At 54.9% G+C, this 57671-nt stretch carries 54 protein-coding genes (1 of these 54 running past the window's edge); 23 read left to right on the top strand and 31 right to left on the bottom strand.

The genetic code is table 11. The features are described 5' to 3' along the window. Both B9Y55_RS07330 and B9Y55_RS07325 read right to left on the bottom strand, forming a co-directional pair. Nucleotides 1-168: the 5' portion of a cold-shock protein gene (locus B9Y55_RS07330; protein ID WP_085544716.1), read on the bottom strand. The gene continues 33 nt to the left of window position 1, outside the view; 168 of the gene's 201 nt are visible here — the first part of the coding sequence; its start codon is at nucleotides 166-168; its stop codon lies beyond the left edge, outside the window. A gap of 116 nt (nucleotides 169-284) precedes the next feature. After that, a complete protein-coding gene (locus B9Y55_RS07325) occupies nucleotides 285-1697 on the bottom strand; it encodes a sensor histidine kinase (protein WP_159448275.1) in 1413 nt (470 codons plus the stop codon). 134 nt (nucleotides 1698-1831) lie between these two features. On the opposite strand from B9Y55_RS07325, the gene B9Y55_RS07320 reads away from it, so the two are divergent. The 7 genes from B9Y55_RS07320 (at nucleotide 1832) to B9Y55_RS07290 (ending at nucleotide 11539) form a co-directional block, all read left to right on the top strand. Further along, complete coding sequence (locus B9Y55_RS07320) at nucleotides 1832-2599, top strand: endonuclease/exonuclease/phosphatase family protein (RefSeq protein WP_085544714.1); 768 nt, start codon at nucleotides 1832-1834, stop codon at nucleotides 2597-2599. Then, nucleotides 2580-4037, top strand: coding sequence for a cardiolipin synthase (cls, locus tag B9Y55_RS07315; protein WP_085544713.1), 1458 nt, complete (start codon nucleotides 2580-2582; stop codon nucleotides 4035-4037). The genes B9Y55_RS07320 and cls overlap by 20 nt, the downstream gene beginning before the upstream one ends. Next, nucleotides 4034-7219 (top strand): ligand-binding sensor domain-containing protein, encoded by a 3186-nt coding sequence (locus B9Y55_RS07310; RefSeq protein ID WP_085544712.1) that lies wholly within the window; start codon nucleotides 4034-4036, stop codon nucleotides 7217-7219. The genes cls and B9Y55_RS07310 overlap by 4 nt, the downstream gene beginning before the upstream one ends. Beyond that, on the top strand, nucleotides 7219-7863 hold the full coding sequence (locus tag B9Y55_RS07305) for a response regulator transcription factor (RefSeq protein WP_085544711.1): 645 nt from the start codon (nucleotides 7219-7221) through the stop codon (nucleotides 7861-7863). The genes B9Y55_RS07310 and B9Y55_RS07305 overlap by 1 nt, the downstream gene beginning before the upstream one ends. A 138-nt stretch (nucleotides 7864-8001) precedes the next feature. Then, complete coding sequence (locus B9Y55_RS07300; RefSeq protein WP_085544710.1) at nucleotides 8002-9225, top strand: dicarboxylate/amino acid:cation symporter; 1224 nt, start codon at nucleotides 8002-8004, stop codon at nucleotides 9223-9225. 111 nt (nucleotides 9226-9336) lie between these two features. Continuing rightward, nucleotides 9337-10284, top strand: a complete 948-nt coding sequence (locus B9Y55_RS07295; protein WP_085544709.1) for an L-threonine 3-dehydrogenase — start codon at nucleotides 9337-9339, stop codon at nucleotides 10282-10284. Nucleotides 10285-10315: 31 nt separating this feature from the next. Continuing rightward, nucleotides 10316-11539, top strand: coding sequence for an aminotransferase class I/II-fold pyridoxal phosphate-dependent enzyme (locus B9Y55_RS07290; RefSeq protein WP_085544708.1), 1224 nt, complete (start codon nucleotides 10316-10318; stop codon nucleotides 11537-11539). Here B9Y55_RS07290 and B9Y55_RS07285 read toward each other — a convergent pair. Genes B9Y55_RS07285 through B9Y55_RS07270 form a run of 4 tightly spaced genes read right to left on the bottom strand, consistent with a single transcriptional unit; the run spans nucleotide 11521 to nucleotide 15563 of the window. Next, on the bottom strand, nucleotides 11521-12441 hold the full coding sequence (locus B9Y55_RS07285; RefSeq protein WP_143340860.1) for a triphosphoribosyl-dephospho-CoA synthase: 921 nt from the start codon (nucleotides 12439-12441) through the stop codon (nucleotides 11521-11523). The genes B9Y55_RS07290 and B9Y55_RS07285 overlap by 19 nt on opposite strands. Beyond that, nucleotides 12384-12650, bottom strand: coding sequence for a citrate lyase acyl carrier protein (gene citD / locus B9Y55_RS07280; RefSeq protein WP_085544706.1), 267 nt, complete (start codon nucleotides 12648-12650; stop codon nucleotides 12384-12386). Before citD ends, B9Y55_RS07285 begins: the two co-directional genes overlap by 58 nt. A 5-nt stretch (nucleotides 12651-12655) precedes the next feature. Next, nucleotides 12656-13645: a [citrate (pro-3S)-lyase] ligase gene (gene citC, locus B9Y55_RS07275; RefSeq protein ID WP_085544705.1), complete on the bottom strand. Its 990-nt coding sequence runs from the start codon at nucleotides 13643-13645 to the stop codon at nucleotides 12656-12658. After that, complete coding sequence (locus B9Y55_RS07270; RefSeq protein WP_085544704.1) at nucleotides 13638-15563, bottom strand: aconitate hydratase; 1926 nt, start codon at nucleotides 15561-15563, stop codon at nucleotides 13638-13640. The genes citC and B9Y55_RS07270 overlap by 8 nt, the downstream gene beginning before the upstream one ends. Nucleotides 15564-15726: 163 nt before the next feature. On the opposite strand from B9Y55_RS07270, the gene B9Y55_RS07265 reads away from it, so the two are divergent. The 6 genes from B9Y55_RS07265 (at nucleotide 15727) to citF (ending at nucleotide 22033) form a co-directional block, all read left to right on the top strand. Then, nucleotides 15727-16437: a GntR family transcriptional regulator gene (locus tag B9Y55_RS07265; RefSeq protein WP_159448274.1), complete on the top strand. Its 711-nt coding sequence runs from the start codon at nucleotides 15727-15729 to the stop codon at nucleotides 16435-16437. Between the two features lie 94 nt (nucleotides 16438-16531). Next, entirely contained in the window at nucleotides 16532-17509 is a 978-nt protein-coding gene (locus B9Y55_RS07260) for a tripartite tricarboxylate transporter substrate binding protein (protein ID WP_085544702.1), read from the top strand. A gap of 85 nt (nucleotides 17510-17594) precedes the next feature. Beyond that, nucleotides 17595-18065, top strand: coding sequence for a tripartite tricarboxylate transporter TctB family protein (locus B9Y55_RS07255; RefSeq protein WP_085544701.1), 471 nt, complete (start codon nucleotides 17595-17597; stop codon nucleotides 18063-18065). Nucleotides 18066-18084: 19 nt separating this feature from the next. Further along, a complete protein-coding gene (locus B9Y55_RS07250; protein ID WP_085544700.1) occupies nucleotides 18085-19572 on the top strand; it encodes a tripartite tricarboxylate transporter permease in 1488 nt (495 codons plus the stop codon). A gap of 2 nt (nucleotides 19573-19574) precedes the next feature. Next, nucleotides 19575-20471, top strand: a complete 897-nt coding sequence (locus B9Y55_RS07245; RefSeq protein WP_085544699.1) for an HpcH/HpaI aldolase/citrate lyase family protein — start codon at nucleotides 19575-19577, stop codon at nucleotides 20469-20471. Continuing rightward, entirely contained in the window at nucleotides 20468-22033 is a 1566-nt protein-coding gene (citF, locus tag B9Y55_RS07240; protein ID WP_085544698.1) for a citrate lyase subunit alpha, read from the top strand. Before B9Y55_RS07245 ends, citF begins: the two co-directional genes overlap by 4 nt. Before the next feature lie 42 nt (nucleotides 22034-22075). Here citF and B9Y55_RS07235 read toward each other — a convergent pair whose 3' ends face one another. Genes B9Y55_RS07235 through B9Y55_RS07225 form a run of 3 tightly spaced genes read right to left on the bottom strand, consistent with a single transcriptional unit; the run spans nucleotide 22076 to nucleotide 26204 of the window. Beyond that, nucleotides 22076-23272 (bottom strand): hypothetical protein, encoded by a 1197-nt coding sequence (locus tag B9Y55_RS07235; protein ID WP_085544697.1) that lies wholly within the window; start codon nucleotides 23270-23272, stop codon nucleotides 22076-22078. Nucleotides 23273-23274: 2 nt separating this feature from the next. Further along, nucleotides 23275-25230, bottom strand: a complete 1956-nt coding sequence (locus B9Y55_RS07230; protein ID WP_143340858.1) for a TcaA NTF2-like domain-containing protein — start codon at nucleotides 25228-25230, stop codon at nucleotides 23275-23277. Nucleotides 25231-25265: 35 nt separating this feature from the next. Then, nucleotides 25266-26204, bottom strand: coding sequence for a tRNA modification radical SAM protein MnmL/YtqA (locus B9Y55_RS07225; RefSeq protein WP_234986172.1), 939 nt, complete (start codon nucleotides 26202-26204; stop codon nucleotides 25266-25268). A 109-nt stretch (nucleotides 26205-26313) separates the two neighbouring features. Between B9Y55_RS07225 and B9Y55_RS07220 the strand changes: the two genes are divergently transcribed. From B9Y55_RS07220 to B9Y55_RS07205, 4 genes are all read left to right on the top strand, one after another. After that, the gene (locus B9Y55_RS07220) at nucleotides 26314-26847 is read left to right on the top strand and encodes a Fur family transcriptional regulator (protein ID WP_085544694.1); all 534 of its coding nucleotides are present in this window, start codon (nucleotides 26314-26316) and stop codon (nucleotides 26845-26847) included. A gap of 77 nt (nucleotides 26848-26924) precedes the next feature. Next, nucleotides 26925-27275: a NifB/NifX family molybdenum-iron cluster-binding protein gene (locus tag B9Y55_RS07215; RefSeq protein WP_085544693.1), complete on the top strand. Its 351-nt coding sequence runs from the start codon at nucleotides 26925-26927 to the stop codon at nucleotides 27273-27275. Between the two features lie 3 nt (nucleotides 27276-27278). Further along, nucleotides 27279-28121, top strand: a complete 843-nt coding sequence (locus B9Y55_RS07210; protein ID WP_085544692.1) for a nucleotide-binding protein — start codon at nucleotides 27279-27281, stop codon at nucleotides 28119-28121. Beyond that, a complete protein-coding gene (locus B9Y55_RS07205; protein WP_085544691.1) occupies nucleotides 28121-28978 on the top strand; it encodes an ATP-binding protein in 858 nt (285 codons plus the stop codon). Before B9Y55_RS07210 ends, B9Y55_RS07205 begins: the two co-directional genes overlap by 1 nt. A gap of 51 nt (nucleotides 28979-29029) precedes the next feature. On the opposite strand, the gene B9Y55_RS07200 is transcribed toward B9Y55_RS07205, so the two are convergent. From B9Y55_RS07200 to B9Y55_RS07150, 12 genes are all read right to left on the bottom strand, one after another. Continuing rightward, nucleotides 29030-29359, bottom strand: coding sequence for a NifB/NifX family molybdenum-iron cluster-binding protein (locus tag B9Y55_RS07200; RefSeq protein WP_085544690.1), 330 nt, complete (start codon nucleotides 29357-29359; stop codon nucleotides 29030-29032). 48 nt (nucleotides 29360-29407) lie between these two features. Next, nucleotides 29408-30364 (bottom strand): MBL fold metallo-hydrolase, encoded by a 957-nt coding sequence (locus tag B9Y55_RS07195; RefSeq protein ID WP_085544689.1) that lies wholly within the window; start codon nucleotides 30362-30364, stop codon nucleotides 29408-29410. After that, nucleotides 30348-30761: a cytidine deaminase gene (gene cdd, locus B9Y55_RS07190; RefSeq protein WP_085544688.1), complete on the bottom strand. Its 414-nt coding sequence runs from the start codon at nucleotides 30759-30761 to the stop codon at nucleotides 30348-30350. Before cdd ends, B9Y55_RS07195 begins: the two co-directional genes overlap by 17 nt. Beyond that, the gene (locus B9Y55_RS07185; protein ID WP_234986171.1) at nucleotides 30742-31065 is read right to left on the bottom strand and encodes a helix-turn-helix domain-containing protein; all 324 of its coding nucleotides are present in this window, start codon (nucleotides 31063-31065) and stop codon (nucleotides 30742-30744) included. Before B9Y55_RS07185 ends, cdd begins: the two co-directional genes overlap by 20 nt. Before the next feature lie 150 nt (nucleotides 31066-31215). Then, a complete protein-coding gene (locus B9Y55_RS07180) occupies nucleotides 31216-32379 on the bottom strand; it encodes a succinylglutamate desuccinylase/aspartoacylase family protein (protein ID WP_085544687.1) in 1164 nt (387 codons plus the stop codon). A 16-nt stretch (nucleotides 32380-32395) separates the two neighbouring features. Beyond that, the gene (locus tag B9Y55_RS13370) at nucleotides 32396-32566 is read right to left on the bottom strand and encodes a hypothetical protein (RefSeq protein ID WP_200806648.1); all 171 of its coding nucleotides are present in this window, start codon (nucleotides 32564-32566) and stop codon (nucleotides 32396-32398) included. 4 nt (nucleotides 32567-32570) lie between these two features. After that, nucleotides 32571-33902: a TRAP transporter large permease subunit gene (locus B9Y55_RS07175; RefSeq protein ID WP_200806647.1), complete on the bottom strand. Its 1332-nt coding sequence runs from the start codon at nucleotides 33900-33902 to the stop codon at nucleotides 32571-32573. A 77-nt stretch (nucleotides 33903-33979) separates the two neighbouring features. Then, nucleotides 33980-34534 (bottom strand): DUF6305 family protein, encoded by a 555-nt coding sequence (locus B9Y55_RS07170; protein ID WP_085544685.1) that lies wholly within the window; start codon nucleotides 34532-34534, stop codon nucleotides 33980-33982. 210 nt (nucleotides 34535-34744) lie between these two features. Further along, a complete protein-coding gene (locus tag B9Y55_RS07165; RefSeq protein WP_085544684.1) occupies nucleotides 34745-36379 on the bottom strand; it encodes a dipeptidase in 1635 nt (544 codons plus the stop codon). A 209-nt stretch (nucleotides 36380-36588) separates the two neighbouring features. Next, the gene (locus B9Y55_RS07160) at nucleotides 36589-37272 is read right to left on the bottom strand and encodes a response regulator (protein WP_085544683.1); all 684 of its coding nucleotides are present in this window, start codon (nucleotides 37270-37272) and stop codon (nucleotides 36589-36591) included. A gap of 2 nt (nucleotides 37273-37274) precedes the next feature. Further along, nucleotides 37275-39203 (bottom strand): transporter substrate-binding domain-containing protein, encoded by a 1929-nt coding sequence (locus tag B9Y55_RS07155; protein WP_143340857.1) that lies wholly within the window; start codon nucleotides 39201-39203, stop codon nucleotides 37275-37277. Beyond that, nucleotides 39203-40798: a dipeptidase gene (locus B9Y55_RS07150; RefSeq protein ID WP_200806646.1), complete on the bottom strand. Its 1596-nt coding sequence runs from the start codon at nucleotides 40796-40798 to the stop codon at nucleotides 39203-39205. The genes B9Y55_RS07155 and B9Y55_RS07150 overlap by 1 nt, the downstream gene beginning before the upstream one ends. Before the next feature lie 142 nt (nucleotides 40799-40940). Between B9Y55_RS07150 and B9Y55_RS07145 the strand changes: the two genes are divergently transcribed. Together B9Y55_RS07145 and B9Y55_RS07140 are read left to right on the top strand one after the other, a co-directional pair. Beyond that, nucleotides 40941-42008 (top strand): NAD(P)H-dependent flavin oxidoreductase, encoded by a 1068-nt coding sequence (locus B9Y55_RS07145; RefSeq protein WP_085544680.1) that lies wholly within the window; start codon nucleotides 40941-40943, stop codon nucleotides 42006-42008. Nucleotides 42009-42032: 24 nt separating this feature from the next. Beyond that, nucleotides 42033-44678 carry a hybrid sensor histidine kinase/response regulator gene (locus tag B9Y55_RS07140; protein WP_085544679.1) on the top strand — a complete coding sequence of 882 codons (2646 nt, stop codon included), beginning with the start codon at nucleotides 42033-42035 and terminating at the stop codon, nucleotides 44676-44678. A gap of 27 nt (nucleotides 44679-44705) precedes the next feature. Here B9Y55_RS07140 and ilvB read toward each other — a convergent pair whose 3' ends face one another. The 9 genes from ilvB to B9Y55_RS07095 form a co-directional block, all read right to left on the bottom strand. Beyond that, nucleotides 44706-46358 carry a biosynthetic-type acetolactate synthase large subunit gene (gene ilvB, locus B9Y55_RS07135; RefSeq protein WP_085544678.1) on the bottom strand — a complete coding sequence of 551 codons (1653 nt, stop codon included), beginning with the start codon at nucleotides 46356-46358 and terminating at the stop codon, nucleotides 44706-44708. 32 nt (nucleotides 46359-46390) lie between these two features. Beyond that, nucleotides 46391-47401, bottom strand: coding sequence for a ketol-acid reductoisomerase (gene ilvC / locus B9Y55_RS07130; protein WP_085544719.1), 1011 nt, complete (start codon nucleotides 47399-47401; stop codon nucleotides 46391-46393). 5 nt (nucleotides 47402-47406) lie between these two features. Further along, nucleotides 47407-47676, bottom strand: coding sequence for an ACT domain-containing protein (locus tag B9Y55_RS07125; protein ID WP_085544677.1), 270 nt, complete (start codon nucleotides 47674-47676; stop codon nucleotides 47407-47409). Nucleotides 47677-47966: 290 nt separating this feature from the next. Then, nucleotides 47967-48419, bottom strand: coding sequence for a hypothetical protein (locus tag B9Y55_RS07120; protein ID WP_085544676.1), 453 nt, complete (start codon nucleotides 48417-48419; stop codon nucleotides 47967-47969). Further along, a complete protein-coding gene (folD, locus tag B9Y55_RS07115) occupies nucleotides 48416-49270 on the bottom strand; it encodes a bifunctional methylenetetrahydrofolate dehydrogenase/methenyltetrahydrofolate cyclohydrolase FolD (RefSeq protein ID WP_143340856.1) in 855 nt (284 codons plus the stop codon). Before folD ends, B9Y55_RS07120 begins: the two co-directional genes overlap by 4 nt. Before the next feature lie 112 nt (nucleotides 49271-49382). Further along, the gene (locus tag B9Y55_RS07110) at nucleotides 49383-50279 is read right to left on the bottom strand and encodes an ABC transporter substrate-binding protein (RefSeq protein ID WP_085544674.1); all 897 of its coding nucleotides are present in this window, start codon (nucleotides 50277-50279) and stop codon (nucleotides 49383-49385) included. A gap of 18 nt (nucleotides 50280-50297) precedes the next feature. Next, nucleotides 50298-50939: an ABC transporter permease gene (locus tag B9Y55_RS07105; RefSeq protein ID WP_085544673.1), complete on the bottom strand. Its 642-nt coding sequence runs from the start codon at nucleotides 50937-50939 to the stop codon at nucleotides 50298-50300. Then, the gene (locus tag B9Y55_RS07100) at nucleotides 50936-52063 is read right to left on the bottom strand and encodes an ABC transporter ATP-binding protein (protein ID WP_085544672.1); all 1128 of its coding nucleotides are present in this window, start codon (nucleotides 52061-52063) and stop codon (nucleotides 50936-50938) included. The genes B9Y55_RS07105 and B9Y55_RS07100 overlap by 4 nt, the downstream gene beginning before the upstream one ends. A gap of 12 nt (nucleotides 52064-52075) precedes the next feature. Further along, nucleotides 52076-52726 (bottom strand): ABC transporter permease, encoded by a 651-nt coding sequence (locus tag B9Y55_RS07095; RefSeq protein ID WP_085544671.1) that lies wholly within the window; start codon nucleotides 52724-52726, stop codon nucleotides 52076-52078. 155 nt (nucleotides 52727-52881) lie between these two features. Between B9Y55_RS07095 and B9Y55_RS07090 the strand changes: the two genes are divergently transcribed. Continuing rightward, the gene (locus tag B9Y55_RS07090) at nucleotides 52882-53256 is read left to right on the top strand and encodes a helix-turn-helix domain-containing protein (protein ID WP_085544670.1); all 375 of its coding nucleotides are present in this window, start codon (nucleotides 52882-52884) and stop codon (nucleotides 53254-53256) included. 268 nt (nucleotides 53257-53524) lie between these two features. On the opposite strand, the gene B9Y55_RS07085 is transcribed toward B9Y55_RS07090, so the two are convergent. Beyond that, nucleotides 53525-55807 carry a mechanosensitive ion channel domain-containing protein gene (locus B9Y55_RS07085; protein ID WP_085544669.1) on the bottom strand — a complete coding sequence of 761 codons (2283 nt, stop codon included), beginning with the start codon at nucleotides 55805-55807 and terminating at the stop codon, nucleotides 53525-53527. Nucleotides 55808-55921: 114 nt separating this feature from the next. Here B9Y55_RS07085 and B9Y55_RS13475 point away from each other — a divergent pair, with 114 nt between their 5' ends. The 3 genes from B9Y55_RS13475 (at nucleotide 55922) to B9Y55_RS07075 (ending at nucleotide 57264) form a co-directional block, all read left to right on the top strand. Then, nucleotides 55922-56224, top strand: coding sequence for a M55 family metallopeptidase (locus B9Y55_RS13475; protein ID WP_234986170.1), 303 nt, complete (start codon nucleotides 55922-55924; stop codon nucleotides 56222-56224). Continuing rightward, complete coding sequence (locus B9Y55_RS13470) at nucleotides 56221-56442, top strand: hypothetical protein (RefSeq protein ID WP_234986169.1); 222 nt, start codon at nucleotides 56221-56223, stop codon at nucleotides 56440-56442. Before B9Y55_RS13475 ends, B9Y55_RS13470 begins: the two co-directional genes overlap by 4 nt. Nucleotides 56443-56571: 129 nt before the next feature. Continuing rightward, nucleotides 56572-57264, top strand: a complete 693-nt coding sequence (locus B9Y55_RS07075) for a GntR family transcriptional regulator (RefSeq protein WP_159448272.1) — start codon at nucleotides 56572-56574, stop codon at nucleotides 57262-57264. Nucleotides 57265-57671: the final 407 nt, after the last annotated feature.

Here is a 57671-nt window from a genome sequence, read left to right as displayed (position 1 = left end):
CTTCTGACCGTTCTCGATGGTGAAGGTCACGGCCTGACCCTCATCCAGGGTCTTGAAGCCGTCTACGTTGATGGCGCTGAAGTGAACGAAGTAATCCTTTCCGTCCTCACCAGTGATGAAACCATAGCCCTTAGTGCCGTTAAACCATTTCACAGTTCCTCGAGTCAAGGTGTTGCCTCCTAAAAATGTTTTTGCCGCTACCGTTTCCCTGCGACAAAAGCAGTTTACCCCGGATCTGGTTTCCTGTCAACAACCTTTATAAAATTCGACAAAAATATTTACATTTAATTTTTTTGAACGCCATCGAAAGAAAAAGGGATTTCAAGGATCGAGATGGCACCGGAGTCGTTTTTCATCGTGACGGAGCCTCTCAACTGGCGGACCAGCATGGAGATGAGTCTCATACCGAAGCCCGAGGAGTTCTCCAGGTCGTCGTAGCAGAAGTTATCCGGGAAGCCTGGACCATCGTCGGATACCTCCACACGAAGGGACTGGTCTCCTTTCCGAACGGATACCTTCAAAGAACCTTCGCCGGATACAAAGGCGTATTTCATCGAGTTGGTAACCAGCTCGTTGATCAGTATCCCCAAAGAGGACAGTAGCCCCGCAGGTAGGATTACGTCCTCCACCTCCAGCTGAGTCGATATACAGCTCCCCTGAGGGAAGGTATCGACTATATCCTCCACAAGGGGAGGCAGGTAGTCTTTGATCGACATAGACTCCACCGACCCCGATCTGTAGAGCCTATCGTAGAGCAGGGCCATGGCACTTAGCCGATTTCGGGCATCGTTCAAGGCTCCTACTGCGACCGGGTCCGTAAGACTCCAGGCGTGGAGGGATAGAATGCTCATGACGGTGTTCATGTTGTTTTTGATCCTGTGGTGCGACTCCCTCAGGATCAGCTCCTTTTCCTCCAGAAGGGCCTGAATCCTCCTGTCGCTCTCCTTTCTATCGGAGATATCCCTGGATATATTTCCCGTCCCTATTATCCGTCCATGTGGATCGTATATAGGATACTTTTTGGTCAGAAAGATGCGAGTCCTACCGTCAGGATAGACTATCGGCTCCTCTTTGAGGATATACTGGCCCTGGGGGAGGGTCTGAGCGTGCCTTTCGTCGGCCATATAGCTCCTCACCGGCTCTTCATCCTCGGAAATACCGAATATCTGATCGTCGGTCTTGCCCAGAAGATCGGAGACAGAGGTACACCCTGCGGCTTTCACCAGCGAATGATTCGTGGCGACGATTCTGAGATCGAGGTCTTTTACCACCACTATATCGTCGATCTGTTCCACCAGTGCCTCAAAAAGGCCCTTTTTATCGGAGGAGACTATTCCTGGCCGGTCGTCGGAGAGGTACTTCCCTATGGTTGAGCTAAAGACCGTCCGGTCCGATCCCTTTATCAGGTGTTCGTAGCCTTCAGAAAGGGATGATCCAGGTTCCGCCAAGAACACCACAGGAATCCCTCTTTCCATCCGAATTCTTTCGGCCAGCTTAAAGGGGTTCCCATCGGGGCCTAGGTCGAAAGCAAGCAGGACCAGATCGATTTCGATCTCCGCCTCCATAAGGGCCAGAGCTTTGTGGTCGTTTTCTACGGTTATCACGTCGTAGCCCATAGCCTCCAGGATGGTCCTTTCGTCCTCGACCGCCATCGCCCGACCTCCAACCAAGAGAATCGTCTTTTTTTTCTTGGACAACTCACCACCCCCTGTCGATAAAAGCGTTATCATATGATCCGTGATATAAGATGAGTATCGTTCCTAAATCATATCATAGAGAGAGCTAAAGCCCAAACGATAGCCATCCTTGCCTAGAGAGGACATGATAATCGGTGAGACTTGTTATATACAACGTGAGATACGGTACGGGAACGGGGCTATCCTACCACCTGCCCTTTCCTTTTTCCGGGAGCCTGAGACGGTCTTACAGGCGATTTGAGTCTATAAAATCCTTCCTACAGGGGCTATCGCCGGACCTTGTGGGACTGGTCGAGGCGGATAACGGATCCTATCGACAGGCTGGGATCTGCCAGGCCAAGGAGATAGCTAAGGCGGTAGGAGGAGAGAGTCACTTTGTCGTTAAGTACAGGGATAACCTCTCCCGACTGCCGGTACTCAAGAGCCAGGGAAACGCGGTTATATCCAGAGTTACGCCTCTAAAGGTGAACTGCCACGATCTAGGCAGAGGGATGAAGAGAAACGCCTTAGAGGTGGAGTTTAATGATTTCTCGATGGTCCTGGTCCACCTATCCCTAGGCAAAACCAGCCGAGAGCATCAGATAGGGGCCCTTAAGGAGATATGTACCTCCAGAAAAGGACCTCTGATACTAGCGGGGGATTACAACACCTTGAAAGGGTCGGATGAGCTCTCCCCTCTGATAGAGGCGGGAATGTCCACGGTGAATAAAAGCGGGATTCCCACCTTCCCGTGCAGAAGGCCCAGAAAAGAGCTGGATTTTATCCTGGTGTCCGAGGACATAGAACCGCAGGGCTTCTTCGTGCCGAACACCTATCTATCCGACCACCTACCTCTGGTATGTGACCTTAAGATACGGAAATCCGAAAGGAGAGACAGTAACTATGGGCTACTCTCTAGCTGACCACCAGTTCTGGCTGGTCCTACTGGCACTTCACAGCGTTTCCTCCTGGGTAATTCGGTTCGTCATGCTGGCGATTGTGCCTATGAGACACACCCCGACGGCGGCCATGGCCTGGCTTATGGTGATATTTTTCTGGCCCTGGCCCTGTACTCTGATATATTTGGCGGTAGGGTCGAACCTGCTTCCTCAAAAGAGGATGAAGAGACACGCTGAGCTTCTGAAACAGATGAAGGACCTCCGGTTGAAGTGCAAAAAGACCCTCTGCTACTCCCAGCCCGACCTCCCTCCGTCGCTACACCGCATTTCAGGTCTGGCGGAGACCTTAGGCCATATGTCTATAGTAGGAGGCAACGAAGGTACGCTCATATCCGAGGCAAAAGACCTTTCCGCCATGCTGGTCTCCGATATAGACAGAGCGAACAGACACGTCGATCTGCTCTATTACATCTTCGCCGACGATAACGTCGGTGGCCCTGTCTTAGAGGCGTTGGTGAGGGCTTCGGAGAGAGGGCTGGACTGCCGACTTATGGTGGACTCGGTGGGCTCAAGCGAACTGGCAAAGCAGGGGCATCTGGAGTGGCTCATAAGGAAGGGCGTCAAGGTCACCGAGGCACTTCCCGCCAGCATATTCAGACGTCACGCCGCCCGGTTTGACCTCAGGAACCACCGTAAGTTAGCCATAGTGGACGGTGAGGTTGCCTACACAGGGTCTCACAACATGATAGACCCTCGCTACGGCCACAGCGACCTGATATGGAGGGATCTGTCCATCAGGCTGGAGGGACCGGTTGTGAGACAGCTTCAGGCGGTCTTTCTCGAGGACTGGTACGTCGAGACCGGAGATATACCGGACTTAGATCGGCTGACCATGCCCTCGGATAACTGCGGTCCTATAGCGGTACAGACCGTTCCCAGCGGCCCTAGCTATAAGACGGAGAACTATCAAAGGCTTATAGTGAGTGCCCTTCACGACGCCAGGGAAAAGGTCATCATAACCACCCCCTACCTTATCCCCGACGAAAGCCTCCTTCAGGCCCTGGAGGTCGCCGCCCTGAGAGGCGTCAAGGTTCAGCTGATAGTGCCCCACAGAAGCGACCAGTTTCTGGTAGGACACGCCGCCAGGTCCTACTACCAGGAGCTTCTGGACATGGGAATAGAGATATACCTCTTCGACGACGGCCTTCTCCACGCAAAGACGATGACCGTCGACGGAGAACTGGCCTTTTTCGGATCCAGCAATTTTGATATCCGATCATTCGCCCTGAACTTCGAGATCAACCTAGTGTTTTACGGTAAAGAGGAGGCCTACGCCCTCACCGATATACAGGGGAACTACCTTAAAAAATCCAGAAGGCTTCACCTTAAGGAATGGAGCGATAGGCCCGTTTATACCCGTTCTCTGGAGAGCGTAGCAAAACTCTTCAGTCCCCTGCTATGACCAGAAGGACGCTGATATCTATACTGATTTTCACCTTGAGCCTGATATCCTCCGTCGGGTCCGCTAAAGACGAGATTATATTTGAAAACCTATCCCTCCAGGAGGGTCTGTCTCAGACCACCGTCAAAGCCATCCTCATGGACAGCAGAGGATATATGTGGTTCGGCACCGACGGCGGACTTAACCGGTACGACGGATATCAGTTCAAGGTATATAGGAGAAAATGGAACAGGGAGGACGGCATATCGGATAACTCGGTGACTTCGGTGGTAGAGGGCCCTGACGGAGAACTATGGATAGGAACCATGGCCGGCCTAAACCGAATGGACCTTGAGACCGAGTCGTTTCAGAGATTCACCGGTGTGCCTGGCGACGAGCAAAGCCTTCTGGACGATCGGATAACCTCCCTTAAGATAGCCGGAAAGGATAGCCTGTGGGTCGGTACCAGAGCTGGCCTGGAGAGGATGAGCCTCAGGGAACGCCGTTTTCACCGTTACCGAGAGCTAGGGGGACCGGAGGAATCGGTAAATACCGTCACCTCCGACCGATCGGAAACCATATGGGTAGGAACGGAAAAAGGGCTCTATCAAGGGGGGATCGACGGTTTTCATCTACACACCCTCCCCTTCGTGTCCAGGGAGGACCGAGAGGTGACCGCGATCCTCGAGGACCACAGGCATAGGCTCTGGATAGGGACCAGGGCAGGCCGACTGTACAGCTTCAATCGAGAGGGCGGGTATTTCAGCCCTCCTGAGCCTTTAGAGTATCCCAGGGGAGTGCAAAGATCTATATCGACTATCTACGAGGATATTTTCGGAGAGCTTTGGATAGGCACCGACGGTGGGGGGATCGTCCGGTTTAACCCCGATTCGAGATCTATGTCCATCTATCGCCAAGACAATTCCACCCCCCATGGCCTCAGGGATAACGTTATTCTCTCCATATGGGGGGATACGGGGAACTCCATCCATATGGGCGATCTTACGGGGGTCATCTGGTTTGGCTCCTTCTCCAACGGCGTAGAGAAGGTCCACCTAAAGAGGCCTTTTCAGAGATACGACAGCCGGTCCTATAACGTAAGAGGATTGGTCGGCGAGGACGTAAGGGCCCTGTGGAAGGACGACGACGGCCCTCTATGGGCGGGAACCTACGGCGGGGGCCTCAGGGAGATCGACGGAAGGAAAGAGACCATCTCCTACTGGAGACACGATCCTATAGATCCTTACAGTCTCACCAGCGACAGGGTCATGTCCCTATTGAGGCTGGACGATGAAACCCTTTTGGTGGGAACCGACGGAGGTCTGGACGTAAAGACCGGAGATCGCTTTGAACAGATTCGCTTCCCCTCCATCCTCCCTCCTCCGTCGGTAAAAGCACTTATGACCGACGAAGAGGGCAAGGTCTGGATAGGCACGTCAAGAGGGCTTTTTTACCTTCACGGCGACAGGGCAATTCCCTTTCTCGCACACAAAAGGCTATCTCGCTCCGACGTGACCGCCATAATAGAGGACGAATCTCGGACCCTCTGGCTAGGCACCGACGGAGACGGCCTATTTGCCCTATCCCCCTCCAGAGAGTCCTGCATAAACATGACTTCCCATCTAAAAGACGGCCCTCTCAGCGACAGAATACACAGTCTGTTCTCCTGGGATAAAGAGCTCTGGATAGGCACCGACCTAGGACTTCAGTGGATCGGCGAGGGCAGATCGAGGGCCTACACTTCCGAGGACGGTCTTCCTGGAGACGTGGTAAAGGGTATTTTAAGGAATAGATACGGTCAGCTATGGCTCAGCACCGACAACGGCCTTTCCAGGCTGGACCCTAAGACCGGAGAGATACGGAACTACACCCTTGGAGACGGTCTCCAGGGAAAGGAGTTCAACCGAGGGGCGGCGGTGATAGATAGGTTCGGCAAGATGTACTTCGGAGGGACCAAGGGATGCAACAGCTTCTATCCGGGCAACATCAGCGAGAACGACCACGTCCCTCCGGTGGTGATCAACGAGGTTTCGGTTTTCGGTAAGCCCGTCCCGATGGACAGAAGCCCAAGGGGATTTAGGAGGGTAACCCTGACCCAAAGGCAGAACTACATCACTATCCACTTTGCGGCACTGGACTACACCGCCCCGGAATCAAACGAGTACCGATATATACTGGAGGGCTTCGACGAGGACTGGATTCACTCGGGAAACAGAAACGACGCCAGCTACACCAACCTGCCCGACGGCAGATACCTTTTCAGGGTAAAAGGGTCCAACAATAACGGGGTATGGAACGAGGAAGGGGCCGTCCTGGAGATCGACGTAATTCCCCCTCTATGGAGAACCCCTCTGGCTTACGGAGTATATCTTTTTTGTCTGGGATCGCTGGCCTATTTTGCCATGGTCTACAGCAGGAACATAAGGGAAAAGGAGACCGAGAGAAAACTGAGACTGGTGACGGAGATATCGAACCTCAAGCTGACGGAGAAAAATCTCCAGCTCGAACAGGCCAGAAGACACGAGGCTTTCCACAGAGAGAGGCTCAGGTCCTTAGCGACCTCCCTGACCGAGGCGGAGGAGAGGGAGAGACGTCAGATAGCCACCGAGGTCCACGACTCTATAGGCCAGAACCTGGCTCTGTCCAAGCTCCGTCTGGAGATGTTGGCTCAGTCCCTGGGGAAGCCCTCTCAGGAGGAGATCGGATCTATAACCTCCATGCTCGATCAGACCATTAGATCGACCAGAACTCTGACCTTCGAGCTAGGGACCCCTGTGCTCTACAGGTTCGGCTTTTTTCCCGCCATAGAGAGGCTGTCAGAGAGGTTTGAGGAGGATTACGGCCTGTCGATAAAGTCGATCTCCGACGGGGAGATCCCCGAGATGAACGACGATATGAAGGCATTTCTCTTCAGAGCGGTCAGAGAGCTGGCGATGAACACGGTGAAACACGCCAAAGCCTCCACCTTGACGGTGCGGACAAAGGTCATGGAAAACAGGCTGTATCTTTCCGCATCCGACGACGGCCAGGGTTTCGACGTCTCCGCCATAGAGCATACAGGACGGGATAACCGGTCCTTCGGCCTGTTCAGCTTAAGGGAGAGGATAATATCCCTAGGAGGCCGTATGGTCATAAGGTCTATTCCAGGGGAAGGCACGTCAGTCAGGCTTTTTGTTCCATTTAGAAAGGAGAGGGATAGCTAATGACCATAAAGATCCTTCTGGCGGACGACCACCAGATACTGAGGGAGGGGCTGAAACTGCTCCTGAACCGGCAGGAGGATATGACGGTAGTGGCGGAAGGGGGAGACGGCAACGAAGCCCTGGAGCTAGCCGAGGTTCATCGCCCTGATATCACCGTGATGGACGTCATGATGCCCAATATGGACGGCATAGAGGCCACCAGGAGAATCGTGGATCAGGGGCTCTCCAAGGTGGTCGCCCTGTCGATGTACGCCGACAGGAGCTTCGTGGCGGAGATGCTTAAAGCAGGGGCTCTGGGCTTTTTGCTGAAAGACTGCGCCTCCACCGAGTTGGTGGAGGCGGTCCGAAAGGTCATAGGCGGCGAGATGTACCTGGGCCCTAGCATCTCCCACATCGTGGCGAAACTGTACGTCTCGTCGATAAAGTCTCCAGATCGGAGGGAGCCTCTGACCCCTAGAGAGATGGAGGTGCTGGTGCTCCTGGCGGAGGGGAAGACCAATAAGGAGGTGGGAGACAGGCTCCACCTGAGCTCTAAGACCGTAGGCACCCACAGACAACATATAATGCAGAAGCTTGGCCTGGACAACCTGGCGGAACTGGTAAAGTACGCCATAAGAGAGGGGCTCATATCCTTTAACCGGTGACCTTCCCTAAAACCTTAGATAATATCAGCCTCAGAGGAAGGGCTTTGTCCTTCCAGCCCGATAGTTCCATCACGCAAAAAGGTATATGATCGTGAACGGAAAGTAACATATCCTATTTTGTACATGGAGGGACTGCTCATGAGCGGAAAAGGAAAGTTGGGACTTCTTCCCAAGCTGATAATAGCCATTATTGCAGGTATTCTTATCGGTAAGTTCACCCCTGAGGCTGTAGTAAGGATTTTAGCCACATTCAACGGACTGTTCGGAAACTTCCTCGGCTTCTGTATTCCCCTTATCATAGTGGGTTTCGTGGCCCCTGGAATAGGCGATCTAGGCAAGAACGCCGGCAGAACACTGGGACTAACTGTAGCCATAGCCTACGGCTCTACAATATTGGCTGGGACATTGGCCTTTTTCGTCGACAGCTCGATTTTCCCCAACCTCCTTCAAGTTGGAGGAATGGTATCCGAGGCAGCCTCCCACGGTAACCCGGAGGAAGCCCTTCTAGCACCGTTCTTCGTCGTTGAAATGCCCGCCCTCATGGGAGTAATGACCGCCCTTCTCATGGCCTTCACTTTAGGAATAGGCATGGCTGTTACCGAAGGGAAAAAGATGAACGAGATAATGCACGAGTTCCAGGCTATTATAGCTAAACTCATTTCGTCCATAATCATACCCTTGCTTCCTCTGCATATCTGCGGTATATTCGCCAATATGACCCACGCAGGAGAGGTCCAGACCATAATGTCGGTGTTCATCAAAGTCTACGCCGTCATCATAGCCCTCCACGTGACCATGTTGCTCATACAGTACTTTATCGCTGGATCGGTGGCAGGAGTGAACCCCTTTAAGGCCATAAAGAACATGCTTCCGGCCTACTTCACCGCCATAGGGACCCAGTCCTCTGCGGCGACCATACCGGTGACCCTTCAGCAGACCAAGGCCAACGGTGTCAGGGAGGACGTAGCGGACTTCGTTGTTCCCCTCTGCGCCACGATTCACCTGTCGGGAAGCACCATAACCCTGGCCAGCTGTGCTATCGCCGTCATGATGCTCCACGGTATGGACGTGTCCTTCGCCGCCATGTTCCCCTTCATCATGATGCTCGGCATCTGCATGGTGGCGGCCCCGGGAGTTCCAGGAGGAGCGGTTATGGCAGCCCTGGGAGTTCTGGAGTCTATGCTCCACTTCAGCCCGACTATGCTATCTCTCATGATAGCCCTCTACCTTGCCCAGGACAGCTTCGGAACCGCCTGCAACGTCACCGGCGACGGAGCTATAGCCATACTGGTCAACAAGCTGACAGGTAGGAATGGGTCAACCGCTAAGGCCACCGAGCCAGCTATGGGGACGGGGGACTAGACCTAACCCTGTTATCGCAAGCCCGTGAGGGGAGAGCCTGTCTCTCCCCTCCTTTTCGTGATAATCTTACACAGGCCAAACAAGTGAATCCTATCGCAAGGAGGAGTACATATGAAGCGTATCGTTGTAACCGGAGGATTGGGACAGATAGGTATGGAGCTTATCCACAGGCTCAGAAACGAGTACGGAAGCTCGGCGGTGATGGCAACCGACGTAAAGAAAGAGGGATCCGAGAGGCTCGGGGAAGGTCCTTTTGAAATCCTCGACGTCAGGGACGGAGCCAGGCTCGCCGAGATAGTGAAGGCCCATAAGGCGGATACCGTGCTCCACCTGGCGGGAATCCTCTCCGCCAACGCGGAGAAGAACCCTCAGCTCGGATGGGAGGTCAACTTAAACGGTGTCTACAACGCCCTCGAGGTGGCCAGGCAGGAGAACTGCTCCTTCTTCTTCCCGAGCTCTATAGCTGCCTTCGGCCCTTCCACCCCTCAGGACAAGACCCCTCAGGACACTATCCAGAGGCCAAACACCATATACGGCGTGGCGAAGACCGCCGGAGAGCTCCTCTGCGACTACTACAACCACAAGTACGGTCTGGACACCAGAGGAGTCCGCTTTCCAGGGCTTATCTCCTACGACACACCTCCTGGAGGGGGCACCACCGACTACGCCGTACACATCTACTACGACGCGGTCAAAAAGGGCAGCTACACCAGTTTTATAGCTCCCGGGACCTACATGGATATGATGTACATGCCCGACGCCCTTGACAGCGTAATCGGCCTTATGGAGGCGGACCCCTCCAGGCTGATCCACAGGTGCTGCTTCAACATAACAGCCATGAGCTTCGAGCCTAATCAGTTGGCGGCAGCTATCGAGAAGCACGTGCCAGGGTTCAAGCTGGACTTCGACGTCGACCCAGCGAGGCAGGCCATCGCCGAGTCCTGGCCTAACTCCATCGACGACACAGCCGCCAGGGAGGAATGGGACTGGAACCCCAAGTACGACATGGAGGCCATGACCGTCGATATGCTGGAGAAACTCCGGGCCAAGCTTAGCTAGACCCGTTCTAATCGGAGAGGAGACTTAAACGATGATAGACAGACTGGAAGCGACTTTATCGTCGGACCTGGCGGAACTTAGGGAGTCGGGAAGGGCAAAGGGCAAGGAGCTCATAATAGAAAAGGTATCCAAGCCCGAGGGAGACAGAGGCCCAAGGTATTTCGTCAAGGGCTACGGCGACAAGCCTTTCATCAGGATGAACTCAAATTCATACCTTGGCCTTACCCTCAGAGACGACCTCCGCAAGGCCGAGGAGGACGGGGCAACCAGCTACGGCGTAGGCCCTGGAGCGGTCCGCTTCATAAGCGGAACCTTCCGTCCTCACAGGGATCTTGAGAAGAAGCTGGCGGCGTTCCACGGCAGGGAGGAGGCCATGGCCTTCAGCTCCGCCTACATGACCGTAAACGGCGTCCTGACCTCCCTTATAACGAAAGAGACTGCCGTCATAAGCGATGAGCTCAACCACAACTGCATCATAAACGCCATCAGGCTTTCCCGACCGGTCTCAAAGTCGGTTTACCGCCACAACGACGTGTCCGAGCTTGAGACCAGGATACTGGAGGCCAAAGGCGCCAAGAGACTCATCGTGGTCACCGACGGCATATTCAGCATGAGAGGTGACCACGCTCCCCTTAAGGAGATAGAGGAAATGGTCCGTCGCCACGACCACCTTTTCCCGGAGAACGCCATTCTCGTCGTCGACGACTCCCACGGAGTAGGGGCCTTCGGCAAGACCGGAAGGGGCACCGAGGAGTACACCGGTGGAAGGGCGGATATACTCATAGGGACTCTGGGCAAGGCCTACGGAGTCAACGGAGGATACGTCGTCTCCTCCAAATCGGTTGTGACCTACCTCAGGGAGCACGCTCCCATGTACATCTACTCCAACCCCATCTCCGCCGGGGAGGCCGCAGCGACGCTGAAGGCCCTGGAGATCCTGGACAGCCAGGAGGGACGGTCTATACTGGAGCACCTGAGGGCCATGACCAGCCGATTCGAGAACGGCCTTAAGGATCTGGGCTTCGAGGTGATAGAGGGAGAGCACCCGGTCGTTCCCCTTATGGTCAGAGACACCGACGAGACCTCAAAGCTGGTGTCCTACCTCAGGGAGAACGGCGTCCTGGCCACAGGGCTGAACTACCCTGTGGTGCCCAAAGGGGACGAGGAGATCCGCTTCCAGATAGCCGGTGACCACACCGCTTCCGATATAGACTCGGTCCTGTCCACACTTAAGAGCTACAAAGAGAGCAAATAGGGCGCTTTCCTCTCCACCAGTAGCAGGTAGATGGCCAGGGCGAGCATATCTGCGCTCCCTCCTGGGCTGATCCACCGCTTTAGGCAGTAGGACTCCATTTTGGAGACAACCTCCCTGCCTGGAGGGCTCCCCGTTCCACCTGCATCTATGGCCTCTTTGGCGAGGTTCGCCAAAGAGGCCATTTCCGTCTCCCCTCCCCGATGGAGGACGTTGGTATCCCCTCCAAGGGCTATAACCGACAGAAGGCCATCGCAGAGAGAGGAGCTTGAGAGGGGATCCTGGCGACCTCTCAGGACTTTGAGGGCTGTCAAGGCAGAGGGGAAGCCGTCCTCCGCCTCCCCTCTGACCCCTCTGACTCCCCGGGAAAGGTACAGCCTCTCCCCGGCGGAGCGAGCCTCGGCTATGGAGCCAAGCTCTCTTCGTACTATCCCAGCCACGAAAGAGGCCCCTATATCGGTCAGGGCCTCCGGGGAGAGGACCACGCCGGACCTGAGTCCCCTGGACGTGGCGGCGACCATCAGCCCCATGGAGAAGATGGCCCCCTTGTGGGTGTTGACCCCTCCTGTGGCCCGTCTCATGTCGTCCTCTGCCGCTAATCCCGCCCTTTTAAGCTCCCCCAGACAGTCCAAGGGAGGCTGATCGAAAGTATCCCAGCCGATCTGGGCCACCTCGGCGAAGAACGGCCTTAGGGCCAGGGCGCTGGACAAAAAGGTGTCGAAATCCATGTCCCTGTGGGCCCCTCTGGACAGGGAGGTCACAAGGCCGGGCTTGGGATGGGCGGCGGCCTCGTGGATCAGCGCCCGAACGGCCAGATCGGCTATAGCCTCCCGAAACGGGGCCATCACTACAGGGTGAGCCCAGCCCTGTCCAGGGCGGTCTCCACCCTTGCCCTCAAGGTACACTCTAAAGCTCCCCTGTCCTGGACCGTGAGGATCCCTTTAGAGACTCCTCTATTGGAGGTTATCTCCTCCAGGACCGACTTTATTAGCCTTCCCCTCTGCTTTACGACTATGCTTTCGACCACTATCTCCAGGTCCGAATCGGACGGGGAGTAGCTCACCATGACATCGCTGGACTCCAAGGTTCCAGCTACCGCCGTTTTAACGTCCATATACCTCACTCCTTTATCTTCTTGGCTCGCTCTACCAGATAGGCCCATGTCACGTCTGGGACCAGCTTCCGAACCTGTTCCATCTCACCTCGGCTCAGCAGCTCCCTCACCAGCGATGCGCTGACGACCTGCTCCCCCGACTCTATCCTCCGAAGCTCCACGACCTCTATCCCCAGAGGAGGAAGGGTCTCTTTCATGATCCTGTTGTAGACCCCCGTCAGGGGACAGATCGGCTCGGACCCCACGAAACGGCGAACCACCCAAAGAGGAGGGGCTATTCTGGTGGCAAATAACTTGAGGTCCAACGAGGCGTGAACCGACGAGGCCTCCCCTCCTTTGGTGAAGTAGGTCGGAAAGGTGGCGGAGGATATGACGTAGGGACCGCTTGGTATCACCCTGACGTTGGACAAGTCGGCGACCCCCTCCTTCACCAGCCTAAACCGGTCGGCGAAGGGAAAGACCGAGCGGTCCTCCTCGACGACCATAACGAAAACCTCCTCCGCTCCCTGGGAGGCCCTCTCTATTAGCCACCGGTGACCCAGAGTAAAGGGGTTGCAGTTGACCACCACAGCCCCACAGGGTCGACCTGGAGCCATGGCCCTGAGACTTGAGCGAAAGTCCTCGATCCCAGGCCTGCCCCACTCCAGAAGCGACGCTCCCTCCACCGACACCACAGGAGAGAAGCCCATGTGACAGAAGCTCCTCTCCTCCGACGGCTTGGTGAACAAAAAAAGATGGCCCATGCCGAGGGAAACCGCCCTGGATATGAGGGAGGAGATCAAGGAAACGGCGACCCCCTCGCCCTCCAGTTCCGGCTCCACCGCCACCCCCTGTATCACCGATCCTATGAGGGACCCGGTGCCTACGAGACGGTCGCCCTCGAAGGCCCCCAGCATCGTACCCTCCCCGATAGGCACAGAGAGACCACGGGCCAGAAGAAGCTCTCGCCTATCCTCAAGCTCCGACGACAGCACCAGCTCCCGAAGCTCAGTCATCCATCAACGCCGCTCTCGCCACGTTCAGGGTTCCCCCTGCCTTGATCGTGTCCCTCTGCCTCTTCGACAGGTCGTTTATCAACGTCATATCGCCGGACAGATCGAAAGTCGCGGAGATCCTCTCGCCGTCGATCTGGTTCATAAGGTTGTCTATCGTAACTACCTCCCCCTGTTTCACCCTCTCGTAGTCCTCCTGGCTCTGGAATAGGAGGGGCAATATGCCCGAGTTTATCAGATTCTGGCGATGGATACGGGCGTAGGAGAGGGCTATAACCGCCTTTATGCCCAGATACTGGGGAGCCAGTGCGGCGTGCTCCCTGCTCGATCCCTGGCCGTAGTTACGCCCTCCGACGATTACTCCACCGCCTGCGGCGACGGCCCGTTCGGGAAAGGATGGGTCCACCGTGGCGTAGCAGTGTTTCGATATGGCCGGTATGTTGGACCTAAGGGGGAGGACCTTGGCCCCCGCTGGCATTATGTGGTCGGTTGTGATATTGTCCCCCACCTTCAGGAGGACCTCCCCCTTAAGGACATCTCCCATAGGTGGAAAGACCGGAAGGGGCTTTATGTTCGGGCCCCTAAGTACCTCCACCGACGACCGGTCCTCCGGGGGCCATATGACCATTCGGTCGTCTATTTCGAACCGCTCGGGCACGGCGATCTTCCGAGGCTCCCCTAAGGTCCTGGGATCGGTTATTACTCCTGTGAGGGCCGAGGCGGCGGCGGTCTCCACGCTGACTAGGTGGACCTTTCCGTCGGCTGTGCCGGAGCGGCCGAGGAAGTTTCTGTTTGAGGTCCTTAGGCTGACCCCACCGGAACAGGGGGCCTGACCCACCCCTACGCAGGGGCCGCAGGCGCACTCAAGTATCCTGGCCCCAGATCGAATGAGCTGGGCAAGGCCGTGGTTTTCCGCTATGGCGGTCATGACCTGCCTCGACCCAGGGGCGACGCAGAGGCTGGTTCCCTCGGCCACCGTCTTTCCGTCCAGTATGGAGGCGGCCTTCATCAGGTCCAGGTAGGACGAGTTTGTGCAGCTGCCTATGAAGACCTGGTCCACCGGAAATCCCGCTACCTCCCTCACGGGAACCACCTGATCGGGCATGTGAGGCAGGGCTATCATGGGCTCCAGAGAGCTCAGGTCCAGCTCTATGACGTCGTCGTAAACGGCGTCGTCATCGGCACAAAGGGGGACGTAGTCCGCCTCCCTGCCCTGGGATCGGAGAAACCGTAAGGTCTCCTCGTCGGAGGGGAACAGGGAGGTGGTGGCCCCGAGCTCCGCTCCCATGTTGGTTATGGTTCCTCTCTCCGGTACGGAGAGACAGGCCAGTCCTGGGCCGGAGTACTCGAATATCCTCCCCACTCCCCCTTTGCAGGAAAGCCTTCTCAGAAGCTCCAGTATGACGTCCTTGGCCGCGACCCAGGGGGAGAGCTCGCCGGTAAGGTGTACCTTTACCACCTCCGGTGCAGGAAGCCAAAAGGCCATCCCAGCCATGGCCAAGGCCACATCCAGCCCTCCCGCACCTATTGCCAGCATTCCGAGGGCCCCTCCTGTGGGAGTGTGGCTGTCGGAGCCGAGCAAGGTCTTTCCGGGAACCCCAAACCTCTCAAGGTGGACCTGGTGGCATATACCGTTGCCCGCCCGAGAGAAGACGACGCCGTGCCTCATGGCCACCGACTGGAGATAGCGGTGATCGTCGGCGTTCTCGAAGCCAACCTGGAGGGTGTTGTGGTCCACGTAGCTCACCGACAGATCGGTTTTCACCTTATCGACCTCCATAGCCTCCATCTGGAGGTAAGCCATGGTCCCGGTAGCGTCCTGGGTCAGTGTCTGGTCGATTTTGATGGACATCATTTCCCCCTTTTTCATGGACCCGTCTACCATGTGGCTGGACAATATTTTTACAGCAAGACTGCTCATACTCCACCATCTCCCGTGTCATAATCTGTTTTACGCCGAAAAAATTCCCCTCAAGGAGGCGATTGCTGAAAAAACGCACTTTACAAACAGCTCGTTTGCGAATAGTATATCAGACATGGATGCGGTATCAAGTATCCTGGATCCAAAAAAGGAGTCGGATTGTATGTCCCTTTTATCCAACGCAAAAACCATAAAGATCAAACCGGTCAGAGAGATCGTCTACGAACAGCTCAGGCAGGCCATCGTCGGAGGAGAGCTCGAGCCTGGAACGAGGTTTACCGACGGAGAGATAGCCTCGGAGTTCAACATAAGCAGGACCCCCGTCAGGGAGGCCATACAGAAGCTGGAGGCCGAGGGTCTGATAGAGAGGGTCCCCATGAGGGGAAACGTGGTCAAGGGACTGTTGCCTAAGGACGTGGCACAGATATTCGCCCTCAGAAAGGCCCTGGAATGCCTGGCGGTAAAGTACGTGGCCATGAACGCGACGGAAAAGGAATTAAAGAACGTCAGACATATCCTGGACCAGGCCAAGACCTACATGACGACCCTCCAGGGGGAAGCTCTGACCGACGCCTACGTTCCCCTCGTCGCTCGGTATAACAAGGAGATGTTCGAGGCGTCCCACGCCCCTAAGATAGTCGACCTGATATGGAACCACAGGGAGATGCTCGACCGATACAGGGTGGTACGAGTGGTTATAGCGAAAAGGATGGACGAGAGCTACCGCACCAGGGAGCAGATGTACTCCTATTTTGTATCTCGTTCCCCTGAGGAGGCCTCGGCTCTATGGGGAAACCATATCGATAAGTCCTACAAAATCTGGCTTGAGGTGACAGGATACTCGGACCAGATAGGGAAACACGACTATATGTGAGCAAGGCCCTTACCCTGGGGTTAGCTGTTACAGGGGTGGAAGTGCGGAATAGAGGCGGCATAGGCGTTTTATTTTGAAGGGAGGAATAATTTTCATGAAGAAGTTGTTCGTAATGTTTTGCGCCACCGCGATACTGGGATCCCTAGCGGGATCGGCCTTCGCCGAGTGGTCCCCTAATAGGCCCATCGAGCTAATCGCTCCTGCTGGACCGGGCGGTGGATGGGATCTGCTATGTCGGACCATGCAGAAGACCCTTCAGGAGGAAAAGCTGGTGGATCGTCCGGTGCTGGTCACCAACAAGCCTGGCGGCGGCGGAGCTGCGGGATGGAACTACCTCAAAGGCAAAGAGGGTAAGGGAGAGTATATAGCGGCGACGTCGACCCTGTTGATGCTCAACAACCTCTTCGGCAAGAGCCCTCTCACCTACAAGGACTTCACCGTCCTCGCCAACCTCCAGACCGAGTGGATCTCCGTGGCGGTGGCTAAAGACGCCCCCTGGACCAACGGTAAGGAGCTCTTTGAGGCAATCGCCGCCGATCCTAACGGCATGGTCGTCGGAGTCGGTCCTAGCCTTGGAAACAACGACCACATCTCCTTCCTGATGCTGGCCCAGAAGTACGGAGTGGATCCTAAGCTTATCAAGTTCGTGGTCTACCCCAAGACCGCCGCTGAGCAGATCCCGGCCCTCATGGGCGGACACGTAAAGGCGATCACCATAGGCCTTGCGGAGGTCATGGAGCAGCATAAGGCAGGGAACCTCAGGGTGCTGGGGATCAGCTCCAACAAGAGGCTTGAGTCCCTTCCCGACGTGACTCCCTGGGTGGAGCAGGGAGCGGACATGGTGTTCCCCCACTGGAGAGGCATCATCGCCGCCCCGGGCCTGAGCGAGGAGCAGGTAGCCTACTGGCAGGGTACGATCGAGAAGATGATCGAGACCCCCACCTGGAAGGATCAGCTTAAGAAGCTGGAATGGGAGTCCTACTACCAAGATCCAGTTCAGTTCGCCACGACCTTAGCGGAGCAAACCGAGGCTTTCCAGAGCACCTTAAAGGAAGTCGGCCTGATAGACTAACCGCCCTCTGGGCAGGGGGAGGAGACCTGTCTCCTCCCCCTTTTCACCCCTTGAACGACAAAAAACACCGGGAGGTGCGACATAGATGACTAAAAACATGATATCCGGCCTGATATCCCTGGTGCTTGGACTGGCCTACCTTTACGGCACCAGCCAGATACCGGACGTACAGGCAGGGGACGAGATCGGCCCCAGGCTTTTTCCCTACATAATAGGCACTGCCGCCGTGTTATGCGGCGGCCTTCTGACGTTCCTGGAGATGATGAAGAAGGACAAAGAGGTCTTCTCCTTCGGTTTTATCTCGGAAAGACCTATCTGGCTTAAGATAGCGGCCATAATGGTCCTAGGCATAGCCTACGGAGAGACCCTCGACTACTTTGGCTACGTCATAGGAACGGCTATATTTATGTTCCTTGCGGGGTCCATCATAAACAAAGGACATAGGGTACAGAACATCACTATAGCGGGGCTATTCTCCTGCGTATGCTACGGCGTGTTCTCGGTGGCTCTGAACCTGAGCCTTCCTCGAGGGCTTCTCAGCTTCCTGCCCTTCTGATACTGATAAGGTGATCTAAATGGATACTGTCTTTGCTAATCTTTCCCTGGGCTTTCAGACCGCCCTCACCGTGACCAACGTCATGTGGGTCTTCATCGGGGGATTTCTCGGCACCATCATGGGAATGCTCCCAGGACTAGGCCCCGCCACGGGAGTCGCTATCCTCATACCTATAACCTACGGGATGAACCCCACAACAGCCCTTATCACCATGTGTGCCGTCTACTACGGAGCTATGTTCGGAGGCTCCAGGGCCTCCATTATGATAAACACCCCCGGTGATGCCTCGGCCATAGTCAGCTGTTTCGACGGCTATCCTATGACCAAAAACGGCCAGGCTGGGTCCGCTCTCGCCATATCGGCCATAGCGTCGTTCATAGGCGGAACCATAGGGATGGTTCTTCTGGTGTTCCTCACCGGTCCCATAGCGAGCTACGCCTTTAAGTTCGGCCCGGTGGAGATGTTCTCGTTGCTAATGTTCGCCCTCACAGCGACTGTGACCCTGTCGGACGGGAGCATCCTGAAGGGATTTATCGCCGTAGCGATCGGCTTTATGATCTCCACCATAGGGATAGACCCTCAGACCGGGGTAAACCGGTTTGTCATGGGAGTGGAAGACCTCCAGGACGGAATCGACTTCCTGGTGGTCATGATAGGGCTCTACGCGGTCTGCGAGGTGTTTAAGAACCTCAAATCGATCCACATAGAGCACAAAATAGACTCAAAATCCATAGGGAAAGTGTGGGTATCCTGGGCGGATTTCAAAAAGTGCCTCATGCCTATGCTCAGAAACTCTCCTCTTGGATTTTTCATCGGTGTTCTTCCCGGTATGGGAGGGACCATAGCCACCTTTATGTCCTACGCCATGGAAAAGTCGCTGAGCAAGACGCCGGAGAAGTTCGGCAAAGGAGCCATCGAGGGGCTGGCCGCCCCGGAGGCGGCCAACAATTCCTGTTCCTGTGGGGCCATGGTTCCCCTTCTGACCTTGGGAATACCGGGATCGGGAACTACCGCCGTCATGCTTGGAGCCCTTATGATGCTGGGAGTAAGACCTGGACCGATGCTTTTCGCCCAAAATCCCGAGATAGCCTGGGGGGTCATAGCCTCTTTGTTGATCGGTAACGTAGCGTTGCTGATCATAAACCTGCCTCTGGCCATACCTCTGGTCCAACTGCTCAGGATACCTCAGAGGATAATGCTGCCCCTGATACTGGGAATGGCCTTTATGGGAGCCTACTTCCTCAACTACAGCCCCTTCGATTTCATCCTTGTGGCGGCCTTCGCCCTGGGAGGGTATATGTTCAGCAAGCTGTCCATTCCCCTGCCTCCGCTGGTCCTGGCCCTAATTCTAGGCAGCTCCACGGAGCAGTATTTCAGAAACGCCATGACCATAGCCAACAGCGACCTAGCGATCTTCGTCCAGAAGCCTATATCGGCGACTCTGCTGGTGCTGGCGGTCCTTTCCTTCGGCTACGCCATGTTCCGCAGGAAAAAGGCAGCGGCATAGGGATGGAAAAACAGCTCAGGAGGCCCCGCCGATCCCTGCTCTACGTGCCGGGAAACAGTCCCTCCATGATACAGAACTGCCCTATCTACGGGGCGGACGGGGTGCTTTTGGACCTGGAGGACGCCGTGGCGGTGACGGAGAAAGACGGAGCCAGAAGGCTTGTAACCCAGGCCCTTATGGCCATGGACTTCGGCAAAGTAGAGAGAGTGGTCCGGGTCAACGGCAGGGACACCCAGTTTTTCGAGGACGATATGAGGTCGGTCATACCTGCCGGACCGGACTGTATAAGGCTGCCTAAGGTGAACGACGTCAAGGACGTAACCGAGGCCGACGAGATAATGTCCGAGCTGGAGGAAACCAACGGCATACCGGTGGGCTCCATAGAGCTTCACGGCATGTTGGAGACCGCCCTGTCACTGATGAACGCCTACGACATCGCTAAATCCTCCCCTAGGCTGACGGCCCTCACCTTAGGGGGACAGGACCTCGCGGCGGACCTGGGGATAAGCAGGTCCAGAGAGGGAATAGAGCTCCTCTACGCCAGGAGCCACGTGGTGCTGGCGGCGAAGGCGGCGGGAAAGGAGGCGCTTGACACGGTTTTCACCGACGTCGAGGACCTGGAGGGCCTGAGCGCCGAGTGTAAGCTGGCGGTACAGCTGGGCTTCTCCGGCAAGGCGGCGATCCATCCGTCCCAGATAGGCCCGATCCACGACGCCTACCGCCCCGACGAGAGATCGCTGAAAAAGGCGCTGAAGGTGGTCAAAGCGGCGGAGGAGGCGGAGAAGCGGGGTCTGGGCGTTATAGCAGTCGACGGCAAGATGGTGGACGGCCCGGTGGTCTCCCAAGCGAGAAGGACCATCGAGCTCGCCGTCATTTCGGGCATGGAGGTTTCCCTATGATCTCTAAAACTGTAAAAAACTCCATAGGCCGAGAGGTACTGACGGAGATCCAGGGTATCGGGAGCCTTGCTCCCTTCGCCGGGGCCTTCGCCAGACTGGACGGGTCCTATAGCTGGACCCCCAAGGCCCCCTGTAGAACGGTTCCAGCCTTCGGCCACAAAAAGCTGGCCCAGGATCTTACCGAGGCGATAAAGAGGTCGGGCCTCCAGGACGGCATGACCATCTCCTTTCATCACCACCTGAGAAACGGCGACGACGTCCTTCCTCAGGTTATAAGGGCCATAGAGGGACTCGGGATCAAAAACCTGGTCCTGGCCCCCAGTTCCCTCACCGACTCCCACGAGATAGTGGCCCAGGCGGTCAGAGGAGGGACCATATCCAGAATCCACACCTCCGGCGTCAGAGGGGAGATCGGCAGGATGATCTCGAGGGGGGAGATGGAGATACCGGTAATGATCCACAGCCATGGAGGCCGAGCGAGGGCCATCCAGGAGGGCAGGATCTCCGTGGACGTGGCCTTTTTAGGGGCCCCGACCTGCGATACCATGGGGAACATGACCGGCTCCACCGGCAAATCGGCCTGCGGGACCCTGGGCTACGCCCAGCTCGACGCCCGTTACGCCTCCCACGTCATAGCGGTTACCGACAACCTGGTTCAGGCCCCCCTCATGGATCGGATATCGATCCCCCAATATCTGGTGGATCAGATAGTGGTGGTGGATTCCCTGGGAGACTCGTCAAAAATAGCCTCAGGACCGGCGAGGATATCCAAAGATCCGGTAAACCTGAAGATAGCGGAGAACGCCTTCGACCTTATAAGGGTCTCTGGGCTTCTGGTGGAGGGCTGTTCCTTTCAGGTCGGAGCGGGAGGGGCCAGCCTGGCGGTGGCCAAGTTCGTCAGGGACTACATGAAGGAACGTTCCGTTCAGGGAAGCTTCGGCATAGGTGGAATAACGGGGTACATGGCGGATATGCTGGAGGAGGGGCTGTTTAGGGCCCTCTTCGACGTCCAGAGCTTCGATTCCTCCGTGACCAAGTCGGTGGCGGGGCATCCCAACCACAAGGAGATCGACGCATCCTGGTACGCAAACCCCTTCACCGCTGGATGTGTGGTCAACGATCTGGACGTGGTAGCTCTGGCCGCTTTGGACGTGGACGTCGACTTTAACGTGGACGTCCTGACCGGACACGACGGGGTGTTGAGAGGGGCGTCAGGCGGGCACTGCGACACAGCCGCCGGGGCGAAGCTCTCCATAATCACCGTGCCTTCCATAAGGGAGGGAGTTCCCTCCATAAAGGACAGGGTCCAGACGGTGGTGACCCCAGGGGAGACGGTGGACGCCATAGTCACAGAGAGAGGCATCTGCATCAACCCCCTCAGAGAGGACCTGACCAAGGCCGCCTACGACGGAGGCCTGCCTGTCAAGGCCATAGAGGACCTTAAGGCTGAGATCGAGAGGATGACCGGGGTTCCCGATCCTGTGGAGTTCGACGACCGGATCGTCGGAGCGGTGGAGTACAGGGACGGGACGATAATAGACTCGATAAGAAGGGTCGTTTAGAAACTTAAAAAAGAGGGTCCCTAGGGGCCCTCTTTTACTTTGCTACCTTTTTAACCCCTCGGTGATGTTTTTGAACTCGTGCCTCAGCTTGTCGTTGGAGAAGACCACGACCTCCGGGACCTCCAGCTTAGCTATGGCGTCGAAGTCCTTTTTGTTGGCCTTGACCATGTCCAGAAGCCCTCTCGCCAGCTTCATTGTGCGATAGGCGTTGTGGGCCACGGCGTAGTCCCTTCTGAATCCCTCCAGGTTCTTTTGGGCCTGGTCCCGCTGGTCCTCCAGAAACACCCAGTAGGCCCCTATGGCCTGAAGGGTGAGGTCGGTGGACTCTATGTTGTTACGGACCAGCTCTCTCTGCCTGGCGGAGAGGGACCGGTCCATGGACTGGTTCGTCAGATCCTCCCTGAGGGTCTTGGCGGAGTTGGCCATGGCCTCCAAGTCAGGGAGGTATTTTCCGTTTATCTTCTCCACGAAGCTCTCGTTCATGACCACGCAGGTGCGAAGGAGCAGCGAGTATATGCCGTAATACCGCCTGGCGACGGAGAGGTCGTCCTTTCCCTGTTCCATGAGTTCGGTGAGCTTGTCGGAAAAGATCCTGATGTTGCCGTAGACGGCGTACATGGCCGCCACGTCGTCGGCGGTCACCCCCGCCAACAAGCCCTGTATCTGCTCGTCGGTAGCGGAAAGGCCCTCCTCTTTGAGTTTTGCAGCCATGGACCTTTCAAGCTCCACAAGCCTCACCTCGCCCTGCTTTATGGCCTCTTCCTCCTCGGCGATCTTGGCGGTCAGGTCGTCTTTGCCCTTTTTCAGCAGCCCACCGGACTCAGGGGCGGAGACCCGTTTTTCCTTGAGGGATGCCAGGTTGGCCCTCCTGCGGGACAGGTCGGACTGGACTTTGGAGAATTCCTTCCTGAGATCTCCGGTCTCAGAGTCGGTCAGTATTGTGACCACGTCCTGGAGGATAGAGTCTATTTTGCTCTCGTTTTTGGACCTGTCGTTGCCGATCAGCCTCTCCTCGGGGAGGGAATCGGCCTTGTCCAACCGATTCAGCGCCGAGTCCAGCTTTTTCATAGAGTCATCCCACACCGATGAGAATCGGTCAGCATCATCGCCCTTGAGCCAGGATGGCATAGAGGGCATAGATGGCATTGAGGGAAGAGGTATCTCCCATCCCTCAGAAGGAGAGCTAAATGCCAGCAAAAATATCAGCGGAACCCAAGTTAAGTGGAGACGGTTTGCCATCGTTAATTCAAGGTCCTCACCGAGAGGCTTCCCTCTTTAAGGGACTGGATCCTTATAACCAGAGAATCGAGATGGGCGGTGCTATCCAGGAAGGTAGCCATACCGTCTTTGATCTCGTCGGTCTGGAGGAATATGCTGTTCATGTCCGCTATTTCCTTGACCGCTTCTCTTATATCCGCCAGAGAAAAGGCTATGACCGCCATGTCCTCCGGCTGTGAGGCCGCCTTGAGGTTGTCCGGCAACGAGGCCGGTTCGTTTAGCTTCTCATAATCCAGGGCACCTAACAAAAGCCTGTCGTCGCCTACTGCGACTGTGGCACTGGCCATGGCGTTCATGGCGTAAGCGACGTTCCAGCCAGATATCTTTCTCTCCCTCAGTCCCACAGGAGGAGCCAGGGCGTATATCTTCGGCAGTGCCTCCGCTACTTTGGTCAGCACCTCTTTTTTATCGGGCTCTATCTGGAGATATGCTCCAGGGACGTCGCCTATAGGGCTCCTGCTCCGTCCCCCTAAGACCAGAGATACCCTTCCGTCAAGGAGATCAAGAATATCCTCGAGGGTAAGGCCGGTGAGATCGGTCATCTGAGCGAGGGCTACGTCCACGTTTTCCCCGGGCATCTCGTTTTTCAAAGCATCTTTAAGCATGTCGACGTCTATTCTTCCCAGCCTAGCGGCCATAAAGCCCAGGACCTTGCCTCCTAGGAAGGGGAGATCTTTCCCCAGGGAGATCATAGGCAACTCCATATCGGGATCGACGAAGAGATCTACGGCGTTGGAGAACCAGCGACCGGTCACCTCGTTATCCAGGCTGAAGAAGGCCATTTCGATGGAAAGAGGGTCCGATCCGTAGACCGGGACATCCTCATCTACTAGCTCGGATTTCAGGAGCTCGTTGGAGACCCAGCCCCGTATATGGACCGATGGCCACTCCCCTAGGGCGGTATTATCGTCTAAAGAGGCTATTTTACCGGAGGCAGAGTCCAGCATAGAGTTAAGCCCCTGCTCGGAGAGGGAGACCAGGACCGTCCTTCCGTCCCCTTTCCACAGGGCGGAGTAAAGTTCCGGCGCACCGTCAGGAAGCTGAATGATGGCTAGAGGGTCGAGCTCCGACTTGAGGTTGCCGTCAAAGGGCTTTAAGGTCAGGTCGTCCCCGGTTTCCTGAGATATACGGGATACAACCACCCGGACAGCGTCGGAGGGGTTGATTCCCTCTATAGGCCTGATAGCACCGTATATCTCCGGTATGCCGTCTTTTACCATCACCATGGAAATTGCGCCCTCGGCGATGGGAGGAACCTGGTCCATCATGAACTCCAACTCCTCGCCTGTCAGGACGTCCCCAGCGAGCTGAACCGCCATATCAAGGGGGTTATCCCATCTCACAAGCACCTTAAGGTCCCTGCCATCCTGAGAGGGAAGAAAAGCGGTCATCTTCGGGGAATCGGAGACCGGAGCCTTAGCTCTGCCCACCGGAACGGAGGAGACCGAGGACTCCATCCTCTCTAATGGAGTTTTTTTCGTCCTTTCGGCGGAAAGCTCGGGGAACGATCTGTCGTAGTCGGATATTTCGGCGACGATCCTGCCGTTCTCCAGAAGGTATTCCCTCCTGTAGTCGAAAACCCTGATCCTCTCATCGGGGTAGCTGAGGGTCAGCCGATCGGAGACCTTGAGGCTCTCTTTATCCCCTTTAGCGACCTTTTCTCCGACCGCTAGGCCGTCGAACTCCCCGGATACCCCGAGGCGATTTAGCCTAATTACCCAGGATATTGTGTCCTTGCCGAAGTCGCTTTCCTCGTCGATAAACTCCCCTAGTCGATAGGTGTTGCCGTCGGAAATAGACGCCTCCAGGGCGGAGTAGTAGCTCTCCACAAAACTGGAGTCCGTTCCAAAAGCGGCGGTAGCCAAGGCGATAGACAGCAAAGATGCCATCGCCAGCAAAAGCGTTTTTCTAAACTTCACCACAAAAACCTCCTTCAAAATAGGATATACCTCCATTATGACACAGGAACCTTCACTTCCATAGAGTGACAGCCCAACCGACCTTCTATCTCCGCTATAACCCTGTTTTTATCCTCTATCCATTTGGGGGCTATAAGCCTTTCCCCTCTCACGTCCGCCGCAATACGCTGAACCACGAAACGACTTCCCTCTAGGTCTATGACCTTAGCGACCTTGCTAGCGTAGTCTTCCATGGAGAGAGGCTCGAAGTCCCCCTGACGGTAGAGTCCCTCAAGAGGTGTGTCTTTTAGGACGTAAAGGGGATGAAACTTGAGGCCCGAGACCCCTCTGTCCAGAAGCCACCGGGCGGAGCGAAGAAGCTGATCCTCCCTTTCGCCTGGGATACCGGCTATAAGATGGGCACAGAGGGAGAAGGGGCTGTCCTGGCATCTCTCCAGACAGTCCTCCACCGCTTTAAGGTCGTGTCCCCGCCTGAGCCACAGAAGCCCTTTTTCGTCGGTGGTCTGGACCCCAAGCTCCAGCCAGACCTGAAAGTCGGGCCTGACGAGGGACGTCAGATAATCCACCACCCAGGGATGGACCAGGTCCGGCCTAGTTCCCACCGATAGCCCAACCACAGGGACAAATCGGCGGGCGGCGACCGTCGCCCTCTCCACCGCCTCTATGAAGCGATCGGGAGATCCGTAGGTGGCGGAGTAGCTCTGGAAGTAAAGGATACAGGCCTTCGCCTTGTAGTGTCCCAGTGCGGACTTCATTCCTCTGGCTATCTGATCCTCAAGTGACTCGCCTCTCAACCAGGCCCCTGTCCCTCCGCCGGAGGAGTCGCAAAAAACACAGCCTCCGGAGGTCAGGCTTTCCCTGTTAGGACACCCCGACCCCGTATCCAGACATATTTTCTGAACCCTAAAGCCAAAACCGGCCCTAAGCTCTGTCGACCACTTTCTATATATAAGATCGCCTCCTTTCGGGCGCAAAGCCCTTTTCCGTAAGATTATAACCCCTATCGGCGATAATCCTAGACCGAAGGACCAAAGGGTGGTAATCTGGTGGGATAAGAAAAAGGAATCACGGAGGGAAATTACGATGGATAAAACAACTGGGCACGAAAAAAAAGACAATATAATGAGAGCCCTCAAAGAAAGCGGCTTTCGGATGACGAAACAGAGGGACCTCATAGTATCGGCCATACTGGAGAAGTGCGACGATCCCGTTCCACCGGGAATACAGGAGATACTCTCAAAGGTACAGGAACAGGATTTTTCCATAGGCATGGCGACGATCTACAGGACGGTGGAGGTCCTATCCAGGCTGGGTTTTGTGAGTCTAATAGACCAGGGAGACGGCTTCAACCGAATAACCCTGGCGGAGGGCAAGATAACCATCCACGCTTTCTGCCGTTGCTGCGGAAAGTCGGTGGCCGTACCGGAGGAGAATAAGCTCATCGACGCCATATCTGAGCTGGCTCACAGCGAGGACTTCACCCTCATACCTCAGGCTTTCAGGATATGCGGCCTGTGCTCCGACTGTCGAGACAGCGACGTAGCCAGAGACCTACCGGGAAAAAGGGGAAGAGGGGCAGGTAGAGGATGTCACTGTAAAAGGCGAGGACAGGATTGACAAACCTACTCGAAAGCCCTATCCTTATGATTACAAGAATCATTATCATATACTGATCGAGAAAGAGGGTTTTCGTCTTGAAAATAGCTTTTCCCGTCGAGGCTGGGGCCATATGCCCCCACTTTGGCCACGCCCCTGAGTTCGTTATAGCGGATGTCCAGGATGGAGTAGAGGTTTCCAGGGAAAGTCACGTTCCTCCGGCCCACGAACCTGGGGTTCTGCCCGCATGGCTTGGAGATCTAGGCGTAAACGTCCTGGTATCCGGTGGTCTAGGCGCCCGGGCCTGCGAGCTGCTGAAGGCCAAAGGAGTGGACGTGGTAACCGGATTTTCCGGGACAGTGGACCAGGCCATAGCCAAGCTTACCGCAGGGTCTCTGGAGAGCACCGGTAGACTGTGCAACCACGACCACGGCGACTGCGACCACTGATCGATGACCGTTCTCGCCGTAGCCAGCGGCAAAGGTGGAACGGGCAAGAGCTCATTGACCTCCTCTTTGGCCCTGGCACTGGACAGAGTTACAGCCATAGATGCGGACGTAGAGGAGCCTAACCTGGCTCCTCTGTTAGGTCTAGATCCTGTTGAGAGGGGACAGGTGTCCATACCGATACCCCTTTTCGGCCATAACTGCGTCCGTTGTGGCGAGTGTGCCAAGGCCTGTCGTTTCAACGCTATAGTGCAGTTCGGCTCTCTAGCTCCGACGGTGAACAAAGGACTGTGCCACGGCTGTGCCGTCTGCTCGATGGTCTGCCCTGTAGGAGCCATAACCGAGACCCCTAACGTGATCGGAACGGTATCGGAGGCATCTAGAGGAAACCTCAGGCTTTTAGAGGGAAGGCTCAAAGTGGGTTCCCCTAACCCCGTTCCGGTCATACGGTCGGTTATAGAGGCGGGGTCCACGGACTCAAACGTCAAAATAGTGGACTGTCCTCCTGGAACGTCCTGCTCTATGGTGGAGGCGGTGAGCCGATCGGATTACGTCCTGCTGGTCACCGAGGGAACCCCTTTCGGCATGGCCGATCTGGAACTGGCCCTTGAGGTGGTATCGGACCTCAAACGGCCTGCGTCGGTGGTGGTCAACAGGTTCGACCTAGGAGGGTCAGACCCGGAGGAACTGTGCCGCCGTTTTAACGTCGAGGTCATATCGAGGATTCCCTTCTCAAAGGAAGTCGCCCAGATATACGGCATAGGGGAGAACCTTTACCTCAAGTCAGAGCTATGGAGAGGACATACCGACGGAATAGTGTCCTCTCTCAGGAAAAGAGGTGTCCTTTAATGAGGGAGATCGTCGTGGTCAGCGGCAAAGGAGGCACCGGCAAGACCTCCATAACCGCGTCGCTGGCGTCTATCGCTTCCCAAGAGGGAGCGGCTCTGTGCGACGCCGACGTCGACGCCCCGGACCTGTGGATACTGGTTCCCCCGGAACGACAGGAGAAGTTCGACTTTATAGGCATGGACGGGGCGGAGGTCTCGAAAGAAAGCTGCACCGGTTGCGGTGCCTGTCTGGACTTTTGCCGTTTTGACGCCATCCGTATGGAGGGTAAAAAAGCCACGGTGACCGCAGGCTGTGAGGGCTGTGGAGGTTGCGCCATGGTCTGTCCGAAGGAGGCCATAACCATGGTTCCGAGACAGCAGGGGCGATGGTTTAAGGCTATCACCCATCTTGGGCCTATGGTCTACGCCAGGCTTTTCCCCGGTGGGGAGAACAGCGGAATGCTGGTGACCACCGTTAAAAGGGCCGCCAAGGAAGAGGCCCAAAGGCTAGAACTGCCTAACCTCATAGTCGACGGACCTCCTGGCATAGCCTGCCCAGCTATAGCGGCTGTAACCGGAGCTTCTTTGGCCTTGGCGGTCACCGAGCCCACCGAGTCGGGGATTCACGACCTTAAAAGGCTTCACCAGCTTACCGCCGACATGGACATTCCTATGGCGGTGGTACTCAACAAAAGCGACGTGACCGATATGGCCCCTAGGGTCAGAGAGGTTTGCAGGGAGTTGACGATCCCGCTGATAGGGGAGATTCCCTTTTCGAGGGATATCCCCGAGTCCGTCGCCTCCGGAAGTATCCCTGTAGAGCACATGAGACCGTCTATCGATCACATATGGCAGGAGATAAAGAGAATCACAGGATAAACAAAAGGTAAGCCCCTCGACTCTCGTCAAGGGGCTTACCTTTTTCCCGTTTTAAAAGAGCTTTTTGAGGCCTCCGGCGATACACTGAGAGACCGCCTCGGAAACCGTACATCCCGATGCGGAGAATGCGGAGATTCCTCCTGCTTTCATCGCCGATTCGGCGTTGACCCCAAACTGAGGTCCTATGGCCACCTTGGCTCCCTCGGAAGCGATTACCGCCACCGCCTGACCGCCAGCTCCGTGAGCTGCGGAGGAGCTGTCGTTTTTGACCGACCTAAGAAAAGCACCTGCCTCGTCGAAAAAGGCGAAAAACTGAGCACGACCGAAACGATCGGCAACCATTGCCTCCGGTCCATCTCCACAGGACGCTACTGCATACATAAAACCGCCTCCAATATAACGATATCGATTTTCCTTATCATTATATCACTAGAAGCGGACGTCCACCACCGATTCGAGCTCCATGCCGTCCTCGTCGACGTGGATTATAAGGCCGGTTCTCAGGGGGAAGAACATATCCTGAAGGATAGCCGCCAGGGCCATCTGGCCCCCAAAGCCCGTACAGTGGCCTGCACCGATCCAGCTTGGCTCCTTCTCCCCTAGTGCCTCGGCGGTCCACTGTATGACCTCCGGCTCCGCCTCTATGAGATGGAGCCCTCCGACGACCCCTTCGAGAGGCATGTCGGGGAAAAGGGAGGCTCCATGGTCTATTATGTTGATTATGCCGGCGTGGGCACATCCTGTGAGGACCACCATGCCTACCCCCTCGATCAGGGCGTAGAGGGACATATCGTCCTCCATCCTGTCGGGTACCGCCATCCCACCCTGGGAGGTGAAAAGCCCCTTAGGAGGTAGCTCTATTTTGTTTTTTCTGGGGACCTGTCCAGAGACGAAAAGTCCAGGAATAACCGCCATAGGGTCGGAGGTTAGAACCAGCTTTCCCCCAGCATCCTCTATTTTTCTGGCCGAATCCTCAGGAGACATGCCTATATGTCGCCACTCAGGATCGGTGACGTAGTGGGGACGAAATATACTGGGGTGGGCTATGACCGGGATACCGGACCTTGACGATGCCTCTAAAAGCTGGGCTATTCCTCTTGTATGGTCGTAATGACAGTGGGTAAGGACTATAGCGTCCAGATCGTCCAGGTCGATGTCCAGCTCCTCCATGTTGTTGACCAGAGCCAGAGGGTTTTGCCCTACGTCCATCAGGACGTGATATACCTCTCCGTCCCGAAGGGTCTCCAGGTAGAGGGAGATGCCGTGCTGCCCGAGAAAAGGGGTCTCGTAAAGGACGGTGTCCTCTGCGAGAACGGTTATAGAGAGGCTTTCAAGGGAAACAGGGGAACCGTTGCCTATAAGAGAGCCCTCAAAGTCGGAAACCATCGGGCAACAGCTCCTTAACCGTCCAGGTCATAGATTTACCTCCGTCGCCAACGGCGACCACGACGGCGTCTCCGCTGAAAAACTCCGAGAGGACCTGACGACATGCGCCACAGGGGGAACTAGGCTCATCCCCTTGGGTCCTTATGAGGATAGACAAAAAATCTCCTGTGCCGTAGCCTTTCGTGATAGCTGAAAAGACGGCGGTCCTCTCGGCACAGTTAGTGAGACCGAAGGAGGAGTTTTCCACGTTACAGCCTGTGACTATCTCTCCGTCGGACATGAGGATTGCCGCCCCTACGGAGAACCGACTGTAAGGGGACCAGGAGTTTTTCATGGCCGCTGATGCAGCCTTGATAAGCTCTTCCCTGTGTTCCTCGCTAATCCTGGCAAAGTCCATTTGAATCCCCTCCTACCACATCGTCCACTATTTTTTCGAGGAGGCCCTCTCCTAGAGGTTCGCCTTTTTCAGCGGCCTTTATGGCCTGGTCCACGATGATTCTGAGATCCTTCATGGAGATAGAGCCATGATCGGAGCTTACCGAGTGGTCCGCCAGCCAACTATCTATGACTTCCCTCTGAAAACGCCAATGCCGTCCCACCTTGTTCCCCGGAATTTTTCCCTCTTGACAGAGTTTATACATGCTTGACTTTGATATCTTAAGATAAACGGCCAGTTCCTCTATGGTCATGATCTCGCTCACCACTCCACCTCCTGAGGTCGTATATTTACGATCACAAATCGTCCGATATGTTCAACTGTTCTCGATTATAACAACTTCCAGGTTCACTGACAAATAACTGCTAAAAAAAGAGGACAGGGCAAGCCCTGTCCTCTTTTTTTAGCGTTTAGGTTAATCGATGAAAACCCTGTCCGACGGGACCGAGCTAGGGTCTTTGAAGTAGATACCCAGTCCGTTATCGACCATCTCCTGATAGGAAGGTATCCCTGAGACGACGATTGCCTTCGATGGATCGACCTGGTTGAAAACGTCCAGGATGGTCATGAAGGTGGTCACGTGACGACCGACCCTGATATCTATGGGCCAACCGCTCTCGTCGATAGGGGCGTAGAGAAGCTTGTGCTCTCCGGCTTTCATGACAAAACGATCCCTGCCGCTCATGAGAAGCTCTTCGTCGGTGATTCCCCTGATCCGGTCAAGCATAGGCTCTGCGACCTCAGCGAGAAGGGACATAGCCTGGCTATGGTCTCCTATCTCCCTGTGGGACAGACCGTGAAGGGCTGTAGGGGAGAACTCCATTCCGATAGGCACCGGGAAAACGGAGGAAGTGAGCATCATGGAGGTCATGGCCGCCACGGCCTGAGCCTTTTCGTGGGCCACTATGGTGTTCTCCACAGGGTATTCCAGCTCCGCCTCGTGGTAGTCCAAAACAACGTCTACGTCCTCGTTGCGGATCATCTCCATCATGGCGAAGTTGGTCCTCTCGGTTACGAGACCGTCAGGCCTGCCAGGCCAGGTCCTGTTGAGGTTTCTTATGTCCATGTAGGCCAGGTTCTGACCGCTGGGATAATGGACGTAGACCTCAGGGTCAGGCCAGGAGTCCAGTGCGTTGGTGCAACGGTCTCCCATTCGCCATTTTTTCTCACCCCAGGGGGTCTGAACGGTGTAGAAACGGGGATAGGCTTCGCCGTTTCTGGTTATCTGGGAGGCACTGGTGTTGGCCCTGGTGACCACTATGACCCGTCCCTGTTCCACCACGGCGTTCTCGACGAACATCTGGGCACTCAGGTTGCTGGCAGGTTCCTCCGGGTGGGTTCCACCTATGATGAAGGCCGTACCACCGGGAACTCCGCTGTCCAGTATGTAGACGTTGCAGTCGTTGACGGAGCCAGCGATAACGGGGCTGAAATCGCTCAGTTTCTTGACCTCCGTCACCCCTGGACCGGCTACCGTCGGCTCCTGAAAGAACCGATGCTCCCTGAACATCGACCCCGAAAGGGCCACAAGTCCACCGGCTGCCAAAAGGGCTGCCAGTTTTATCGATTTAAGGTTCATAATACCGCCATCCCCTCTACTTGAGCCTGAGAATCCGCAGGACGAAAGGCATCATCACGATGGTGTAGAGCACCGCTTCCTGAGGGTCTTTTGTCTTCACAAAGTTCCTGACGACGGCGATCAGGAAAAAAGCGCTTATAAGGTAATAAAGCACCATAACTGCGTTGTTTATCGTAACGAGATTCATAGTTCTAACCTCCAAGGAAAGCCAGGTTTTTGCTGTATATGAGGAACAGAGTACACAGCAAAGCTATGAAAAGAGAGGGGACAATACAGGCCTTGACGAATTCGCCGAAGTAACGGCCCTTATAGCCCATCTCCATCACCGTGGCCCTGCCGACGACCGCCGTAGGTGGCAGGCAGTCTCCCAGAGGCCACATAACCGCCCAGGCGGAAAGGGAGATGATCGGATCGAGACCTTTCATGTTAAAGAGCATTATAAGAGGAACCCCTATCAAAGGAGCCACTGCGTACTGGACCAGACCTTCCGCCAGAGGCAGTATTATCCAGAGGGTGGCGAAGAGCACCGTCATAGGCAGGGTTACCACCGCCAAAGATATAAGTCCCCTGGAACCGCTGAGAGCCATAACCTGAATCAGAGAACCGACTACCACCATGATACCGACCAATCCCAGAAGGTTCTTGACCGTATCGGTGGCTATGTCCATTATTTTGAGCTTCACAGGGCTGAGCAAAACGGTGACCACAGCACAGATCATGAATATAAGGGGCAAGCCCACAGTGGGGAAGGAATAAGGCCAAATCCTACCTGCCAGGACGAGAAAGACCAAGGTCACAAAAGGAAGGCTGGCTTTGAGCCAGTTCCATCCCTCTGGAGGAACGGGAAGCTCGGACAGGGCCTTCTCGGCATCGACCTTCTCCCCTTTACCGGCCAGGTAAAAGGTGGAGAAAAGGGCACCGGAAACCGACAGGATCATAAGGGGTTTAGCAAAACCGACGTAGGGCATATTGGCACCAGCGGCGGCCATCATAGCCCAGAGGTTTATCGGAGGTGCGGCGGCGCTCATAGCGGCCAGCATGAAGATAAGCGCGACCCTTCTGGTCTCCGAAACTCCCATAGCTGCCAGGACCGAACCCACCAGAGCTCCTACCGTGAGGACGGTGGTAGCCCCCGATCCGGTTATTGCACCGGGAACCAGCATAACCACCGTGAGAAGCAGAAGGCAAATGATCCTACGGCTGGCGAAACTGCGAACTATCTTGCGAACTATAAAGGCGACTCCTCCGGCCTCCTTGAACAGGGCCATGAAGAAGGTTGCGCTCATGAATATGAGACAGACATCGTAGTAGGTGAAGGCTCCCTCGACGACGTGACGGAGGAGTTCAGCTATCCCTATGGAGGACCTAGGGTCAACCCCTTTGGGCAAGAGCATATGGGCCACAGCTCCGAAGAGGGCACCTAAGAACATAGAGAGTTCGGTAGTGACCTTCATCCGTTTGGCCAGGGCAAAAACCGCCGCTATAACTACCAGGACGGCTATTGAGTGGTGGTACATGGTCATTCTCTTCGTCCTTTCTCCTTTTGCAATAAGAACGGGGCCCCCTTAAGGCGAGACCCCGTTCGTGGACACCGACAGAGCTAGTTCTTAAGGCCCTGGCCGATGCCGAGAGCGTCTTTTACCTTTATGATAGGCTTACCGTGCTCCTCGCCGTACTTGGTGAAGAAACCGTCGCTGTCGCTATCGATGGTGACAAGGATAACGTCGGCCTTGGAGAGGACCGCGTCGATGGAGGCCTGGTCGGACTGGTCGGTACGACGGGCCATTCCCTCGACGTGAGCTCCGATTACGAGAAGGCCTTCAGCCTTGGCGGCGTCCATAAGCTCAAGGGTACGGGCGATCTCTTTGTCTACGTTGGTGCCTGCGGCACCCATTCCCTTCATGCTGGTTCCGCTGGTGACGATGAGGGTGGCGTAGCCTTTGCCCTTTATGTCGGCGGCGGTAAGGTTGTTGTTGTGCTCCGCCTTGAAACCGGCCTGCATTGAGGACATCTTGATCATTACCGCAGCAGGACTCTGGCCGCAGGTGGTGACTATTATGGGGTCTTTTACCTCAGGGGCCTGAGAGGCAAAGGCGACCAGAGAGGACATCGTCACCAGGGATACTATCGTTGCAACCGCTAAAAACTTACGCATTATAAAGTTACCTCCTTGAACGTTTTTTTTACTTGGATTCTTCCGTGCCTTTAGGATTGAGCTCAATTATAGGGGGTCAGGCGGAGAGTTCAAGAAATCGTGCTCTTTTGTCTTGTTATTTATCCTATTAGGCCTTAAAAGTACGTAGTTCTCGAACAAAAGTAAAGCGAATCGCCACAGCGTCTAAGCCATGGCGATCCAAAAAACAGTCTAGTCTACGAAGCCCTCGCCGAAACCGACGGCCTCAAGCCACCATGTGGGGTAGCCAAGCTGAATCTGCTTGCCCTCGGGGCTCATCATGTAACCGTCCTGATATTTGCCGACCAGCTTCCATGCGAGGCTCCACCAGGCGTCCTGGACCTTCTCCATGTTGCCGTAGGTGTAGTCGGTGAGGAAAGCGACGGCCTTGGCAGGATCCTTCTTGTAGAGCTCTGCGGCCTCTTTCTCCACTGCGTTCTGCTGCATGAAGAACTCTTTCTCCCACTTCTGCTGCTCTTCGTTTATGTCGACGATCATCGAATCCCAACGAAGCTGAGCCCAGTTGTTTACGAAGTTGAAGGCCCACCAGGCGGAGTTAGGATCGTACTCGTGGCGAACTCCCTCGCTCCATCCATTGGGGACTTTGGTCACGCCGCAGTAGATAGGGACGTAGAGGGTGGTGTCAGGTGAATCCTGACCGAACCACAGGACTCCGCCGACTGGATCGGGAAGCCACTCACGACTCTGGGATACGAAGCTGTAGGAACAGCGGAACATAGAGATAGCTCTGGGCCAATCCATGTTTTCCTTGCCCTCAGGGCGGACCGACTTAGGAGTGGGCCAGCGATGGGGGTTGCCGAAGGGACCGGCGGCCATGCCTTTGGTAAGGTCGTAATCGGTTCCCTCCAGATGATCCCTGAATATGGCCATTATGTCCTGTACGGCGACCTTCTTGTCGGGCTTGACGGAGAAGGGGTAGTCGTAAGCCTGGGATCTGGGCTCGAAGTTCTGAGAAGGAGCGAGAAGGCTGAAGGCCCTCCATTCCCTGAGCGACTGGTAGTGATCGGACCCGTAGGGATTGGGGTTGTAGGCCTTGGAGAAGTTGAACTCGGTTCCAGGGGTCCACCAGCCCATCTGCTCAGCAAGCTCTGTGACGTTTTTCGAGTACATAAAGTTCTCTTTATCGTCGAAGTCGATGACTCCAATTCTGGAGCGGTTAGCACATACGATAGCGTGGTCGTCGGGAACCCTGCGAGCTGCCCAGATGGCACCGGGCTTGCCGCTGTCGGGACTCCAGAGCATTCCAGGACCACAGACGTCGAATACCCAGAGCTCTTTGGTGTCGGCGATTATGAGGGTCTCCCCACCGTCGCTGTAACCGTATTTCTCGGCGAGCTCACCCATTACGGCGATGGCCTCACGGGCGGTCTTGGCCCTCTGAAGGCCGAAGATCTGGAGGGTCTCGATCCAGAAAGCCCCGTCCTTTGCGTAGAGCTCGTCCCTGCCGCTCCAGGTGTCCTCTCCCATCATGAGCTGATGCTCGTTCATGAAGGGGTATCCTACGTGAAAGTAGGTATAGGTCTCTTTTACCTGAGGAATCTCTAAAACCTTCTGGAGAGGCCTTGTGGGCTGGGTCCCATGACATACATGCTGATAAACCGGCGCCATTGCTCCGTCCTCAAACTTCTCACCAGGAACTATCTGAATTCGATTGTCGTACCATCCATCGCAGGTATGGCTGGTCATGACCGATCCGTCTACCGTAGCGTCACGTCCGACACCGATAGGTGTGCAGGCAAAGGCCGCCGATGCGGTGAACACAGCTGCCAGAGCGAGCAATATCCCTTTTCCAAAAACTTTTGACATTGAAACGATACCCTCCTTAAATCGGCTCTCACGCCAGAAACTCAGCGTGACCTAAAACCCTCCGCACCGCCCAAATCGAAACAGGCTAAGACGGCTCACTGTCATTCTACTGTATTCCGATAAAGGAGAACAGAAAAACAAAACTTATGTATGCCAGTGTTCCCTTTTGTACAAGGGCACAAAAAAAGTGAAGCTCCCCAAAAGGAGCCTCACTTAACTATTAGATATTTGTTTATAGGTCTTCCGACCTCCTGGTACTCCCTCTCCATCGTAGCGGAGCCCGAGGCCACCAGGTACTCCAGATAACGCCTGGCGGTTATCCTGGACACCCCTATGACGTCGGCGGCCTCCACCGAAGAGAGGGGCCTGTCCGCTCTGGCTATAAGCTCCTCCACTTTTTTGAGAACGTGGGGGTTTAGCCCTTTAGGCAGGGTGCTTTGGACGTTTTTCCTGTTTCTGGCCAACAGCAGGTTATCTATGTCGTTTTGATCCACCTGACTAGGTCCCTCGGTCAACCGATGGACCACCTGCCTAAAGGCCTCCAGCGCCGCCTTTATCCTCTCGAAGGCGAAGGGCTTGACTATATAGTCGAAAGCACCGGCCTGGATACTTCTGTTGACGGTGGACTTATCCCTTGACGCTGAGATCATTATGACGTCCACGTTGCTTCCGCCCTCTCTGATCTTCTCAAGGGTTCCCATTCCGTCAAGACCTGGTAGAAATATATCCAAAATTACCAGTCTGACAGGCCGTTTTCTCAGAAAATCCAGCGCCTTAAGGCCGTTATCGACCATTCCGACCACCCGGAATCCCTCCACCGAGTTCACGTAACTCTGATGGATATCGGCGACCATCGGATCGTCCTCCACCACTAATACATCGATGTAATCCATGCTTATATTCCTCCGTTCGGAAGAGTCACCATAAATTCGGTGTACTCCCCTGTTACATAATCCACCGATAAATCCCCCTCCATAGCGTCGACCAGCTTCTTGACGTTGTAGAGACCAAAGCCAGACGGACGACTTCTGGTCTTGGTCGAAAAGCCCTTCGTGAACATCCTGGAGGCTATTTCGTCGGTCATAGTTCCGCCGTTGTCCACCACGCTGATCATTATTCTATTGGATTCGTCAAAAATAGCAAACTCCAGTTTGGGATTTTCCACCCCCGAAGCCAGAACCGCCTCAATACCGTTCTCCAGAAGGTTGCCTATTATGACCACCATGGCCTGATCGCTGATACCTTCGGTCTCGTTACAGAAGCTGTCAGGGTCTATGAGAAAATCTATGCCTAATTCCCTGCAACGACCGACTTTACCTATGACGATGCCTCCTACTGCGGGATTTTTTATGTTCTCCGAGACGAAGGAGGTTGAGGAACTCGCAGGCTTTGCCTCGTTGGTGATAAACTCTATGGCCTTCTCATATCGCCCCATCTGGATCAAGCCCGCTATGGCCTGTAGCTTGTTCTGAAATTCGTGGTTCTGAACCCTGAGAGATTCTACGTACATCCGAACGCCGGTTATCTCCTCCGCCAGGGCGTGGATCTCGGTCATATCCCTGAAGGTGGCGATGGCACCGTAGACGAAACCTCTGTACATCACCGGAGCCTTATTAGCTATTACCAGAGAGCCCCGGAGATTCTGCTCTACGTCGAAGACCGCCTCTCCGGTCTGGAGCACCGTGGAAAAGTCGACGTCCGGTATTACGTCCTCCGACCATAGGCCTAGGACCGTTTCGTCCACCGCCAGGAGATCTTGGGCGACTTTGTTTATCATCGAAACGTGGCCTTCTCTGTCCACCGCCACTATACCGTCTCTGGTGAAATCGAGGATCTTCTCCCTTTCCCTGGTTATCCTGGCGACCTCTCTTTTGAGGATGATGTTCCAGCCACCGATCAAGAAGAGGACGGCGACGAACACCGCACCTATTTTCATGGCTAGATCCCTGTCTATGATGGTGGTATCGTAACCACCGAACCACCGGGAAAGGAGCCTTCTATAGGCACCGGTCTGCCTCATGCCCTCGAAGGCTCTCCCTAACTTCATCGCCAGCCCGGCGTCCCCTTTAGCTATGACCATCCCTCTCTCTAGGGTAAACACCGGAGGCATGATGTACTCAAGGTTTTTAAAACCAAGCTGTTCTCTCAGATAAAGCCCCTGATAGGTTCCCATCAGAGCCCCTGGATAGATTCCTGAGGACACCAGCCTCATGGCGTCCTCCAAAGAGGCGACGGCTATCATTCGTGACGTCAGCCCACCGCTGGACAGAAACTCCAGCGCAGGAGAGCCGCTCCGCACCACCATCGACTGGTCCTTTAGGTCCCTCAGGGACTTTACGTAGCTGTCCCTTTTTACCATGCAGGAGAAGGGTTCCTCCACCACCGGAACGGAGAAACACAGGTCCCCCAGGTCTTTGCCCGACACCCTTCGTAAGGGGCGACTTAAAGGATTCTCCCCGCCGAAATCGCTGGGATCGACGTTGTAGACCTGAAGATAGGAAAAAGGTTCCCTATCCTTCGGGACAGGGTGGGGTGTTCCTAAAACCACGTCGATCCTTCCCCGATGGAGAGACTGGCGAAGGTCCTCCCATCCGCCGACCCTAAAGCTGATTCTCAGGTTTTCCGTCTCCGCCAGGGCCTTTATGAGATCGACGAAAAAACCATCAAGCTCTCCATCGGGCCTCCTTATGAGGTAGGGAGGATCGACAGGAAGGCAGAGAACGTGTATGGTTCTCCCGGCCCCTTCGATAAAAAAGGACTCCCCCCAGGAGGGGTCTAAAGGAAAAGAGAGCCACAGAAAAAGGCATACAATCCAGCGGACCATTACCAAAGCTTATTCCCTGCGTATTTAGCTATAAGTTTTCGGCAGAGGCTCCAATAGGCCTTATGGACCATGTCCATCCGACTCAAGGTGAGGGCGGTCAAAAACTGAGAGGAACTCTCCGGTGAATGGGCGTAGAGGTCGAGGGCCTCCCTCTCCACCTCGGGCTGAGAGCGAATAAACTCGCCCTCCATAGGTGCTCTGACGTCAACCAGGTCTTTCATGGCCCTCTGGTATACCCGATTCACAAGATCTCCCGCCAGGCTGACACACCACCTCATCGAGAGAGGGTCGAAAAACTCGGGATCGAAGTTTCTCCAGCTCTCCAGGGTATCTCTGGAGCCCGAGTATATAGGGACGTAACAGGAAAAGTGAGGAAGCCCCAGGCCTATCCAGAGAACCCCCCCTATGTCGTCAGGGAGCCAGCTTCTGCTCTGGGATACGAAGCTCCAGGAGGATTTTGCCGCTACCGGCCTCGAATAGGGGATGTTCAACAAGGTTCTCGTCGCCCTGTCGGGAAGAGGGGTGGCCAGCTCGCTTTTTCTCAACTCGCCGTTGACACCGGGAACCAGCCACGCCTGATTGTCCTCCATGGAAAAAACCGTATCCTTCAAAGTAGACCTGAGGAGGTCCATCACTATGGGCACCGACACCTTTTTCTCCGGCGAGAAGGAAAAGGGATAAGAGCCAAGCTCGCCGTAGGGATCCCAGTTTACAGAGGGAGCGAGCTCTCTGTATATGCCGTAGGTTCTGCCTCGGACCCACATGGAGGAGGAGGCCCATACACCGGAATCGGGGGAGTAGGCCTTTCTCCAATTGAAGGGGACGCCGGAAGATGGATCGTACCAACCGAACCTTACGGCAGGCTCCATGTAGTTATCGGAGAACATATAGTTCTCCCTGTCGTCGACGTCGATAAAGTCGATTCTACTGGCGTTAGCCAGGACAGCTACGTGATTGTCGGGAACCTTTTTTGCGACCCATATAGCTCCAGGAACACCGGAGTCGGGACTCCAGTCGAAACCGACGCTCATTATCTCGAATATCCACGCCTCGTTAGGATCGGCAACCGCAAGGGCCTCTCCCTCGTTGGCACAGGACCCGAGAAAACCGTAGGTCTCCGCTAAACTTCCCATCAGACCTATGGCATCCCTTGCGGTTTTGGTCCTCTGTAGGGCGAATACGGCGAGCTGTTCTATGGTCATTATGGCCTTGGTCTCAGGCCAAAAAGCCTTTAGCTCGTCCTTTTGACCTATAGTGGACTCGGCGATAGCCAGCTGGTGCTGGTTGTAACTGGAATAGCCCGTCTTGAAATATCCGTAGGTCCTGGATACCTGAGGTATCTCCCCTATCCTCTGAGGCTTTCGGTCGTCCTCTCCCAGCAGGTATAGATACACCGGGGCCATGTCACCGGCAGAATGATCCATAGCGGGAATATACCGCAAGTTAGAATCGTACCATCCATCGGCGGTCTGGGAGGCTATAACCGAACCGTCGACGGTAGCGTCCCTTCCGGCCACCACCACGGTACAACCGTAGGAAGGTGACAAAAAGCACGTAAAAAAGCAAAACAGAAACAGGACAAACCAAGACCTCATACTTTTCCCTTCTTTCCCTTTTATTTTTTCGATATAGGACCACATATAGAGGTCTGGTTCGTGGTCCTAGTCATGGATATGAGATAAAATGATCTTGATACACCTGCACCCCACAAGCAAGGCATTGAAGGGAGAGAGAGTTATGGATATGGCTGTTCTACAGATCGGATCGCACCGTCCCAAATACCCTCTTATACAGGGAGGCATGGGAGTCATGGTATCCGGTCCAAAACTGGCCGGAGCTGTGGCCCGATCCGGTGCGATCGGAACTATCGCATCGGTGGGATTGGCTGCTGCCCATCCCGACTTTACAGGAAGAAACTATTTTGAGACGAACCAGAAGGCGATAAAGGACTACCTAGCGGAGGCCAGGGAGATAGCGGGCCCAGAGGGAATCCTGGCGGTAAACTGCATGGTGGCACTCACGGACTACGAGCTTCACGTCAGAGCCTCCTGTGAGGGAGGAGCTAACGTGATCATCTCCGGGGCAGGTCTTCCCCTGAAGTTACCTGAGTATACCAGAGACTATCCCGATGTGGCCCTGGTGCCTATAGTCAGCTCCACGAAAGCGGCCCAGCTGATAATGAGGAGATGGCAGAAAACCTACGGGAAAGCTCCAGATGGATTTGTGGTGGAGACCCCCCTTTACGCCGGTGGACACTTAGGGGCCAGAGACGAGGCGATGGTAACCGACCCAGCCCTTTCGCTGGAGACGGTGGTTCCCGAACTGGTGGCCTTTCTCAAGGAAGAGGGGCTGGACATTCCGGTCATAGCCGCCGGAGGAATATGGGACAGAGAGGATATACTTAAAGCCTTTAGCCTCGGTGCAAGAGGGGTCCAGATGGGCACCAGATTCGCCTCCACCGAAGAGGGAGACGCGGATATCAGGTTTAAACAGGCCTACGTGGACGCAAAAGAGGAAGACGTAGTGCTTATACAGAGCCCCGCCGGTCTGCCGGGCAGGGCCCTTCGCTCCCCTATGGTGGACCGCTACCTCAAAGGAGAGGTGGACAGCAAACCCTGCATAGCCAACTGCCTGACCCATTGTCGCTATAAGAAGGAAAAGCAGACTTTCTGTATAGCCCAGGCCCTTGTAGAGGCCTACAGAGGCAACTGGGAGCAGGGATTGTTCTTCTGCGGAAGCAACGTCACTAAAGTCACCGAAATAGAGAGGGTAGAGGACATAATCCAGTCACTTTTCGGAGAGTAGAGCACCCCCGGGGAGGAGAGGGCCATGAACGGATTATTCCAGGAATTTTTCCAGAGTAGCTCCACCCCCTTGATGATAGTAGATCCAGGCGAGCTCACCGTCCTAGAGGCCAACGAGCTCGCCTTGGGTTTTTTTAGAACCGAAAGCCCTGAAAGTATAGACCTTGAGACCTTAACCAAGGCCGATCGACAGAAACTGAACCACTGGCTACAGGCTGCTCTGGAGGACAGCTCTATAACCTTCTCCTTACCTTCCCACATACATCCGCCTAGCGACATGAAGGTTATATCCTCAGGCTCGGCGGACGGTAGGCCGATGATCATGATAGCCGTCAGGGACGTCATGGAAAAAATCGTGATGGAGAGATCTCTGAATGACGCCTTAGAGGAGCTGGAGCACTACTTCAACTCCAGCCTGGACCTTCTGTGCATAGCCACCACCTCCGGTCAGTTCATAAAGCTAAATCCAGAGTGGGAGAGGGTTTTAGGGTTTCCTCTGGAGGAATTGACGGGAACCATGTTCATAGATCTAGTCCACCCTGACGACAGGGAAAAGACCTTTGAAGCAATGGAGATCCTTCGATCAGGAGAAAGGGTATCGAGGTTCGAAAATCGCTACCTATGCAAAGACCGCTCGTATCGCAATATAGAGTGGCGATCCACCGCAAAAGGACCGCTTATATACGCTATAGCCAGGGATATAACCGACAAAATAGAGACAGAGAAAGCCCTCAGGGAGAGCAACAAAAAGCTGTTAGAGACCTCCGCCAAGGCAGAGGCCTCTAATAGGTCTAAAGGCGAGTTTCTCGCCAATATGAGCCACGAGATAAGGACACCTATGAACGGGATCATCGGCATGATAGAGCTCCTTCTGACCACCGACCTGACGAAGGAACAGATGGGCTACGCCAAGACGGTACAGGACAGCGCAGCCTCTCTGTTAGATCTTATAGATGACGTTCTGGACTTCTCCAAAATCGAAGCGGGAATGATAGATCTGGATAACTCCGACTTTGACCTTCGAGATATGCTGTATCAGGTGATAGACCTGTTGGCCCTGAGAGCCTACGATAAAAGGATAGAGCTTATACCTTTTATAGAGCCCTCGGTTCCATCGATCTTCAAAGGCGACAGAGGGAGAATCAGGCAGATCCTGATAAACCTGATAGGCAACGGCATCAAGTTCACCGATAAAGGGGAAGTCTGCGTTCATCTGTCGCTGGAAGACAAAGTGAACCTGGGACAGACCGTACGATTTTCCGTATTGGACACCGGAATAGGGGTAAAGAAGGACGACGGCACCGATATTTTCGATAAGTTCACCCAGGCGGACAGGTCGACCTCCCGTAAATACGGAGGGACAGGGCTAGGTCTGGCAATATCCAAACAGCTGGTCACCGCAATGGGCGGCGAAATAGGCTTTAACAGTCCATGTAACCCAAGGGGACCGGGAGGTCCAGGATCGGAGTTCTGGTTTTACATTCCTTTAAGGGGTTTTACCGTCTCTCAGCATGAGAAAGACCTGGCTCTCGACGGGCTAAAGATACTGGTTATAGACGACAACCAGACTGTAGGATCTACGATCGCAAAAACTCTAAACAATTTTGGAGCGTCGGTGGAAGTAGTTCAGGAGGGGTTGGTCGGCTTTTTAACGATGAAAAGGGCACTTTCCCAAAAAAGCCCCTTTGACCTCGCGGTCATAGACGAGGACATGGCCGATATAGACGGCCTAACGTTAAAGGGAATGATAGAGAAGGACGAAAGGTTCAACCACACCAGGATAATCACCATGAGATCGCCTGGTGGACAGGGAATAAACCACAACGTCGAAGTTTACGTCATGAAGCCGATCCAGCCACAGAAGCTGAGATCCGCCGTCCTCTCCGCCTTATCGCAGAATGGGGAGGAACATCCCAGCCTAGCCAGCTCGGAAAAACGGTCCGGCCCGGCACAGAAAGGTATGACAGGGAGGGTTTTGGTCGCCGAGGACAGCAAGACTAATCAAAGGGTGGTCATGGCCCTATTAAAGAAGATGGGCCTCGACGGCATCGCGGTGGAGAACGGGAGGGAGGCTCTCAGGGAGCTGGAGAAAGGGAAGTACGATTTGATCCTTATGGACGTTCAGATGCCCGTTATGGACGGCCTTGAGGCTACCTGGTATATAAGGAAGTTCCCACCTTCAGACCCTAATTACGATATACCGATAGTCGCTCTGACCGCCTGCGCGATGGAGGAAGATAGGGAGAGATGCATAAAAGGGGGCATGGACGACTATCTGTCCAAACCTATAACCCCAAACTCTCTCAGAAAAGCCCTTAAAAAGTGGCTGCCGGAGAGCTACCCGTCCTGGGACAAGCTATCGTTCCTCAGCCGGCTCATGGACGATAAGGAAATGGCCAGAGATATATGCGACAGCTTTATAGTCGACGTTCCACTAAGGTTAGAGGAAATCCGGTGCCTTCTCCTTCAGGGAGATGGAAAAGGGGCCTCCATAAAGGCCCACGGCGTCAAAGGAGCGGCGGCGAGCGTGGATGGCATAGCCTTAAAGGAAGTGGCTTTCTCGGTGGAAAAAGCGGCTCTAGAGGGCGATCTTGATAAGGCCATGTCCCTTATGGACCGTATGGATCGGGAGTTCAAAAGGCTGAGGGCAACTATGATAAGGGATAACTAGAGGGCGGAGAAAGACTCCGCCCTTCGTCTATTTGGGAGGTTCTACGATAAAATCGCCCAGGTCCGCCCCAGCAGGTACCATAGGGAACACCTTTTCCTCCTGCTCTATAGGACATTCCATCAGTGAAGGACCGGGGGAAGAGAGAAAATCGTCGATGGCACTCTCAAGCTCTTTCATCGAGGAGACATTTATCCCCTCCGCTCCATAGGCTCTGGCCAGTGCGGCGAAGTCGCAGGAGGGGGCCTCTACAGTGGCGCTGTACCTTCTATTCCAGAAAAGCTCCTGCCACTGACGGACCATCCCAAGAGAGCGGTTGTTGAACACCACTACCTTGACAGGAAGTCCGTACCGTACCGCCGTCTCCATCTCCTGGGAGTTCATGAGGAAACTTCCATCCCCTGCGAGACACACCACCGGCCGACCGGGACGGGCCATAGACGCTCCGATAGCCGCAGGAAGGCCGAATCCCATCGTCCCCTGTCCCCCTGAGGTTATGAAGGTTCTAGGGAGGTCGGACCGCCAGTGGAGTGCCGCCCACATCTGATGCTGACCGACCTCGGTGGTTATGACGTCGTCTGCCCTGAGACGGTCTCTGATCGTCTCCATTATGGCTTTTGGAGAAAAGCCATGGTCTTCCTCGAAAGTTCCTCGAGGGATCCCCCTGTCTCTTCCCAGAGAGGTCAGCTCTCCGGACCGATTTAACGCCTCCAGGGCCTGACGGATATCGGAGACGACACCTAAGTCGACGGGGATTATCTTCCCTACCTCCGCAGCATCTATATCTACCTGAACGATCGCAGCGCCTTTGCCGAAACCGGAAGCCTTGGCGGTGGTCCTGTCGCTGAATCTACAGCCAAGGGATACGATGAGGTCCGCATCGGAGAGGGCCCTGTTGGCCCTTTCGGTACCGTGCATTCCCGCCATGCCCAGAGAGAGAGGATCTCCTTCAGGGAACCCTCCTTTGCCCATAAGGCTGGTGGCCACCGGTATAGAGCAAGCTCTGGCGAGCTTTGACAGTTCCTCAGAGGCATCGGACGCTATAACCCCTCCACCGGCGAGGATTACCGGCTTCAGAGCTTTTCTGAGATAGGGCAAAATAGATAATATCTCCCTGCTGTTGGAGACCACATCTCCGGTCCTGAGGGGAACCCCTCCTCTGCGGGGATCCTCAGCTACCTGCCTCTGGACGCTTACCGGAACGTCCACCAGCACAGGCCCCGGCCTGCCGGAGGAGGCGATAGTAAAGGCCGAACCCATGACCGCCTCCAGATCGTCGGCGGACTCCACGGAGAAGCTGTGCTTGACCATGGAGAGAGAGCTACCGAAGAGGTCTGCCTCCTGAAACGCGTCGGTTCCCCTTAGATTGGCCCCGACCTGGCCGGTTATGACCACCAGAGAGACCGAGTCGGCGTAGGAATCCGCCAGAGCAGTCAAGGTGTTCAGAGCTCCAGGACCGGAGGTGGCTAGACAGACCCCGACCTTGCCGGAGGCCCTGGCGTAACCGGCGGCCTCGAAACAGGCTCCCTGCTCGTGCCTGGCCAGAACGTGCCTTAGGGACGAGCCGTAGAGGGAGTCGTAAAGGGGTATAACCGTTCCCCCAGGTATGCCAAAAACCACATCCGTCCCCGATCCCTCAAGGACCTTTACGATGATATCCGCCCCGGTCATTCCATCCGCCATAACAGCCTCTCCTCTCCGTGATCCCCTTAATCCTACTGTTTAGGGGCCTTTTTCGACTCCAGCCAGGGCATCATGTCCCTGAGATCCGCTCCTACCTCCTCCAGTTTCTGAGAGGCCTCCCTCTTTCTCCACGCCTTCATCCTGGGACGACCGACCTGATTCTCCAGGATCCAGTCCTTCGCGAAGGTCCCGTCCTGGACCTCTTTGAGAAGGACCTTCATCGCCGCTCTGGACTCATCGCCTATCACCCTGGGCCCCGCCACCATGTCGCCGTACTCGGCGGTGTCGCTGATAGAGTATCTCATCCAGGAGAGACCGCCCTCGTAGATAAGATCCACTATGAGCTTCATCTCGTTGAGACACTCGAAGTAGGCTATCTCAGGCTGATATCCCGCCTCCACCAAGGTCTCAAAACCGGCCTTCATCAGCTCTGTTACCCCTCCGCAGAGGACCGCCTGCTCACCGAAGAGGTCGGTCTCGGTCTCCTCCTGGAAGGTAGTCTCTATGACCCCCGCCCTACCACATCCGATAGCGGAGGCGTAGGCCATACCGACCTCTCTGGCGGAGCCGGTGGCGTCGTTGTGGACCGCCAGAAGCCCTGGGGTGCCTTTTCCCTGGGTGTAGAGACGACGGACGATATGCCCTGGGCTCTTAGGGGCCACCATGAACACGTCCACGTCTGCGGGAGGCTCGATCTGGTGATAGTGAACGGCGAAACCGTGGGCGAAGGCCAGGGCCATTCCGGGCCTCAGATTAGGGGCGATAGAGTCTTTGTACACCGAAGGCTGGGCGGTGTCGGGCAGAAGGACCATAACCACGTCGGACTTTGCGACGGCCTCCGACACGGGGAGAACCTCAAAACCATCCTCTTTAGCCACCGATGCGGAACGGCTTCCCTGATGAAGCCCGACAACCACCGAGACCTCACTGTCCTTCAGGTTCTGGGCGTGGGCATGTCCCTGGCTCCCGTATCCCAGCACCGCTACCGTCTTTCCCTTGAGAACCTCCTGATTTGCGTCTTTGTCGTAGTAAACCTGAGCCATATCGATCACGCACTCCTTTTTTCTATGTCTATCTCCATGGAACTCTCGAAGAGAACCACGTCAACGGTCTCCATAAGCCTTTTGAGCTGAAGTATGAGCCTGTCACACCTATCCTGTGTCTCCATTATCTCCAGGCGACACCAGCAAAGCCCGTCGTCCCGACCTCTCTCGGCGGAAAAGCTGACCAGTTCGTAACCTTTTCTGACCGCCAAAGAAGCTATCCTCACCATTGTTCCTGGACTGTCCTGAGCCAGCACTCCGATTCTTCTGTACACCGGAACGACCTCCTTTTTCTCTCTAAAAGATTCAAACGTTACCTTGGGGAAACGACGGACTAAAAAAAGGGCCTGGATCCTCCGAGAGGATCCAGGCCCGCAGTCGCTGTCAGGCTATACGCCGACAATAACTCCAGGAAGGACCCCGCAGCTGATAACGACGACTATAATAACGGTTAGGACGAGAGATACGTTCATCGTGTTTTTCATCGTAGGGCTCCTTTCCCGGCATCTCGTGCCGACGGGTAATTGGCGGTCATAGTAAACCACCGGAGATCTTTTGTCAACACCTATTTTTCAGAATCGCTACTCAGATCTTTTTTTAGGTCGTTGAGCCGGAGGCCGATCTCCAGATATTCCGCCTCCTTGAGCTGAAACTGTCTCATGTCCTCGGGGTAGCTTTTTTTACGGTAGGACCGGTCCTTACTGCCCTCCTCCAGCTTGGAACAGAGCTCCTGAAAGGAGATCATAGCGGAGGACATGGCCTTGGCGTAACCTCTAAGGGCGATCAGAAACCTCCCCTCCGCGGTGTCCGATTGGGGAGACAGTTCCTTGATGTCCCTTCTTACGACCTCAAGCCTGTCGATCAGAGGTACCACCGAGGCGGAAGCCGAGGAGGGATCGGGCTTCACCAATCCCAGTGCTTTTTTGAAGGAAAACTTAAAAAGGCCGTTCTGCACCGCCAGATATTCCCTGAGAATCGAGTTGACCTCCAGGGCTATCTTTGACGCTTCCTCTCTCACGGCTTTAAAAGGGCCCTCTCGGCGGAGGTCACCACGTTATCCAAAAGCATGGCGATGGTCAAAGGGCCTACTCCTCCTGGGACGGGAGACAGATAGCCCGCCACCTTCTGGGCGGAACTGTAGTCCACGTCTCCTACGATGCCGTCGGGAATGCTGTTTATGCCGACGTCGACCACCACCGCGCCGGGCTTTATCATGTCGCCGGTTATCATCTCCGGCCGTCCTACTGCGGCGACCACCACATCGGCGGATTTTATCACCTCGGCGAGATTGGAGGTTCTGCTGTGACAGATGGTCACGGTGGCGTTCTTCTCAAGGAGCAACATGGCGACCGGCTTGCCAACTATGGTGCTTCTGCCTACCACCACAGCGTGCTTGCCCGACAGATCCACACCGTGTTTTTCCATGAGGTACATAGCTCCCTGAGGTGTACAGGGTCTGAGCGACGGTAGCCCGGAGACGAGCCTGCCTAGGTTGGCCGGGTTAGAGCCGTCCACATCCTTGTCGGGGTCGATGGCCGCCTGGACCCTCTCGTTGGATATATGTTTAGGAAGGGGCATCTCCACCAATATGCCGTGTACCGAGGGGTCGGAGTTTAGCTTATCCACCAGGGCTAAAAGCTCCTCCTCCGACGTCGACCCTGGGAGCTGATGGAAGGAAAAAGAGATCCCAACCGATTCGCAGTTCTTTCTCTTCTGCTCAGCGTAGACCTTCGAGGCAGGATCGTCCCCTACCAGAACAACGGTGAGAGCGGGTTCCACTCCCTTTGCCTTTACTGCCTCGACCTTCGATCTTATCTCCTCTTTGGCCTCTTTTGCGGCGGCCCTGCCATCCATGATTTTGCAGTCCACGAGATTACCTCCCTGTTTTTGGGTATCAGATACGACTACCATTGTAGCCTAAAAGGCGAAAAAAAGCCGCGGAACTCGCTGAATAAAGCGAGCTCCACGGCTTTTTGGGGAACTATAAAATTCCTATTTCCTCCAGATACTCTTTGGCTACCATGTCGGCAGGAAGGCCGACGGCGTCCACTTTGTAGTTCAGTTTCTGCATGGTCTCGTTATCGAGATCGGCGATGGGCTTAAGGATACCCTCCACCTCCGGGTTAGCGTCGAGGAACTCCTTCCTGACGGTTACACAGAGGTTGTAGGCCGGGAAGAACTGCTTGTCGTCCTCCAGGATCAGGAGGTTAAACTTCTGAAGTTTTCCGTCGGTAGGGTAGACCATTGCCACGTCGATCTGTTTTCTGTCTATAGCCTCGAAGGTAAGGCCTATATCCATGATCCGCCTCTGTTTATTGGTCAGAGAAAAACCGTAGGTCTCCATGATCCCCGGTATGCCGTCGGATCTCTCGTTAAACTCGGACCCTGTTCCGAAGGTGATCTTGCCGGGATTTTCATTGACGTAAGCCGCCAGATCGGAGATAGAGGTCCCGAGCCTGTCCGCGTCGTCTTTTCTGATGGCAAGGGCAAAGGTGTTGTTTATCTTTGAACGATCGAGCCAAACGATGCCGTTTTTCTCCAGGTCCTCGGCCTTGACCCTGTCGTAGAGCTCCTTCGCATCGTCCACCTTATCCTCGTGCTTGAGGTAGAGAGGCCAGGCGGTGCCGGTGTACTCGGCGTAAAGATCGGTCTGACCGGTGGTAAGGGCGGTCCTGGTTATAGAGCTTCCGGTGCCCATTTTTCTGGATACATCGAAACCGGCGTTCTCCAGAAGGAGGGCCACCATCTCGCCTACCACGTACTGCTCGGTGAAGTTTTTAGCCCCTACTGTGACCTTGGCGGCATGAGCGACGCCACCGACCGCCAGAAAAAGGCACAGAGACAGCACAAAAGACTTAAATATTTTTTTGTTATTCATAGAATTCCTCCTTCAAAATTACTTCTCTACGGTCAACCCCTTAGGGACCAACCTTCTCTCCAACTGGCCGAAACAACCGTCTATGGCTATTGCCAAAAGGGCAGAAAGCCCTGCTCCGACCAGGATGGCCCCGGTTCGCTCCATCTTGAGACCGCTGAAGATGATATCCCCAAGGCCTCCACCGCCTATAACGGCGGCCACTGTAGCGGTTCCCACGTTGATGGTCGCCGCACTTCTTATGCCCGACATAATAACCCTAGAGGCGAGGGGCATCTTGACCTTCCATAGGATCTGCCTATCGGTCATGCCTAACCCTCTGGCGGCCTCTACCGCTTCCTCGGGGACACCGAGAAGGCCGGAGACCACGTTAAAGACGATAGGGACCAGACAGTACACCACCAAGGCTATAATCGCTGGAGCCGCTCCTATGCCTACGAAGAGAAAGGACAGGGCCACCACCGCTATGGAAGGGGTTGCCTGAGCGGCGCCTAAAGCGGTAAGTACCACGTTTCCGACCTTTTTATTCCCGTCGGCGGCGACGAAAATACCTATGGCCATTCCCAGAAAAATGGCGAAAAACATGGAGGCCCCAAACAGGGTCATGTGAGCGGTAAAAGCCTCCCATACCTGATCTCCGTGGGAGCGGAGATAGGAGATCATCTCATCTCACTCTCCTTGCCGCTTTCGACCTGGGAGAATATATGGGAAAGCCTTATACAGCCCATCAGCTTACCGTTTCTGTCCACCACAGGAAGCTGTCTCGCTCCGGCCTCTAACATCCGAGAGAGGGAGTCGGTGACACTGGTATTTCTGTCAACCCTGACACAGCCCTCTTCGTAGTCGATAGAGACCCTGCCGGTCCTGTTGGCCTTGTCCAGGACGTAGCGACCCTGGAGCACCCCTCTGTGGTCCACCAGGTAGGCGGTCTTAAACGTCTCCTTTTCTAGACGATCCATCAGGGCCTCCCTGGTCTGGGCTGTGGAATCCTCCCTGACTATGGATATACAGCCATCCTGGGAGAGAAAGTCCTTGGCCCTCTTGAGGGACAGGGCCTTTAAGGTCCTGTCGTGTCCCAAAAGGCTCTCGACGAACTCGTCCTGCGGGTTGTCCAGGACCTCGGACACCGAGTCGCTCTGCACGAGAGAGCCGTCTTTCATGACCACCAGCCTGTCTCCCATTTTTATGGCCTCGTTGATATCGTGGGTGACGAACACGATGGTCTTGCCTATCTCCTCCTGGATCTCCAAAAAGGCGTCCTGTATGGTGGCACGGTTTATAGGATCTATGGCCCCAAAGGGCTCGTCCATCAGGAGAACCTCAGGGTTGGCGCCTAACGCCCTTGCCAGGCCGACCCTCTGTCTCTCGCCGCCGGACAGCTGGAGGGGGTATTTCGCAGCGTAGCTTTCGTCAAGGGTCACCAGATTCAGCAGCTCCATCACCCTGTCGGATATATCCTTCTCCGACCAACCTAAAAGCCTCGGAACGGTTGCCACGTTGTCGAAAACCGTATAGTGAGGGAAAAGACCGACGTGCTGGATGACGTAGCCGATGGACCTACGGAGCTTGACGGGATCCATCTTGGTGACGTCCTGTCCACCTATGAGGATAGATCCGCTTGAGGGCTCTATGAGCCGGTTTATCATCTTTAAGGTCGTGGTCTTTCCACAACCGGAAGGGCCTATGAGCATGGTTATTTTGCCCTTCTCTATGGACAGGTTCAGCGAATCCACCGCGACGGTATCGCTGAAACGCTTGGAAACGTCTAGAAACTCTATCTCCGCCATTGCAACAACTCCTTATCTATTTTCGTCAACTATCAGGCCTTTAGGGGTAATGGCTCTCTCCAGGGACAGCAAAATCCAGTTTGCCGCTATGCCCAGCAGGGCCACCAGAATCGCTCCTGCTCCTACCATCATCAGGTTAGACCTGGCGATGCCGGAGAAGATAAAGGTCCCTAGGCCACCGGCTCCAACGAGGGAAGCAAAGGCCGCCACGCTTACTCCCATGACCACCGCCAACCGAACCCCCGCCATTATGACCGGAAGAGCTAAAGGCATCTTGACCCTCCAAAGTATCTGAGACTTAGACAGACCGACCCCGGTAGCCGCCTCGATTATGGACTGGGATACCCCGTTGAGGGCTATGTAGGTGTTCCTGGTAATAGGCAGAAGGGAGTATATAGCGATAGCCGAGACCGCAGGGACCAGTCCAAGGCCGAGTTTGAAGGACGATAGAAGGGCTACCATGATGCCGAAAAGGGCCAGACTTGGTATGGTCATCAAAATGCCGGAACCGTAGATCACCCACCTAGCCACTCTAGGGCGAGACGATATCCATATACCCAGGGGAAGGCTCAAAAAGAGAGCCACAGGGACGCTGAGCCCCACTATCAGAAGATGTTCAAGCAGAGCGTCCAACAGCTTGACGTGGTAGTATTTTAAAAACATGGAAAGAGATATGGACGATCACTCCTCTCTGAACTTAGCACGAACTATCTCACCTATACAAAATAACACATATAGGCAATCATGACAATAAAAAACCACGATAGTCGTGATCCATGATACGCAAAAGATTACATACAAACCTTGGAGGTGCTTTTATGTCTTGGAAAAGGTACATCAGCCCGGAAGAAGCGGCTACCAAGAGAGGGGTTACAACCGCGACCATAAGGAAGTGGCTGAGGGAGGGGGATATTCAGGGCATCAAAATGGGCCGACTATGGCGGGTTCTGGACGAAGAGGGCTCCGACGGGAAGGCACTTGAGACCAGGGAGATAGACCTTATGAAGAAGGCGACAGATAAGCTAAAAAGCTCTATGGAGACATTAGGAGAGCTTATACAAGGGGGAGGTAACATCCAGGTTATAAGGGCGGTATGCTCCCTTTTATCTCACCTGGAGGAGGCCACCGCCAAGATGGCCGCACTGTCGGAGATGATGTCCCAGATCGGAAAAAGCCAGAGTGACGGAGACTGACCTCCGTCCCTCTGGGTTAAGGGAACCTCTAAAAACGCTGATCCTCGGAGAGATCGTTCCGACGAAGCCCCTTTGAGCCCGTATACTCGACATGCCGTAGTGTAGTACGAATGGGGCGACAGGACGTCGCCCCAAGCCGAGGGGGCACAGGACGTGCCCTCCGAGGCGGTTCGTACGAAACAGGCAGGTCGAGTATACGCCCGGGCGAGACAGGGCGCAGGCGGAACGATCTCTCCGAGGACGAAAGTTCCTAGAGGCACCTTTAGGTTCACTCCTGCAACTGTATGTTTTCCTGAGAGGCGAGCTTCTTTAGATACACGTCCATCTGAGGGAAGGGGATCTCTATACCCTCTCTCTCGAATATCTCCTGAATGCGGTATCTCATGTCGCTACCGACCCGTGAAGGAAAGGCCTTTCTGGTATCGACCCAGAAATAGAGGGTAAAATCCATCGAGCTGCTTCCGTAGCCGGAGAAAAGGACGAAAGGCTCTGGGTGGGGAATGACAAACTCGTGCTCGTTGGCGAGCCTGAGCAGGATTTTCTCCACCTGTTGAGCGGGAGTCCCGTAGGATACCCCTATCTCCAACTTACCTCTAATTATCTTGTCCGACAGGGTCCAGTTGGTGATTTTGTTCTCCAGAAAGTAGCTGTTAGGGACCAACACGTCGTAGTTGTCGAAGGTCTTGACCCTGGTGGATCTGGAGTCTATCTCCATAACCGTAGCGGTCACTCCGTCGAACTCGACGACGTCGTTGATCTTGAATGGCTGTTGGACCATCAGAATAAACCCGCTGATCAAGTTATTAAACAGATTTTGTGCCCCAAAACCTATTCCGATAGCCACCGCACCTCCTAAGAAGGCAAATGCCGTCAGGGGAACGTTGACTATTTTAAGGGATATGAGGAAAGATGCGACTATCAGGAAATAGTACAGCAGACGCTCTACGGCGTAAACGGCGGTTATCTCCACTTTCTTAGAGTGGAGCAAAAACCATTTTCTTATAAACCTAGCCAGCCTCTTGCTCGCGATAAGCCCTAGAGAAAGGATAAACAGGGCCAGGATAAACTCCTTCAACCTTACAGCGTAGTCCCCTGAGTGCCACAACTCGATGTTCAATATCTCGGTAGTCCTGGTTTTCCACAGGGTCGTGACCTTTTCCGCCACGTTCACCGAGGTGATTCTTCGCCTGATCTCCTCCAGAAGGCGCTTGTTCATCGAGTCAAGAGTCATGGCCACCGCCATGTAGTTCATGTTCTGGGACATAATATCGTCCAAGGTCTTTCGCCTTTTTTTCAGGGAGGCAAGTTCTTCCTTGCCCTTTTCCTCCTCTATCGCCTTATCCAGCGCCAACCCTCGTCTATGGAGGGTGGACTGATATCTCTGCTGGGAGAGGAGGACGTTCTCAAACCTGCCGACCCTGGCCCTGACGTCGTCTCTGGCCTTCATGAGGACGTCGGTGCTGACCCCTTCCTCTCTGAGCAAAGAGTACCTGAAGGACCATATCTCCCTCATTTCCCCTAACATGCCCACCATTTCCTGGCTCTGAGAAGTGGCGAGATGGAGGTATTCCCTGCTAATCTCCGCCTCGGAAAAAGCCCTCTGAGCGGCTTTCTGAGCCTTATCCGAGGTCGCTACGGTCAAGTTAGCGTGAGAATCGGCGTAGGCCTTCTCCGCCTTCTCAGCCTCTCCCGCCAAGGAGGCTATTCTCTTTGTCAGATCCTCCTCCCTGGAGGAGTAACGGGCTAGCCCTTCGTTCAGATCCTTTTGGTCGAAAGCCAGATTATCGTTGATATAGCGTCTTATATCCTCCGCCATATCCAGACGGAGAGTTGCTATAGAAGTCTGAATCCTGATATTCTCCAGGCTTCTCCTGAGGTAAGCCAAGGTAACCTTCCAGAGTTCCTCACGGACCAGCGCCCTTCTCAACATCCATTCTTTGTTCTGCTCCGAATCCGTCCCCTTGGCGGAATCGAGCTCGCTTCTTGCCAGCCTGACCGATCGCCCTGCCTCCTCAAGCTGTCCCTGGGCGCTCACAATGGCCTTTTGCTCCCTGGCCATAGAGTCCCTCAACTCGGAGACTCTAGAGACAAGATCCTCGACCCTCTGGAGGTACCCATCGTAATAGCTCAGGTTAAACGGAGGCTTCTCCTCCAGGGTCAAAACCGCCTGTTCCTTCTCCGACTGCCTCTTTTTCTCCTCCTCCACAAAGCCGGAGGTCTTCTCTATGGCCACGTTGAGCCTACGGTAGAAGTTCTGCAAAGACGAGAGAGCAGTTATACGGCTCTCGACGTCCGCCTCGGTGATACCGTAAATAGCGGCGGACTCGGCTATTGGAACGGAGGCAAGCCTCTCCAACGCCAGGTTAAGCTCCTCTATCCTCCTCTCGTTGGCCTCTCGGTCGAATAGGTTCTCCGCAGGAGGGTCCTGAGAAACCACCTCCTCCTCCTGTTTGGACCCCTGAGGTGGAGCATCCTGGGCCCATAAAGAGGACATCATAAAGCCCGATAAAAGAAGGACAGCCAAAAAGACTAAAAACCCCTTAAACCTCATTCCCCATCTCCCCTTTCCGTAAAATTGCTTTTATCATAGTCCAAAGGGGACGATAGTTCCAGTTTTAGGTGTATCATACTCTGGATCCATATCACTCACGACGAGGTGACTTAAGTGAAAATCTATATGAGCGTTGACATGGAGGGAGCTACAGGGATCGTCAGATCGGAGCAGGTCAGAAACTCCGACGTCGAATACGGCTACGGCAGGGCCATGCAGACCCACGATCTTTTGGCGGCCATAGAGGGGGCCTTCGACGGAGGAGCGGAGGAGATCATCGTAAACGACGCCCACGACAGGATGATCAACCTTTCCCCGGAGAGCATGCCTGGAAGCGAGGGCAGGCTCAGGATAATATCCGGCAACCCTAAGCAATTGGGTATGATGGAGGGAATGAGAGGGCATCCAAGGCGGTGAGACGGATAGCTCAAGGGCAGGCACCGGTTATGGACACCGGAGACGGCTCCTTCCGTCTGGACATAACCTTTCACTATACATCTCAGGCTGACTGTGCGGAGGTCCCAGGGACGACCAGGTTGGACGGCAGGACGATCAGGATAGAGGGCAGAGGTATGGACGACATGAGAAGATGGGCGGGGTCGCTGATCTCCTTAGGAGGATCGGCAGGATTTTAGCGGCGATAAGGCCGAGGACGTCGGTGTCCTCGGCCTTTCTTGACATCTCGAGGATAAGTCTTTATTATTAGAATGTATCCGTTTTTGAATCCATTTGCTTTGGAGCCACGAAAGGAGAGTAGATCCTGTATGGCAGGCAAGGCCGACGAACAGGCTTTCAGCGCGATTATAGACCTTATAGTCGACCACCAAGTAGCACCAGGAGAAAGGCTTTACGAGCCCGATCTGGTGGAAAAAATAGGTCTTAGCCGGACCCCTATCCGCCAGGCCCTAGGTAGGCTTATAGCTGAGGGAGTTCTGGAGAGGATAAAAGGGCAAAAGGGATATCGAATCCCTACCCTCGACAAAGAAGATTTAATGCAGGTATTCGTGGCCCGGGCCACATTGGAGGGCAAGGCCACCGAGCTGGCGGCTTCCTGGGGAACCGAGGAAGACGTAAAAGAGCTCAGGGATATAGTCGATCAGGAAAATCGCTTTGTCGAACTTTACGGCAACGAGAGAAAAAGCGTCTTTGCCGACCTAAACGACAGGTTTCACCAAAAGATAATCCTAATAAGTAATAATCATTATTTTCAAAGGCATTTCATACAGCTATACAGGAGGTCCTCCCTCTACACATTTTATTATTCCCCATATTATATATTGGACGTCGGCAGCGAGGAGTACGTGGCGAGGAGGAGAGCTGGACGACACAAAAGCTCCGAGGAGCACGAAAAGATAGTAAAAGCCATAGAGGACAGAGATGGACTCAGGGCTAAAGAGGCCATGGAAAACCACATAATGGGCACCGTGGAACACAGATTGACCCTTGGGATGCTTTAGCTACGCTAGGGATATGGCTATTTGGATAACTCTCCGACTATAATAGGAACTACCCTAAAGGGCATCTCTAACAAATCACATTCGAGTCTCCTCGGAGAGATCGTCCCGCCTACGCCCTGTTTCGCCCAGGCGTATACTCGACCTGCCTGTTCCGTACGAACCGCCTCGGAGGGCACGTCCTGTGCCCCCTCGGCTTGGGGCGACGTCCTGTCGCCCCATTCGACTACACGACGGCATGTCGATTATACGGGCTCAAATGGGCTCCGTCGGGACGGTCTCTCCGAGAATTAGAGTTTTTAGAGGTACCCTAGTGATAACCCACGAGAGCTACAGTGAAAACTAAGCGACCTAGGGCCTCCCAAGGGGGGCCCTTTTAAACGCAACAGGGAGGGAAAGATTATATCTAC

The organism is Dethiosulfovibrio salsuginis (assembly GCF_900177735.1).
In the GTDB taxonomy this organism is placed as follows: Bacteria; Synergistota; Synergistia; order Synergistales; family Dethiosulfovibrionaceae; genus Dethiosulfovibrio; species Dethiosulfovibrio salsuginis.
The sequence above is the reverse complement of the archived record's forward strand: the minus strand, read 5'-3'. Positions and strand labels throughout refer to the sequence as shown.

Bases quoted from the DNA above. Each gene is read 5' to 3' on its own strand.
- cls (WP_085544713.1), top strand. From the start codon at position 2,580: ATGGGCTACTCTCTAGCTGACCACCAGTTCTGGCTGGTCCTACTGGCA.
- B9Y55_RS07310 (WP_085544712.1), top strand. From the start codon at position 4,034: ATGACCAGAAGGACGCTGATATCTATACTGATTTTCACCTTGAGCCTG.
- B9Y55_RS07305 (WP_085544711.1), top strand. From the start codon at position 7,219: ATGACCATAAAGATCCTTCTGGCGGACGACCACCAGATACTGAGGGAG.
- B9Y55_RS07300 (WP_085544710.1), top strand. From the start codon at position 8,002: ATGAGCGGAAAAGGAAAGTTGGGACTTCTTCCCAAGCTGATAATAGCC.
- B9Y55_RS07295 (WP_085544709.1), top strand. From the start codon at position 9,337: ATGAAGCGTATCGTTGTAACCGGAGGATTGGGACAGATAGGTATGGAG.
- B9Y55_RS07290 (WP_085544708.1), top strand. From the start codon at position 10,316: ATGATAGACAGACTGGAAGCGACTTTATCGTCGGACCTGGCGGAACTT.
- citD (WP_085544706.1), bottom strand. From the start codon at position 12,650: ATGGACGTTAAAACGGCGGTAGCTGGAACCTTGGAGTCCAGCGATGTC.
- citC (WP_085544705.1), bottom strand. From the start codon at position 13,645: ATGACTGAGCTTCGGGAGCTGGTGCTGTCGTCGGAGCTTGAGGATAGG.
- B9Y55_RS07270 (WP_085544704.1), bottom strand. From the start codon at position 15,563: ATGAGCAGTCTTGCTGTAAAAATATTGTCCAGCCACATGGTAGACGGG.
- B9Y55_RS07265 (WP_159448274.1), top strand. From the start codon at position 15,727: ATGTCCCTTTTATCCAACGCAAAAACCATAAAGATCAAACCGGTCAGA.
- B9Y55_RS07260 (WP_085544702.1), top strand. From the start codon at position 16,532: ATGAAGAAGTTGTTCGTAATGTTTTGCGCCACCGCGATACTGGGATCC.
- B9Y55_RS07255 (WP_085544701.1), top strand. From the start codon at position 17,595: ATGACTAAAAACATGATATCCGGCCTGATATCCCTGGTGCTTGGACTG.
- B9Y55_RS07250 (WP_085544700.1), top strand. From the start codon at position 18,085: ATGGATACTGTCTTTGCTAATCTTTCCCTGGGCTTTCAGACCGCCCTC.
- B9Y55_RS07245 (WP_085544699.1), top strand. From the start codon at position 19,575: ATGGAAAAACAGCTCAGGAGGCCCCGCCGATCCCTGCTCTACGTGCCG.
- citF (WP_085544698.1), top strand. From the start codon at position 20,468: ATGATCTCTAAAACTGTAAAAAACTCCATAGGCCGAGAGGTACTGACG.
- B9Y55_RS07235 (WP_085544697.1), bottom strand. From the start codon at position 23,272: ATGGCAAACCGTCTCCACTTAACTTGGGTTCCGCTGATATTTTTGCTG.
- B9Y55_RS07220 (WP_085544694.1), top strand. From the start codon at position 26,314: ATGGATAAAACAACTGGGCACGAAAAAAAAGACAATATAATGAGAGCC.
- B9Y55_RS07210 (WP_085544692.1), top strand. From the start codon at position 27,279: ATGACCGTTCTCGCCGTAGCCAGCGGCAAAGGTGGAACGGGCAAGAGC.
- B9Y55_RS07205 (WP_085544691.1), top strand. From the start codon at position 28,121: ATGAGGGAGATCGTCGTGGTCAGCGGCAAAGGAGGCACCGGCAAGACC.
- B9Y55_RS07200 (WP_085544690.1), bottom strand. From the start codon at position 29,359: ATGTATGCAGTAGCGTCCTGTGGAGATGGACCGGAGGCAATGGTTGCC.
- B9Y55_RS07195 (WP_085544689.1), bottom strand. From the start codon at position 30,364: ATGGTTTCCGACTTTGAGGGCTCTCTTATAGGCAACGGTTCCCCTGTT.
- cdd (WP_085544688.1), bottom strand. From the start codon at position 30,761: ATGGACTTTGCCAGGATTAGCGAGGAACACAGGGAAGAGCTTATCAAG.
- B9Y55_RS07180 (WP_085544687.1), bottom strand. From the start codon at position 32,379: ATGAACCTTAAATCGATAAAACTGGCAGCCCTTTTGGCAGCCGGTGGA.
- B9Y55_RS13370 (WP_200806648.1), bottom strand. From the start codon at position 32,566: ATGAATCTCGTTACGATAAACAACGCAGTTATGGTGCTTTATTACCTT.
- B9Y55_RS07175 (WP_200806647.1), bottom strand. From the start codon at position 33,902: ATGACCATGTACCACCACTCAATAGCCGTCCTGGTAGTTATAGCGGCG.
- B9Y55_RS07170 (WP_085544685.1), bottom strand. From the start codon at position 34,534: ATGCGTAAGTTTTTAGCGGTTGCAACGATAGTATCCCTGGTGACGATG.
- B9Y55_RS07165 (WP_085544684.1), bottom strand. From the start codon at position 36,379: ATGTCAAAAGTTTTTGGAAAAGGGATATTGCTCGCTCTGGCAGCTGTG.
- B9Y55_RS07160 (WP_085544683.1), bottom strand. From the start codon at position 37,272: ATGGATTACATCGATGTATTAGTGGTGGAGGACGATCCGATGGTCGCC.
- B9Y55_RS07155 (WP_143340857.1), bottom strand. From the start codon at position 39,203: ATGGTCCGCTGGATTGTATGCCTTTTTCTGTGGCTCTCTTTTCCTTTA.
- B9Y55_RS07150 (WP_200806646.1), bottom strand. From the start codon at position 40,798: ATGAGGTCTTGGTTTGTCCTGTTTCTGTTTTGCTTTTTTACGTGCTTT.
- B9Y55_RS07145 (WP_085544680.1), top strand. From the start codon at position 40,941: ATGGATATGGCTGTTCTACAGATCGGATCGCACCGTCCCAAATACCCT.
- B9Y55_RS07140 (WP_085544679.1), top strand. From the start codon at position 42,033: ATGAACGGATTATTCCAGGAATTTTTCCAGAGTAGCTCCACCCCCTTG.
- ilvB (WP_085544678.1), bottom strand. From the start codon at position 46,358: ATGGCGGATGGAATGACCGGGGCGGATATCATCGTAAAGGTCCTTGAG.
- ilvC (WP_085544719.1), bottom strand. From the start codon at position 47,401: ATGGCTCAGGTTTACTACGACAAAGACGCAAATCAGGAGGTTCTCAAG.
- B9Y55_RS07110 (WP_085544674.1), bottom strand. From the start codon at position 50,279: ATGAATAACAAAAAAATATTTAAGTCTTTTGTGCTGTCTCTGTGCCTT.
- B9Y55_RS07105 (WP_085544673.1), bottom strand. From the start codon at position 50,939: ATGATCTCCTATCTCCGCTCCCACGGAGATCAGGTATGGGAGGCTTTT.
- B9Y55_RS07100 (WP_085544672.1), bottom strand. From the start codon at position 52,063: ATGGCGGAGATAGAGTTTCTAGACGTTTCCAAGCGTTTCAGCGATACC.
- B9Y55_RS07095 (WP_085544671.1), bottom strand. From the start codon at position 52,726: ATGTTTTTAAAATACTACCACGTCAAGCTGTTGGACGCTCTGCTTGAA.
- B9Y55_RS07090 (WP_085544670.1), top strand. From the start codon at position 52,882: ATGTCTTGGAAAAGGTACATCAGCCCGGAAGAAGCGGCTACCAAGAGA.
- B9Y55_RS07085 (WP_085544669.1), bottom strand. From the start codon at position 55,807: ATGAGGTTTAAGGGGTTTTTAGTCTTTTTGGCTGTCCTTCTTTTATCG.
- B9Y55_RS07075 (WP_159448272.1), top strand. From the start codon at position 56,572: ATGGCAGGCAAGGCCGACGAACAGGCTTTCAGCGCGATTATAGACCTT.